The organism is Treponema sp. R8-4-B8 (assembly GCF_054786175.1).
Genome location: NZ_BDHE01000011.1, coordinates 1 through 55161, shown reverse-complemented (window position 1 = coordinate 55161; position 55161 = coordinate 1). Strand labels below are relative to the sequence as shown.

General features: G+C 45.0%; 50 protein-coding genes and 1 tRNA gene. 33 read left to right on the top strand and 18 right to left on the bottom strand.

What is annotated here, in order from left to right:
* Nucleotides 1–230: 230 nt before the first annotated feature.
* Genes mutL through ACYVRA_RS03575 form a run of 5 tightly spaced genes read right to left on the bottom strand, consistent with a single transcriptional unit; the run spans nt 231 to nt 4848 of the window.
* The gene (mutL, locus tag ACYVRA_RS03595) at nt 231–2033 is read right to left on the bottom strand and encodes a DNA mismatch repair endonuclease MutL (protein WP_461251380.1); all 1803 of its coding nucleotides are present in this window, start codon (nt 2031–2033) and stop codon (nt 231–233) included.
* A gap of 1 nt (nt 2034) precedes the next feature.
* Complete coding sequence (gene xseB, locus ACYVRA_RS03590; RefSeq protein ID WP_461251379.1) at nt 2035–2316, bottom strand: exodeoxyribonuclease VII small subunit; 282 nt, start codon at nt 2314–2316, stop codon at nt 2035–2037.
* A 1-nt stretch (nt 2317) separates the two neighbouring features.
* On the bottom strand, nt 2318–3523 hold the full coding sequence (gene xseA / locus ACYVRA_RS03585) for an exodeoxyribonuclease VII large subunit (RefSeq protein WP_461251378.1): 1206 nt from the start codon (nt 3521–3523) through the stop codon (nt 2318–2320).
* The gene (locus ACYVRA_RS03580) at nt 3520–3954 is read right to left on the bottom strand and encodes an MgtC/SapB family protein (protein ID WP_461251377.1); all 435 of its coding nucleotides are present in this window, start codon (nt 3952–3954) and stop codon (nt 3520–3522) included. The genes xseA and ACYVRA_RS03580 overlap by 4 nt, the downstream gene beginning before the upstream one ends.
* Before the next feature lie 12 nt (nt 3955–3966).
* The gene (locus ACYVRA_RS03575) at nt 3967–4848 is read right to left on the bottom strand and encodes a hypothetical protein (protein WP_461251376.1); all 882 of its coding nucleotides are present in this window, start codon (nt 4846–4848) and stop codon (nt 3967–3969) included.
* Between the two features lie 145 nt (nt 4849–4993).
* On the opposite strand from ACYVRA_RS03575, the gene ACYVRA_RS03570 reads away from it, so the two are divergent.
* The 5 genes from ACYVRA_RS03570 (at nt 4994) to ACYVRA_RS03550 (ending at nt 10653) form a co-directional block, all read left to right on the top strand.
* Nucleotides 4994–7429: a chemotaxis protein CheW gene (locus ACYVRA_RS03570; RefSeq protein WP_461251375.1), complete on the top strand. Its 2436-nt coding sequence runs from the start codon at nt 4994–4996 to the stop codon at nt 7427–7429.
* 5 nt (nt 7430–7434) lie between these two features.
* Nucleotides 7435–8766, top strand: a complete 1332-nt coding sequence (locus ACYVRA_RS03565; RefSeq protein ID WP_461251374.1) for a CheR family methyltransferase — start codon at nt 7435–7437, stop codon at nt 8764–8766.
* Between the two features lie 21 nt (nt 8767–8787).
* Nucleotides 8788–9264 carry a chemotaxis protein CheX gene (locus tag ACYVRA_RS03560; protein ID WP_461251373.1) on the top strand — a complete coding sequence of 159 codons (477 nt, stop codon included), beginning with the start codon at nt 8788–8790 and terminating at the stop codon, nt 9262–9264.
* A gap of 62 nt (nt 9265–9326) precedes the next feature.
* A tRNA-Val gene (locus tag ACYVRA_RS03555) sits at nt 9327–9400 on the top strand.
* A 326-nt stretch (nt 9401–9726) separates the two neighbouring features.
* Entirely contained in the window at nt 9727–10653 is a 927-nt protein-coding gene (locus tag ACYVRA_RS03550) for an Rpn family recombination-promoting nuclease/putative transposase (protein ID WP_461251372.1), read from the top strand.
* A gap of 197 nt (nt 10654–10850) precedes the next feature.
* Here the strand turns inward: ACYVRA_RS03550 and ACYVRA_RS03545 are convergent, their stop codons facing one another.
* On the bottom strand, nt 10851–12179 hold the full coding sequence (locus ACYVRA_RS03545) for a chitobiase/beta-hexosaminidase C-terminal domain-containing protein (protein WP_461251371.1): 1329 nt from the start codon (nt 12177–12179) through the stop codon (nt 10851–10853).
* Between the two features lie 176 nt (nt 12180–12355).
* Complete coding sequence (locus ACYVRA_RS03540; protein WP_461251370.1) at nt 12356–13279, bottom strand: IS1595 family transposase; 924 nt, start codon at nt 13277–13279, stop codon at nt 12356–12358.
* 431 nt (nt 13280–13710) lie between these two features.
* On the opposite strand from ACYVRA_RS03540, the gene ACYVRA_RS03535 reads away from it, so the two are divergent.
* Complete coding sequence (locus ACYVRA_RS03535) at nt 13711–15123, top strand: chitobiase/beta-hexosaminidase C-terminal domain-containing protein (RefSeq protein ID WP_461251369.1); 1413 nt, start codon at nt 13711–13713, stop codon at nt 15121–15123.
* Nucleotides 15124–15312: 189 nt separating this feature from the next.
* Here ACYVRA_RS03535 and ACYVRA_RS03530 read toward each other — a convergent pair whose 3' ends face one another.
* The 4 genes from ACYVRA_RS03530 to ACYVRA_RS03515 all read right to left on the bottom strand — a co-directional run bounded on the left by ACYVRA_RS03530 (nt 15313) and on the right by ACYVRA_RS03515 (nt 18026).
* Nucleotides 15313–15582, bottom strand: a complete 270-nt coding sequence (locus ACYVRA_RS03530; RefSeq protein WP_461251368.1) for a hypothetical protein — start codon at nt 15580–15582, stop codon at nt 15313–15315.
* 23 nt (nt 15583–15605) lie between these two features.
* The gene (locus ACYVRA_RS03525; protein WP_461251367.1) at nt 15606–16541 is read right to left on the bottom strand and encodes an Rpn family recombination-promoting nuclease/putative transposase; all 936 of its coding nucleotides are present in this window, start codon (nt 16539–16541) and stop codon (nt 15606–15608) included.
* A 295-nt stretch (nt 16542–16836) separates the two neighbouring features.
* Nucleotides 16837–17079 (bottom strand): hypothetical protein, encoded by a 243-nt coding sequence (locus ACYVRA_RS03520; protein ID WP_461251366.1) that lies wholly within the window; start codon nt 17077–17079, stop codon nt 16837–16839.
* Nucleotides 17080–17102: 23 nt separating this feature from the next.
* Nucleotides 17103–18026 carry an Rpn family recombination-promoting nuclease/putative transposase gene (locus tag ACYVRA_RS03515; RefSeq protein ID WP_461251365.1) on the bottom strand — a complete coding sequence of 308 codons (924 nt, stop codon included), beginning with the start codon at nt 18024–18026 and terminating at the stop codon, nt 17103–17105.
* 382 nt (nt 18027–18408) lie between these two features.
* Here ACYVRA_RS03515 and ACYVRA_RS03510 point away from each other — a divergent pair, with 382 nt between their 5' ends.
* The gene (locus tag ACYVRA_RS03510) at nt 18409–19272 is read left to right on the top strand and encodes an Rpn family recombination-promoting nuclease/putative transposase (protein ID WP_461251364.1); all 864 of its coding nucleotides are present in this window, start codon (nt 18409–18411) and stop codon (nt 19270–19272) included.
* A gap of 381 nt (nt 19273–19653) precedes the next feature.
* Entirely contained in the window at nt 19654–21456 is a 1803-nt protein-coding gene (locus ACYVRA_RS03505) for a chitobiase/beta-hexosaminidase C-terminal domain-containing protein (protein ID WP_461251363.1), read from the top strand.
* A gap of 69 nt (nt 21457–21525) precedes the next feature.
* Here ACYVRA_RS03505 and ACYVRA_RS03500 read toward each other — a convergent pair whose 3' ends face one another.
* Together ACYVRA_RS03500 and ACYVRA_RS03495 are read right to left on the bottom strand one after the other, a co-directional pair.
* The gene (locus ACYVRA_RS03500) at nt 21526–22365 is read right to left on the bottom strand and encodes a hypothetical protein (RefSeq protein ID WP_461251362.1); all 840 of its coding nucleotides are present in this window, start codon (nt 22363–22365) and stop codon (nt 21526–21528) included.
* Nucleotides 22313–22510, bottom strand: a complete 198-nt coding sequence (locus ACYVRA_RS03495; protein ID WP_461251361.1) for a hypothetical protein — start codon at nt 22508–22510, stop codon at nt 22313–22315. Before ACYVRA_RS03495 ends, ACYVRA_RS03500 begins: the two co-directional genes overlap by 53 nt.
* Before the next feature lie 226 nt (nt 22511–22736).
* On the opposite strand from ACYVRA_RS03495, the gene ACYVRA_RS03490 reads away from it, so the two are divergent.
* The 9 genes from ACYVRA_RS03490 to melA all read left to right on the top strand — a co-directional run bounded on the left by ACYVRA_RS03490 (nt 22737) and on the right by melA (nt 35310).
* Nucleotides 22737–23558 carry a leucine-rich repeat domain-containing protein gene (locus ACYVRA_RS03490; RefSeq protein WP_461251360.1) on the top strand — a complete coding sequence of 274 codons (822 nt, stop codon included), beginning with the start codon at nt 22737–22739 and terminating at the stop codon, nt 23556–23558.
* Between the two features lie 303 nt (nt 23559–23861).
* The gene (locus ACYVRA_RS03485; protein WP_461251359.1) at nt 23862–24920 is read left to right on the top strand and encodes an L-threonylcarbamoyladenylate synthase; all 1059 of its coding nucleotides are present in this window, start codon (nt 23862–23864) and stop codon (nt 24918–24920) included.
* 105 nt (nt 24921–25025) lie between these two features.
* A complete protein-coding gene (locus ACYVRA_RS03480) occupies nt 25026–28634 on the top strand; it encodes a vitamin B12-dependent ribonucleotide reductase (RefSeq protein WP_461251358.1) in 3609 nt (1202 codons plus the stop codon).
* Between the two features lie 70 nt (nt 28635–28704).
* On the top strand, nt 28705–29334 hold the full coding sequence (locus ACYVRA_RS03475) for an adenylate kinase (protein ID WP_461251357.1): 630 nt from the start codon (nt 28705–28707) through the stop codon (nt 29332–29334).
* A 327-nt stretch (nt 29335–29661) separates the two neighbouring features.
* A complete protein-coding gene (locus ACYVRA_RS03470; RefSeq protein ID WP_461251356.1) occupies nt 29662–30243 on the top strand; it encodes a helix-turn-helix domain-containing protein in 582 nt (193 codons plus the stop codon).
* A 12-nt stretch (nt 30244–30255) separates the two neighbouring features.
* Nucleotides 30256–31902, top strand: a complete 1647-nt coding sequence (locus ACYVRA_RS03465) for an AMP-binding protein (protein WP_461251355.1) — start codon at nt 30256–30258, stop codon at nt 31900–31902.
* Between the two features lie 8 nt (nt 31903–31910).
* Entirely contained in the window at nt 31911–32930 is a 1020-nt protein-coding gene (locus tag ACYVRA_RS03460) for a diguanylate cyclase domain-containing protein (protein WP_461251354.1), read from the top strand.
* A complete protein-coding gene (locus ACYVRA_RS03455) occupies nt 32927–33946 on the top strand; it encodes a diguanylate cyclase (RefSeq protein WP_461251353.1) in 1020 nt (339 codons plus the stop codon). Before ACYVRA_RS03460 ends, ACYVRA_RS03455 begins: the two co-directional genes overlap by 4 nt.
* Before the next feature lie 41 nt (nt 33947–33987).
* The gene (melA, locus tag ACYVRA_RS03450; protein ID WP_461251352.1) at nt 33988–35310 is read left to right on the top strand and encodes an alpha-galactosidase; all 1323 of its coding nucleotides are present in this window, start codon (nt 33988–33990) and stop codon (nt 35308–35310) included.
* 15 nt (nt 35311–35325) lie between these two features.
* Here the strand turns inward: melA and ACYVRA_RS03445 are convergent, their stop codons facing one another.
* Nucleotides 35326–35712 carry an outer membrane protein assembly factor BamD gene (locus ACYVRA_RS03445; protein ID WP_461251351.1) on the bottom strand — a complete coding sequence of 129 codons (387 nt, stop codon included), beginning with the start codon at nt 35710–35712 and terminating at the stop codon, nt 35326–35328.
* Nucleotides 35713–35862: 150 nt separating this feature from the next.
* Between ACYVRA_RS03445 and argC the strand changes: the two genes are divergently transcribed.
* The 10 genes from argC to ACYVRA_RS03395 all read left to right on the top strand — a co-directional run bounded on the left by argC (nt 35863) and on the right by ACYVRA_RS03395 (nt 42897).
* Nucleotides 35863–36978: an N-acetyl-gamma-glutamyl-phosphate reductase gene (gene argC / locus ACYVRA_RS03440; protein WP_461251350.1), complete on the top strand. Its 1116-nt coding sequence runs from the start codon at nt 35863–35865 to the stop codon at nt 36976–36978.
* 9 nt (nt 36979–36987) lie between these two features.
* Nucleotides 36988–38229: a bifunctional glutamate N-acetyltransferase/amino-acid acetyltransferase ArgJ gene (gene argJ / locus ACYVRA_RS03435; protein ID WP_461251349.1), complete on the top strand. Its 1242-nt coding sequence runs from the start codon at nt 36988–36990 to the stop codon at nt 38227–38229.
* On the top strand, nt 38226–39104 hold the full coding sequence (gene argB, locus ACYVRA_RS03430; protein ID WP_461251348.1) for an acetylglutamate kinase: 879 nt from the start codon (nt 38226–38228) through the stop codon (nt 39102–39104). Before argJ ends, argB begins: the two co-directional genes overlap by 4 nt.
* 291 nt (nt 39105–39395) lie before the next feature.
* Nucleotides 39396–39911 carry a translation initiation factor IF-3 gene (infC, locus tag ACYVRA_RS03425; protein WP_461251347.1) on the top strand — a complete coding sequence of 172 codons (516 nt, stop codon included), beginning with the start codon at nt 39396–39398 and terminating at the stop codon, nt 39909–39911.
* A 19-nt stretch (nt 39912–39930) separates the two neighbouring features.
* Nucleotides 39931–40131: a 50S ribosomal protein L35 gene (gene rpmI / locus ACYVRA_RS03420; RefSeq protein WP_461251346.1), complete on the top strand. Its 201-nt coding sequence runs from the start codon at nt 39931–39933 to the stop codon at nt 40129–40131.
* Between the two features lie 17 nt (nt 40132–40148).
* Nucleotides 40149–40514, top strand: coding sequence for a 50S ribosomal protein L20 (gene rplT / locus ACYVRA_RS03415; RefSeq protein WP_461251345.1), 366 nt, complete (start codon nt 40149–40151; stop codon nt 40512–40514).
* Nucleotides 40511–41107 (top strand): hypothetical protein, encoded by a 597-nt coding sequence (locus ACYVRA_RS03410; RefSeq protein ID WP_461251344.1) that lies wholly within the window; start codon nt 40511–40513, stop codon nt 41105–41107. Before rplT ends, ACYVRA_RS03410 begins: the two co-directional genes overlap by 4 nt.
* Nucleotides 41108–41115: 8 nt before the next feature.
* The gene (locus ACYVRA_RS03405) at nt 41116–41463 is read left to right on the top strand and encodes a cell division protein ZapA (RefSeq protein ID WP_461251343.1); all 348 of its coding nucleotides are present in this window, start codon (nt 41116–41118) and stop codon (nt 41461–41463) included.
* Nucleotides 41447–42424, top strand: a complete 978-nt coding sequence (manA, locus tag ACYVRA_RS03400; RefSeq protein WP_461251342.1) for a mannose-6-phosphate isomerase, class I — start codon at nt 41447–41449, stop codon at nt 42422–42424. Before ACYVRA_RS03405 ends, manA begins: the two co-directional genes overlap by 17 nt.
* 2 nt (nt 42425–42426) lie before the next feature.
* Nucleotides 42427–42897 (top strand): YaiI/YqxD family protein, encoded by a 471-nt coding sequence (locus ACYVRA_RS03395; RefSeq protein ID WP_461251341.1) that lies wholly within the window; start codon nt 42427–42429, stop codon nt 42895–42897.
* Here ACYVRA_RS03395 and ACYVRA_RS03390 read toward each other — a convergent pair.
* A complete protein-coding gene (locus ACYVRA_RS03390) occupies nt 42857–44110 on the bottom strand; it encodes an HD domain-containing phosphohydrolase (RefSeq protein WP_461251340.1) in 1254 nt (417 codons plus the stop codon). The genes ACYVRA_RS03395 and ACYVRA_RS03390 overlap by 41 nt on opposite strands.
* Nucleotides 44111–44199: 89 nt before the next feature.
* On the opposite strand from ACYVRA_RS03390, the gene ACYVRA_RS03385 reads away from it, so the two are divergent.
* On the top strand, nt 44200–44781 hold the full coding sequence (locus tag ACYVRA_RS03385; protein ID WP_461251339.1) for a DUF6657 family protein: 582 nt from the start codon (nt 44200–44202) through the stop codon (nt 44779–44781).
* A 383-nt stretch (nt 44782–45164) separates the two neighbouring features.
* On the opposite strand, the gene ACYVRA_RS03380 is transcribed toward ACYVRA_RS03385, so the two are convergent.
* Nucleotides 45165–47987, bottom strand: a complete 2823-nt coding sequence (locus ACYVRA_RS03380) for a FlgD immunoglobulin-like domain containing protein (RefSeq protein ID WP_461251338.1) — start codon at nt 47985–47987, stop codon at nt 45165–45167.
* 115 nt (nt 47988–48102) lie between these two features.
* On the opposite strand from ACYVRA_RS03380, the gene ACYVRA_RS03375 reads away from it, so the two are divergent.
* From ACYVRA_RS03375 to ACYVRA_RS03360, 4 genes are read left to right on the top strand one after another with little or no spacing between them, the layout of a single operon-like run.
* Nucleotides 48103–49440, top strand: coding sequence for an efflux RND transporter periplasmic adaptor subunit (locus tag ACYVRA_RS03375; protein ID WP_461251337.1), 1338 nt, complete (start codon nt 48103–48105; stop codon nt 49438–49440).
* Nucleotides 49440–50261 carry an ABC transporter ATP-binding protein gene (locus ACYVRA_RS03370; protein ID WP_461251336.1) on the top strand — a complete coding sequence of 274 codons (822 nt, stop codon included), beginning with the start codon at nt 49440–49442 and terminating at the stop codon, nt 50259–50261. Before ACYVRA_RS03375 ends, ACYVRA_RS03370 begins: the two co-directional genes overlap by 1 nt.
* Complete coding sequence (locus tag ACYVRA_RS03365; protein ID WP_461251335.1) at nt 50233–51480, top strand: ABC transporter permease; 1248 nt, start codon at nt 50233–50235, stop codon at nt 51478–51480. The genes ACYVRA_RS03370 and ACYVRA_RS03365 overlap by 29 nt, the downstream gene beginning before the upstream one ends.
* Nucleotides 51480–52814, top strand: coding sequence for a TolC family protein (locus ACYVRA_RS03360; protein WP_461251334.1), 1335 nt, complete (start codon nt 51480–51482; stop codon nt 52812–52814). The genes ACYVRA_RS03365 and ACYVRA_RS03360 overlap by 1 nt, the downstream gene beginning before the upstream one ends.
* On the opposite strand, the gene ACYVRA_RS03355 is transcribed toward ACYVRA_RS03360, so the two are convergent.
* Both ACYVRA_RS03355 and ACYVRA_RS03350 read right to left on the bottom strand, forming a co-directional pair.
* Nucleotides 52794–53873 carry an aldo/keto reductase gene (locus tag ACYVRA_RS03355; RefSeq protein WP_461251333.1) on the bottom strand — a complete coding sequence of 360 codons (1080 nt, stop codon included), beginning with the start codon at nt 53871–53873 and terminating at the stop codon, nt 52794–52796. The two genes, ACYVRA_RS03360 and ACYVRA_RS03355, sit on opposite strands and share 21 nt — an antisense overlap.
* A gap of 236 nt (nt 53874–54109) precedes the next feature.
* A complete protein-coding gene (locus tag ACYVRA_RS03350) occupies nt 54110–54301 on the bottom strand; it encodes a hypothetical protein (RefSeq protein ID WP_461251332.1) in 192 nt (63 codons plus the stop codon).
* 390 nt (nt 54302–54691) lie between these two features.
* Between ACYVRA_RS03350 and ACYVRA_RS03345 the strand changes: the two genes are divergently transcribed.
* Nucleotides 54692–55161: WD40 repeat domain-containing protein (locus tag ACYVRA_RS03345; protein ID WP_461251331.1), on the top strand; the 470-nt coding region annotated here is incomplete at its 3' end.

Here is a 55161-nt window from a genome sequence, read left to right as displayed (position 1 = left end):
TAGTCTGTAACAGCTAAATATTTACAAAAAGACCTCTCGCAAAGGCGCAGAGGCGCAAAGGTTGTTGTTCGTAGGATCGTCGTTTTTCCTTCAAGATTTGTTGTTAAAATTATATATATTGATCAATAATGAGGCATCGAACAGGAACTTCGCGTCCTTTGCGTCCTCTGCGTCTTTGCGAGAGAAAATTTGAGAATAATGTTTTGTAAAGTTTTAGATGTTACTGACTACTAGTCTCTCCTGACAGCTTTAAAAAGCGCTTCACGGCTTATCTCTGTCCAAACAGGCCTGCCGTGGGGGCAGCGCGGGTCGGGTAACAGGAGGGCTTCTTTGCCTAATTCAAAGGCTGTTTCTTCGCCAAGAATGTCGCCGTCTTTAATTGCCGCGCGGCAGCAGCAGGTCGCCGCCCAGCGCTTTGCCATGTTCTCTCCAGCCAAACGCAGTTCAAGAATTTCTTTCACGGTTTGAGAATCGCCCATTCGCCAGTCCGCGGGGAGCGCTTCAATGTTCCAGCTTTCTCCCTCTTTTTTAATTTCAACGCCGAGGCGCGACAGTTCTTCGCGGTTTGCCAAAAGGAAGGAGTCTTCTTCATCGCTTTCCGTGGTGAAGGTAATGGGCGCAAGCAGTTCCTGTTTGGGGATTGGCCCTTCAAGGAATTTATTGTAAAGGATGCGCTCGTGCGCGGCGTGCTGGTCTATTATATAAAGTTTGTCTCCCCATTCCATTAGGATGAACAGATCAAATATTCTTCCTGCGTAGCGCATATCGCCGTATGCGGGTGTGTTTGAAGAGGAACTTTCGCGGTTTCGCGGGGATGAAAAAAAATTATCATTTAGGCGTGGAAATGAAGAAGAACTCTCGCGGAGGCGCAAAGGCGTCGAACCTTCGGTTCGCAAGTTGTTGTTTGGTATATTAGCGTGTTCTTCCATGCGGTGCTTTGATATGAAGTTATTTTTTATGAAAAGAGATTCTTCATTCTCCCCTTGTCCGTCTTGAATGGCAGATTTATTGTCTTTGTTGGAGTTTTTTAGATACAAACTGTGAAAAAAGTTTTTGACTCCGCCTGAGATTGCCTGATGAATCGCGCCGGGGTCGCGGAAGCGCACTTCGCGTTTTGCGGGGTGAATGTTAAAATCGGCAAGAGACGGGTCTATTTCCAAATAGACCGCCGCGACGGGATGTGTGCCGTTTGGGAACCAGCCCTGAGAGCCGTATTCAACGGCTTGAACAAGAGAATATTCCTGCACCCTTCTGCCGTTGGCGAAAATAAATAGCTGCCGCCTGTCGTTTCTGTAAAGTTCAGGCCCGCCGATAACTATTACCGCTGAAAAGCCCGCTCCCGTTACATTTATTTCATGCAGGAAATTTTCTTCGCCTGTTTGTAACACGGCGGCGGCAAAACGCATCTTTTTTGTTTTAACGGCTTGCAGAAAATCTTTTAATTTGCCGTCTTGCACATAACGAAAGTTTATGCCGTTAAACGCAAGGGCTTTTTCAATAAAAACTTGGCGGCACAGGGACGCTTCGCTTCCTTCCCTCTTTAAAAAACGTTTTCGCGCCGGGATTGTCTCGTAAAGATTTAACGCCCTGACTGTCACGCCTTTTGTCCTGCGCGTTTGCTCGATTACAGGTTGCCGGCTTTCTCCGGGGCCTGTATCAAGACGCCACGCTTCCCTTCCGTCAACAGAGCAGATAATTTCCAAACGCGCTACGGCGCAGGCGGCGGCTAACGCCTCTCCGCGGAAACCAAGCGTGCGGGATGTGTTTAAATCGTCAAGGCCGCGTATTTTGCTTGTCGCGTGGGTAAGGGAGCAAATTGCCAAATCTTCGCGGGTCATGCCGCCGCCGTCGTCGGAAACCTCAACTTTTTTACAGCCGCCTTCTTCAATGGAAACATCAATGTTTAAAGAGCCAGCGTCTATGGCGTTGTCAAGGAATTCCCGCACAAGCGCCGCCGGGCGGTCAATAACTTCGCCCGCCGCAATACGCATGGCTTCTTCCGGCGGCAGTATGGCAATTCGCCTTTCAGACACTTCATTCCCCAGCGTCAAACAATTCCATCTCCGGTGACTCATCCGCTAGAGCTTCCGTGGAATTCATCAGTATTTCTATGCGATTTTCTATTTTTTCTAGGCTTTTTTCCAGCGTTCTGGCAAGGCGGATTCCCTCTTCAAACGCGGCTAGGGCTTCGTCAAGGGGAATGTCGTTTCTTTTAATCTGTTCGCCAAGCTTTTCAAGCCGCCCAAGCTGTTCTTCAAAACTTTTTGTGCCGCCAGTTTTGGCGCCGCTTTTAGCGGGTATGCTTTTCTTTGCCATATTAACTCCTTGTTTTTTCCGCGCTTTCTACAATCGCGTTTATTTTTCCTTTTAACGGCCTGATGTAAAGCTTGTCGCCTGTTTTTACATTGTCCGAACTTTTAATTATTTTGCCGTTTGAATTTGTCACGACCGAAAAACCGCGCTCCATAACGGCGAGAGGGCTTGCGGTTTCAAGAACTGCCGCCGCCAATTCAATTCTCTTTCTTATTACGGAGCACTTGTCGGAAACCGCGCCGATTAACGCCTCTTTCGCGTCATCAAGGCGGACTAGGCGAGGCTGTAAAATCGAACGGAAACGGTATTCCATGTCCTGCGGATCAAACGGTTTTAAAAGAAGTTTTGCCCTCTCTATCCGCGTGCGCATAACGGTTATAAAAACTTCCGCGTTTTTTTGAATTAAGTTCCTGACGGCGAAATAATTTTCACTGACCAATTCGGCGGCGGCGGATGGGGTAGGAGCGCGAAGATCCGCGGAGAAATCACATAACGCCCAGTCAATCTCATGCCCAACGGCGCTAACCGTCGGGATTTTTGACTGCGCTACCGCGCGGACTACTTCTTCAGCGGAGAAGGGCAATAGGTCTTCAAGCGAGCCGCCGCCCCTGCCTACTATTAAAACGTCGGCAAGACGCCACATGTTCGCCTGCCTTATTCGCGCCGCGATAAAAGACGCCGCCTCATCGCCCTGTACCGGGGCGGGAAGTATTATCACTTTGACGCCCGAGGCACGCCTTGCGAGTATGTTTAAAATGTCGCGTACAGCCGCTCCCGTTGGGGAACTGACTACTCCTACCGTTTGCGGAAAGCGGGGCAGCGGGCGTTTTTTTTCGGTGTCAAATAGCCCTTCCGCCGCAAGTTTTTGTTTTCTTTTTTCCAGCATGGCGAGGATTTCGCCCGCTCCGGCTATTTCCATTTCTTCGCAGACTATGGAGTAGGTTCCCCGTGGAGCGTATACGGAAAGGCTTCCGCGCACCCGCAGTAACATTCCGTCCTTAGGTTCAAAGTTTATGTTTCTCAGCCTGTTTCTGAACATTACAGCGTCAATTTTAGCGTTTGAATCTTTTAAACTGAAATAAAGATGGCCGGAACTTGCCGGCCTGCAATTTGAAATTTCACCTTCTACGCAGACGTATGAGAAAGAGCCTTCAAGGTTCAGGCGTATTTGTTCCGTAAGCTCGCTGACTGTAAAAGGTTTCCCATTCATTGTTTCCAATTATCTTCGGGAAACAATTTTCTTTCAAGGCGGTGAAGCAATATAAGCGTAATAATCGCAAGAATTACGGCTGTTAAGGCCGCGATAAACATTCCCGCTCCAATGGCAAGCCCTACCGCGGCCGTAAGCCACAGTGAAGCGGCGGTAGTAAGCCCCCTGATATTAGTGCCCAGGCGGATTATCGCGCCCGCTCCCAAAAAGCCCATGCCAGAAACAACCTGCGCCGCTATCCTTCCCGGGTCCCCGATTTTTAATTGTTGCGGCAGCCAGATTGAAAGCATCATAAGACAGCACGAGCCGATGGCGATAAGTATGTGGGTGCGAAGGCCCGCGACCTGACGGCGGCTTGATCTTTCAATGCCGATAATGCCGCCGGCGGTAAACGCTATGCAAAGGCGGATTACAATATCAATTTCTGACATAAATTTCCTTGTTTACTTTATTGATAAAACAACGCCGGCATATACTCGCAGAGAAAGTAAAGGTTCCTGAGTAACGGTCATCGGCTCTACTGCGGACATAAAAAGCGGTATTTCTACTCCTGCCTTTATACATAACAGCCGGAAAACTTGCCAACTAACGTCAAAACCCACTAACCATGAGCTTAATTCATCGGAAAAATCACCAGTATCTTTTTTGTAAACCCGTTTATAGGTTTGGTATCCCAAGTTGATAAATCCCGAAATACTGTGATTTTTGGTAAATAATTCCAAGGTGAAATAATATTTGAACAATGTATCGTCAACAACAACGGATTCATCTATCTGTCTGGAAAGAAATTTTATGTTTGCGGATAAAGAGGGAATAGCGTTTTGTATCCAAAAGCCAAGCTTAACGCCGGCAGTTTCCCGGTAAGTATGGCTGGTAAACTCATATTGGGAGCCTAAAGTTGATGAGCCGGAAATTGATAAAGAGACGATTCCGGGGAGGTTTAATTCTAAATTACCGATTATTCCCACGTCAGGAATAGTAAAATCGTCTACAAATCCTAAAAATGGTCCAAATCTGACGTTAAAAAAGTCTGTTTTTGCCCCAAATAGGGCATTTATACTGTTTTGCAGTAAATTATCCCTCTCAAAGCTCACGCTCCAATTCAATGATTCAGAAATATTGTGCCTAAAAGCTATATTTGCCAGCAAATATGGGTATGGCGTAAACTGTGTTTCCTCGTAAGGTTCAGTATAAGCCGATGTTTTATCCGGTTGAAAGGTAAAACCGTTCATTCCCCCTATAACCTCGATTTCAAACGCCCCCAAAAGACCGGCGCCGCCCGCCAATAGTAAAAATACAAAAATGGGTAAAAATAACCGCTTCATATTATACATTTTAGCACTTTTTTGGACAAAATGCAATTAATTGCGTTTTTTTCAAAATTTGCTTATTTTGATTTTTTTTCAAATTCTTCTCTATTTATATATTTAGTATCTTGACTTTTATTAATATTTAGAGGATATTAGTATTATGAGTGATTATCTTGATCCCAATAACGAAGAACTACTCAAGGACTTTTTCAGCGAGGCCCAAATGCAGGTAGATACCTTGGAACAAAACATTTTAGTTCTTGAAAGTGGTGGCGCCAATAAAGACGCCGTTGATGAAATTTTCCGTGCGGCTCATACCTTAAAAGGCGGATCCGCAACGGTAGAATTTATGGAGCTTTCTCATTTCACGCATCTTGTTGAAGATGTGTTAGACGCAATTAGATCTGACAAACTTGCAGTAAATGGGGATGTTGTGGATATTCTGCTTCAGGCGATAGACGTTATAAAAGCTATGCTTGATGAGCGGATGAACGGTAATGTTTATAAAGAGGACACCGCCGAAATAGAAGGTAAGCTTCACGCATTGTTGCCGCCTTCGACAAAGGGCGCTGCGAAAGCGCCTGTTAAAGCGGCTCCGGCTCCCGTCGCCGCTCCTGTTGCCGCGCCTGCGCCAAGCGCCGCGCCTGCCACTCCTGCCGTCGCCAGTGCGAATCAGCCCCTTACCGATAGGGAGATAGATGAATTAAAAGAATCCGTTGACGGCGGAATGCCCATATACAAAGTTTCCGTAAAGTTTGATGAGAACAGCTTGATGAATACCGTAGGCGGCATTCAAGTTTATGCCGTTCTTAAAAGCTTGGGAACCGTTTTAAGGACAGTCCCCGATTTTGAACAACTCTATGCGGATAATTTTTTCCCCGTTGTTGATTATTATATTGCTTCAAAAAATGATACGCAAAGAATAAAAAATGACGTCATACTGCCGGATGTAAGTTTGGACGCGGATGTTACAGGTATTGCTAATGTTTCAGCAGCTCCCGCGGCAAAACCGGCGCCTTCAGTTTCGGCTGCTCCCGCGGCGCAGGCTGCTCCCGTGGCTCAAGCCGCTCCTGTAGCGCAAGCCGCTCCTGCCGCGCAAGCTGCCGCTCCCGCGGCACAGGCAGCGCCAGCGGTGAAAGCCGCGGCTCCCGCGGACACGAAAAAAAGCGCCGCCGCGGCGGAAGACGCGAAGAAAGCGGGCAAAGAAGCCGGATCTGTTCTTCGCGTAGACTCCAAACGTATTGACGATCTTTTAAATCTTGTTTCGGAAACGGTTATTACAAAAGCGACTTTCAACCAGATCAATATGCAGTTTGGCGAGCTTACCGCCCATCTTCGCGAATTGGAAAATCAATACAGAGACAAAATTAAGAATCTGTTTGACAGTCTGCCCGATTACCTTGAAGGCATTCAAGGCGGCAAATCAGTTAAAGATATCCGCAAGGAAATTAACGATAATTACGGCGATATCTTTACAATATTTGATCCTTTCGAAACCGCGTTCAAAAACAGCATAGCGAAATTCCGCGCCAATTCGCAAAATCTTGGGCGCATATCAGGCGAGCTTCAGGAAGGCGTTATGCGTATCCGCATGGTTCCCATTAGCCAGATTTTCAGCCGTTTCCCGCGCCTTGTTCGCGATCTTTCAAAATCGCTCAACAAAAAAATCAACTTGGTTATCGAAGGTGAAGATACCGAACTTGACAAGTCAGTCATCGAAGACCTCCTTGATCCCATCATGCACTCGGTGCGTAACTCTATCGACCACGGAATTGAATCCGCGGAAGAAAGAAAAGCCGCCGGAAAGCCGGAAGAAGGCATGGTACTGTTAAAGGCGACCAACGAAGGCAATATGATCGTCATAGAAATTGGTGACGACGGCGGTGGCATTGATGTTGAGGCGGTTAAGAATAAAGCCATAGAACGCGGACTTATCAGCCCGAACAAGGTTCTTACCGATGTTGAAGCGTACAATCTTATTTTTGAACCCGGTTTTTCTACCTCAAAACAGATAACCGCCATTTCAGGGCGCGGCGTAGGCCTTGATGTCGTCCGCCGCTCCATAGACGCACTTAACGGAACCGTTACGGTTAATTCAGAACGCGGGAAAGGGACTACGTTTGTCATCAAACTGCCTCTTACTCTCGCCATTATTCAAGGGCTTCTTGTCAGAGTCGGGCCGGAAATCTATTCGATTCCGATTACGTCCGTTATCGAAAGCCTTAGAATCAAACCGGAAGAAATTAAAAAAATTGACAACTACGAAGTTTTCAATATCCGCAGCGATGTTATTTCGTTACTCAGACTTAACCGCTTGTTTGGCATTAGAACAGAAGAACAGTCGGAGTACCATTTTATAGTAATCGTCGGAACGGCGGAGAAAAAAATGGGCTTTATGGTGGACAGCCTTATTGGTGAAGAAGACGTTGTCATCAAACCTTTAAGGGATCAGTATACAAATTCTCCGGGAATCGCCGGGGCTTCAATCTTGGGAGACGGATCGGTTTCTCTCATTATTGATGTTGGCCAGCTTCTTGAATTAGGGCTTAAAAAGGAAATGGAGCAGCGCCGAATCCGCGAAGCTTCAACAAGGTAAAAGGTATGGCGGCAGTAATAAAGGATTTAGAACAGGTAAACGCCGATTTACAGGAACAAAAAGAGCGGGTAGACAATATAGATTTTAAAATGGTCACTTTCTCTCTCGCCGGTAAGGACTACGGCGTTGATATTATGAGCGTGAAGGAAATCGCGAAAGCCGATAAATTTACATTCGTGCCTAACGCGGCCTCCTTTGTACGGGGCGTGTATAACCTGCGCGGCGACATTATTCCAATAATTGATTTAAGGCAGTTCTTCCATTTGCCGGTAGAAAAAAAAGAAGAGAGCTTGGAAAACATGCTCATCCTTCATATTAATGATCAGGTATATGGGACAATTGTAGATAAAATTGATAAGGTTGTCGGAATACAAAAAGATACTATACAGCCTCCGCATCCTATTTTTGGCGACATTAACATTAAGTACATAAGCGGCGTTGTGGAAAAACAAGGCGATCTTTATATCATTCTGGATGTTGTCCGTATCTTTTCAATTGAAGACAATAAAGACAAGGCCCACGCCGTGGTATCAGAAGGCGGCGAATTCTTTGTTCCACCGCCTCCGTCTGCGGATTCGGCCGCGGCGCAAAGGTCTGCAGCGGATACGGCTATCGGCTTTATCCAGGAGAGCCTCTTGGCGTTACGGCACTTTGCCGTTACAGGCATAAATGAAAGATGGCTTCACAAGCGTTTTGCCGAATGGAGTTCAAGACGCACGGGAGACGATGTACAGTTAAAGAACCTTGCCGACGCCAATGAATTCTTGGAAGATTTTACGTCTCCATGCACAAACCAGTTCTGGAACGAGGCTTATGCCAATGCCGTTAAAAAGATACTTCCCAACGTCAACTTTACAAATATCGGCGTTTGGAACATCGGCTGCGGAAAGGGTTGTGAAACTTATTCGTTTGCGTGTATACTTAAAGCAAGGTATCCGACAGCTCATCTTAAAATATGGGCAAACGATAACGATATCATGGCTGTTTCACAAGCGCCGAATATGACGTATAGTTTGGATGACATACCGGAATATTGCAGGCCTTATGTGGTGCAGGGAACAAACGGTTATTCTTTTAATCAGGCCATAAAGGACTCGATTGTTTTTGAATACCATGATATAGTAAATGAGAATACCATTCCTGAAGTGGATATGATTCTTGTAAGGGATGTTATTTCATACTTTGACGCGGATACGCAGACAAGATTAGTTGCGGATTTCTCGGAAAAACTGAGAAACCATGGAATTGTTATTCTGGGCAGGAACGAAGAGCTTACGGGAGTTATTTGGGAAGCAATTGCCGATGATCCTGTTTCTGCTTTTTCGCATAACGCATAAAAAAATTATAAGGAGTGTATTATGAGAGTTGAGTATATCAACCCCTTTGTGGAAGCGGCTTACAGCGTATTAAAAGAAGTGTTAAGCATTGAAGTTAAACGGGGAGAAATATATCTAAAGCCGACTTCAATGTCCATCATGGGCGTTGCGGCTCTTGTCGGACTTGCGGGCGATGTGGAAGGCCGCGTCCTTTTTGACATGACAAAAGAGACGGCGTTATTTGTAGCCGGAAAAATGAACGGTGAAAATTTCACGGTTTTTGACGAACTGGGAAAGGCGACCATTCAAGAGTTGGCGAATATGATTACGGCTCAAGCTGTAACCAAACTTCACGACCTTGGCTTTAAGTTTGACCTTACTCCGCCGGCGCTCTTTACCGGTGATAATATGGAAGTTTCTACAAACCTGGGTGAAGTGGAAGCCCTTATTGTGCCAATGGAAATTGAAACTCCCTTTAAAATTGAGGTAAACGTCGCTATCCGCGAAAGAGTGAAGTAGACAGCAAAGAATATTTAAATTTAGCCTTCTCTATTTTCACTGCAAGTGGTATAGTATTTACAGGGCGGTTAGCTCAGTTGGTTAGAGCACCAGCTCGACACGCTGGGGGTCACAAGTTCAAGTCTTGTATCGCCCATTATTTGGGGAGTAAACGGGCTTATGGCCTAAGGCCATAAGCCTTAGTTTACTCCTTTTTTTATTTTTTCCGCCAAAACCTCACACAAAGATCACAAAGAGACAAAGAACACGAAGGGGGGAAGAGGGTTTTTGTCCATAATCTTATCGTGAAGCTCACGCTTAGCCTTCGGACAAAAACCCCCTCTTCCCTCTCTTCCTTTGTGTCCTTCTCTTTCTTCGTGCTCTTTGTGAGAAATATTTTCGAAAATTTTTCAAAAACGGTCAAGCGCCACGCATCTGCACGCCATATATAGGCGACAACAATTTTGTTGTTAAGGAGTACAAATGAAAAATCAAAATCCCACCCAGTACGAGTGGGGGCCATTCCCTTTCGAGGGCGGGACGCAAGTCTATGACATCCGCCACGACCCGGTGTTCAAAGCCGTATTCACAAGGGACACCGCTAATTCAAGAGCCGCGCTGTCCGACCTGATTTCCGCGCTTATAGGCAGCGTCATCAAAGTGGGGACGATCACGGCCAACGAACCGCCGGTGAGCGATTTCAGGCAGCGGTATCTGCGTTTCGACATCGCCTGCAAAACCCAAAAAGGCGAGCCGATAAACGTTGAAATGTCCTTTAACCCAAAGGCAAACGAGCATGTGCGTCTTGAATACCACGCCGCGAGGCTGTTCGCTGGTCAGGAGCTTCATGGAAAAGGCAAAAATTATGTCGATTTGAAAAAGACATATCAAATCGCCATTCTGGCGAAGAAAAAGTTTTTCCCTGACAATGACCTAATACACGATTTTTTTTACTATGATCCAAAAACCCATGTCTCTCTTGGCGGAAAGACCAGAATAATAACCGTTGAACTTGAAAAGACAAAACCCATAGCCGAGAAACCTATAGAAAAGATGACAACTGCGGAACTGTGGGCGGTATTTTTCCAATATTTGACAGATACCGGAAAAAGGTCTAAAATTGTTGATATAATCAATCGGGAGGAGGGCATAGCGATGGCGGTAAAAACGATGAAAGGCTTCACGCAGAGGGAATTGGACTACATACGCGAATCATATCGGATAAAATGCGATATGGACTATCAGGATGAAGTGGTAACCGCGCAGAGAAAAGCCCTTAAAGATGGCCGTAGAAAAGGCCGTAATGAGGCCAACCTAGAAAATGCCCGAAAAATGAAGGCTGACAATATGCCTGTATCTCAGATCAATAAGTATACTGGGCTATCCCCTGATATTATCGCCAAATTGTGAGGATTTTTTTTAAAAGAGCCTCACACAAAGAAAACTAAGAGACAAAGATCACAAAGGGGAAGAGGTGGTTTGCGTCCGCAATCTAGTCGTGAATCCCGCGCGCAGTCTTAGGACAAAAAACCCCTCTTTGCCAAACGCCGCAAAAAAAAGAAAACCGTCCTTTCGGACGGCTTTCTTTAATTAAGGTTTAATCGCTATTATTTAACAGCGCCCGCCGCTCCCGGGAAGGTTCTGACTTCGCCATTAAAGTCCACAGCTGGGAAGCCTGTAATAGCTGAAGGTATAACGCCACGCACTTTATCTTTCGGCGCAAAGGTGGTTGTGTCAATCGGAGCAACACCTTCATCCATATCCAAATCATCGACTGCTCCCATTCCTATTAACCAGAATGTTTTGTCTCCTGTTCCATTTGTCCAACCGCTTGCGCCTGTTGCGACTCCATAAGCAACATCAGTCACATTGTAACCGCCAGAAGTTGCACCACCTGAATTAGTATTGAATAATATCGGTGCCATAAAATTGGCAGTAGCACCAGTACCTGGAGCAAGGAGAGCTTCAGCGGTATTATTGTAGAAGAGGTTTCCAGTAAAGCTAATTTGTCCGCCGTCATTATAAATAGCGCCCCCAGCCCCTTTATTTGCTGTACTATTAGTACCGGTAGTAGGAGCATTTTTGGTAGAATTTGCGAGGAATGTGCAGCCTTTCACTGTTAATGTGACTCCGGTTCCTGCTGGCGTGTTAAAAATAGCTCCGCCGCGGATTGCCGAATTGTAGCTGAATATACAGGATTCCAGAGTGAGACTTCCAATATTATAAATGGCGCCGCCATTACCGGCATTACCCGTACCTAAATCTTTTCCATTATTAAAATGAACACGGCTAACAGTCGCCGACTTACCAGAATTGGTTTGAAATAATGACTGATTTGTAACACTCCATGTCGCGACCTGCGTAAGAACTACGCCGTTTCCTTCAATTGTAATACCAGTATTTTTTACTATCAGATTAGAAGCCAATTCAATCTTTTTTACGCTTGGATCAATTATGATTGTAGTATTATCAGTGGCATTATCTATAGCATTACGCAATGTTCCAGCGCCAGAATCGCCGCTAGCTGCTACTGTTACTGGCGTTCCCGGAATAACTTTGAAATACAATGTCAGAACATCGCTTTTACTATTATCCACATAAGCAATGGCTTTAAGTGTTATTACTGCCGGTGTTGTGCCTGATGCGGTTAATTCAACTCCTCCGCTGGAGGCGACATCGTCGTATTTATAATTGCTAGTCGTCGGAGCAGAGCCGTCAGTGGTGTAATAAATATCAGCGTCTGTCGTTGAAGTACTAAGTGTAACTTTCTTGCCGGTGGCGTAGGTACCAGTTACAGTGTTTGCCGTGGGCGTAGCCACAGTAACGGTAGTGTTGTCGTCGCCGTTGCCTAAGTCGCCTAAGTCGCAGCCTGCGAGAGTGAGAGCGAAAGCCAGCGCAATAAGAAGAACGGGCATCCAAATTTTTCTACTTTTCATATATACCTCCTGATTTCCGCGCTTAAGGCGGCGGCGGTAGTAGAACCTTGCATAAAATCGCAATTATGCCGTAGAATACACAATAAAATTGGCTTAGTTTCCGTAAAATTATCTTTTATAGCTTTTAAAGTGCATTGAATAAGTCGGTTGTATTGGGATCGTTATTGGAGATAAAACTAAAGAACCACCTTCCACGCGTAATTTGCTTGAGGCATTACAGAGCGTTTTAAAATCCTGTTAAAAGCGTTCATATTAGTTCCGTTATTTCTTCTGTAACAGGCTTCATTGACATAGCGTTGCAGATATTTGGGGCTTGTCTTATGGTATACCCCGATGATGCCGCGTTTTAGGATACTCCAAAAATTTTCAATGTTATTTGTATGAGTGCCGTTTCCGTCGCTGTACTCTTTCGCGGAATGATTTATAGTTAAATGAGTATAAGGCTCATCATCGTTATCCAGCGCGGAATATCCTTTGAAGTCATCTGTAATAACAGTTGTTCCTTCGATTGTTACTTTTTTAACAAATGGGATTAGAAAGACTTTAAGTAAATTTCGTCCTATTTTATCGGGTAAAATGGCTACTTGGGCGCGAACTTGTTTTGTTTCTCTCTCTATTATGCCAATCACCGGCACTTTTGACGTTCCTTTCCATTGCCGTGACGCGCATATTCTCGGTCTTCCTCCCACATAAGTTTCATCTACTTCGACTATTTTGCTGAATACCTTGGAGGAGTCATCGCTTCCCATTGCGGCTCTAATCTGATGCAACATTCGCCATGATGTTCGATAACTTCCGCCGAGTTCGCGCTGAAGGTTGCAGGCTGATACGCCTTTTTTATCATTAAGGAAGATGTTGATTGCGTAAAACCATTTCCTTATATCCAATTTAGTAGCCTCAAAAATAGTACCCTTAAATACGGAAAAGGAATTATTACATTTTGAACACTCGCAATAACGTATTCTCCTTCTAAGCCGATATACGCCCGAAGTCGCGCCGCAGTAGGGGCAGGCGATTGTCCCCTCGTACCTTATCGCCGCGAAATAATTTATGGCTGATTCTTCTGTCGGAAACATTTTTAAGTATTCCATAAAAGTCATATTTATACCTCCATGACATTTAGAAATAAATATTATGGAATTTATTTCTAAAAGCAAGGAAAGGCATATCTTTTTTCAGACTTCTTCCTGTGCGCTTGTATTTTTTGTGTACTCTACTACATAATCGCGTTTGTCTTGATATTTTGACAATATTTGCGAAAGTGTCATATTTGTTTATTTTTTAAAACTTTTTCTCACTTCGTGAGATATATTTCTTATTCAAAAGTTTTATGTTTTTTCTACTATAAAATGATATTAAATAGTCTCTATTTTATATTTATATTCTATATATACATATAATAGTCATTGAAATAAATAATTGTAAATTTATTGACAAACTATAATTATTAAGATATATTACTCTTAATAAATCTATAAAAAGGCGGTTCTACTACCGCCGCCGCCTTAAGCGCGGAAATCAGGAGGTATATATGAAAAGTAGAAAAATTTGGATGCCCGTTCTTCTTATTGCGCTGGCTTTCGCTCTCACTCTCGCAGGCTGCGACTTAGGCGACTTAGGCAACGGCGACGACAACAAGGTAACTAAACCTGCCACTCCCACGGCAAGCGTATTTGCTGTTAAAACCGTCACAGGATTTCAAGTAGCCATTAGTCCTGCTACGGAGATAACTCTTAATACTACATCGTCAGACGCTGTTATTCACTACACCACAAACGGCAATGACCCAACGTCAAGCAGTGATGAATATACGGGTCCCATTACCATATCCGCGACTACGGCGGGAGTTAAAACCCTTAAAGCCGTCGCCATTAACGATGAAGGCGGCACTAGCGACGTATTGACCGTAACTTACAAAGTTATTCCGAATTCCGTGGTAGTAACTGACGCTTCCGATCCTGCTACAATTGCGGCTGGAACACTGCGCTACGCTATAAAAGACACCAGCGCTACTGCCGGCAGTACAATCATAATCGCTCCAAGCGTGAAAACCATCACATTGACCAGAGTCTTGCAGGTAAATAGGGATGTTACCATCGAAGGTAACGGCTTAATTCTTACACGTGTAGCGACCGGTTATGGAAAAGATGAAGGTGGTTCTGACAATGGCTCATTGTTAGAAGTCGGAAGGGTTCAAACGGCGGCAAATATTAATTGGACGGTGAATGTTAGCCGTGTTCATTTTAAAGCAGGCAATGAAACAAGTAATAGGCCTAGTGGCAATGGTGGCGGTATTTTTGTTTACGGAAATCTTAATGTTGAATCCTGTATCTTCAGCTACAACAAGGCAGCCCGCGGCGGTGCTATCTTTATCAGGGATAATCCAGGTTCAACACTTGACATAGGACCTACTGCGCTTAAAGCATCCGCCACAATAAAAGGTTGCACATTCTACGCTAACGAAGCCATAGCTAGTACAACTGCTAATCAAGGGTCTACATCGTGGAGTTCTACTAGTGATGATGGAATTGGGGGGGCGATTTTTAATAACAAAGGAATTATTACCTTTGGAGGAAACTTGTATTACAAAAATATAGCTCTCACTGGCAGGCCTGGAAATTTATTACAAAATGTTGCAGGGACTACAGCGGGGGATATAAATAACTTAGGTTACAATTTGGTTGACATAGCTTATGGAACTGGAAACAACCAAGCAGGTTGGATGGGCGATCCAACAAAAGGAGACAAAACATTAGAGGATATAGATATTCTTCCAGCCGAAGATGGTGATCCTATTGATGTAGATGGCTCCACTCCCACCTTTAAGCCGGTCACCAAAGTGCGCAACATTATAACTTCACCAACCGCCATTACAACCTTCCCACCTGTGGACTTTAACGGCGAAACCAGAGATTTCCCTGGAGCACCGGGCGCTGTGAAATAATAGCGATTAAACCGTAATTAAAGAAAGCCGTCCGTAAGGACGGTTTTCTTTTTTTTGCGGCGTTTGGCAAAGAGGGGGTTTTTGTCCTAAGACTGCGCGCGGGATTCACGACTAGATTGCGGACGCAAACTGCCTCTTCTCCTTTGTGATCTTTGTCTCTTAGTGTTCTTAGTGTGAGGTTTTGGCGGATTATCTCCTAAGCCGTTTTATTGCATCAAGAGATAACCCTGTAATATCTTGCACAAATTCTGGCGTTGAACCTTTTACAAGCAAATTTTTCGCGATTACTAGTTTTTCCTCATTACGGCCTCTTTTACGTTCTCTAAGACCAACTTTAAGAACTTCACGCTGGGCGGTTACCACTTCATCTTGATAATCCATATCGCATTTTATCCGATATGACTCCCGTATGTAATCCAATTCCCTCTGCGTGAAACCCTTCATCGTTTTTACCGCCATCGCTATGCCTTCTTTCCGTTTGATTATTTCAAATTTATTCCTTTAATTTTCTCCAAAGAGAGTCCCGTTATTTCATGAACAAATTCAAAGGAAGAACCTTTTACAAGCAAATTTTTAGCGATTACTAGCTTTTGTTCTTCACGTCCTTCTCTGCGGCCATCTTTAAGAGCTTTTCTCTGCGCGGTAACCACTTCGTCCTGATAATCCATATCGCATTTTATCCGATAAGATTCGCGTATGTAATCCAATTCTTTCTGCGTGAAGCCTTTCATTGTTTTTACCGCCATCGCTATGCCCTCCTCCCTATTGATTATATCAACAATTTTAGACCTTTTTCCGGTATCTGTCAAATATTGGAAAAATACCGCCCACAGTTCCGCGTTTGTCATCTTTTCAATCGGTTTCTCGGCTATGGGTTTTGTCTTTTCAAGTTCAACGGTTATTATTCTGGTCTTTCCACCCAAAGAAACTCGGGTCTTTGGATCATAGTAAATAAAATCATGAATAAGGTCTTTGTCAGGAAAAAATTTTTTCTTCGCTAAAATGGCGATTTGATATGTCTTTTTCAAATCGGTATAATTTTTGCATTTTCCATGAAGCTCCTGCCCAGCGAAAAGCCTCGCGGCGTGGTACTCAAGGCGCACATGCTCGTTTGCCTTTGGGTTAAAGGACATTTCGACGTTTATCGGCTCGCCTTTTTGGGTTTTGCAGGCGATGTCGAAGCGCAGATACCGCTGTCTGAAATCGCTCACCGGCGGTTCGTTGGCTGTGATTGTCCCCACTTTGATAACGCTGCCTATAAGCGCGGAAATCAGATCGGACAGCGCGGCTCTTGAATTAGCGGTGTCCCTTGTGAATACGGCTTTGAACACCGGGTCGTGGCGGATGTCATAGACTTGCGTCCCGCCATCGAAAGGGAATGGCCCCCACTCGTACTGGGTGGGATTTTGATTTTTCATTTGTGCTCCTTAACAACAAAATTGTTGTCGCCTATATATGGCGTGCAGATGCGTGGCGCTTGACCGTTTTTGAAAATTTTTCGGAAATTTTTCACACAAAGGGAGAATAGGGAAGAGATTCTCACAAAGAGCACTAAGAAAGAAAAGATCACGAAGAAGAAGGAGGGAAGTGGGGGTTTTTGCTCGAAGGCTAAGCGGGGGCTTTACGATAGGATAACGGACATAAACCATTTTCCCCCTTTGTGATCTTTGTCTCTTTGTGTTCTTTGTGTGAGTTTCTTTTGGAAAAAATTCCTCACAATTTAGCGATAATATCAGGTGATAGCCCAGTATACTTATTGATCTTAGATACAGGCATATTGTCAGCTTTCATTCTTCTGGCATTTTCTAGTTTCTCTTCTCTGCGGCCAGCTCTACGGGCTTTTCTCTGCGCGGTTACCACTTCATCCTGATAGTCCATATCACACTTTATCCGATATGATTCGCGTATGTAATCCAATTCCCTCTGCGTGAAGCCCTTCATCGTTTTTACCGCCATCGCTATGCCCTCCTCTTTATTGATTATATCAATTTTAATTCTTTAATTTTCTCTAAAGAGAGTCCTGTTATACGATGCACAAATTCGGGCGTCGAACCTTCTAAAAGCAAATTTTTCGCGATTACTAGTTTTTCTTTTTTGCGTCCCTCTTTAAGGGCTTTTCTCTGCGCGGTTACCACTTCGTCCTGATAGTCCATATCGCACTTTATCCGATAAGATTCGCGTATGTAATCCAATTCTTTCTGCGTGAATCCTTTCATCGTTTTTACCGCCATCGCTATGCCCTCCTCCCTATTGATTATATCAACAATTTTAGACCTTTTTCCGGTATCTGTCAAATATTGGAAAAATACCGCCCACAGTTCCGCGTTTGTCATCTTTTCAATCGGTTTCTCGGCTATGGGTTTTGTCTTTTCAAGTTCAACGGTTATTATTCTGGTCTTTCCACCCAAAGAAACTCGGGTCTTTGGATCATAGTAAATAAAATCATGAATAAGGTCTTTGTCAGGAAAAAATTTTTTCTTCGCTAAAATGGCGATTTGATATGTCTTTTTCAAATCGGTATAATTTTTGCATTTTCCATGAAGCTCCTGCCCAGCGAAAAGCCTCGCGGCGTGGTACTCAAGGCGCACATGCTCGTTTGCCTTTGGGTTAAAGGACATTTCGACGTTTATCGGCTCGCCTTTTTGGGTTTTGCAGGCGATGTCGAAGCGCAGATACCGCTGTCTGAAATCGCTCACCGGCGGTTCGTTGGCTGTGATTGTCCCCACTTTGATAACGCTGCCTATAAGCGCGGAAATCAGATCGGACAGCGCGGCTCTTGAATTAGCGGTGTCCCTTGTGAATACGGCTTTGAACACCGGGTCGTGGCGGATGTCATAGACTTGCGTCCCGCCATCGAAAGGGAATGGCCCCCACTCGTACTGGGTGGGATTTTGATTTTTCATTTGTGCTCCTTAACAACAAAATTGTTGTCGCCTATATATGGCGCGCAGATGCGTGGCGCTTGACTGTTTTTGAAAAATTTTCGGAAAAATTTCTCACGAAGGGAGAATAGGGAAGAGATTCTCACAAAGAGCACTAAGAAAGAAAAGATCACGAAGAAGAAGGAGGGAAGTGGGGGTTTTTGCTCGAAGGCTAAGCGGGGGAAGTCCAATCTTCTCTTCCTCCGTGTAACTCCGTGTACTCCGTGGTTATTTTCTTCCTTCTTGGACATCTCCGAATGTGGTTCGTGGTAGGATAATTTCCCAAAAAAACTTCATTTTTCAGTCAAGCAAAACCGCCACCTCGCACCCATATAAGGGAAATTCTTTTTGAGGAGGCTCAATTATGAGTATCAACAAAAAATTTAAGAGCAGCGTTTTCTCCTTCATCTTCAGCAACCCTGACGTTTTAAGAGAACTCTACTGCGCCCTTGAGGGGATAACCCTCGACCGCGATGTCCCTGTCGTCATCAACACCCTTGAAGACATCCTGTACATGGACACTTATAACGACATTTCCTTCGAAATCGGAGGAAAACTGGTAGTCCTAATCGAACACCAGTCCAGCATAAACCCGAACATGGCATTACGCCTGTTAATGTACATAGGCCGCGTTTATGAAAAAATCATAGATGATAAGAAAATCTATTCATCGGCAACGCTCTCCATCCCAAGACCTGAGTTCTTCGTATTGTACAACGGCGTAGCCCCGTTCCCAGACGAGAAGATTGTAAAATTATCGGATTTGTTCATAAGTACGGAAGGCACAGAGTTTTCAAAAGTCAAGTTTCCCGCCATGGAACTGGAAGTGAGAGTAATAAACATTAACGCGGGAAAGAACGAACAGATAGCGCAAAAATGCCAAACCTTAGCCCAGTACAGCGCGTTTATATCGAAGGTGAGGGAGTTTCTGAAAGAGGGTATGCCCTTAAAAGAAGCGATGAAAAAAGCAGTGCAATACTGCCGCGATCATGATATATTAAAAGAGTTAATGGAAAACCACGCCAAGGAGGTAATGAGTATGCTGACAACGAAATGGAACTGGGATACCGCGAAAGAGGTTTGGCAGGAAGAGGCTCGCGAGAAAGGCAGGGAAGAAGGCCGAGAAGAAGGTCGAGAAGAAGGCCGAGAAGAAGAACGAAAAGAAATCTTTAAACTTCTTAAGCAGGGATTATCAGTTGATGAAATAGAAGAAAGGTTGAAAAAATAATGGGTTTTCTAACAGCAAAATGGAACTGGAACACCGCGAAAGAAGTCTGGCAGGAAGAGGTTCATTTAAACTTCGCGTTCTTCGAGGGCAAAGAAGAATTTTAAACCACGGAGAACACGGAGGAAGAAAAGATTTTCGTACCTAAACTCCGTGTACTCCGTGGTTATTTTCTTCCTTCCCTGTCCCTCATCGTATCCAGCGTAAGACTCATCTCATCTTTCCCCTTCCCTCAACGGTTAAATTCTTAATTTTTGGACAAATCTTCCAGCGTTCTTTGTGAGCGGTTTTTCTCACAAATATATTGAAAAAAAATAATTTTTAAGGTATATTATTGTTAATAAATCATTAATCACCGCCTAAAGGCGGAAATGGAGGAAAAAAATGAAAAGTAGAAAATTGTGGGTGGGAATACCGTTAATTATACTGGTATTCGCAGTCGTATTAGGAGTAGTGCTGACAAGTTGTGATCTGGGTATTGATGGCGATGGAGACCTGCTTCTTGGAGGATGGTATAAAACACAAGCAGCCGCAGACGCTGGCGGTACGGCACCTTACACATTTACAAATGATAGTAAACTGGCAGTTGTCTCAGGCAATACCACTGCCTACTATCAATATAGTGTTTCTGGAGGCAGCCTAACTATTAAGGATCAGAGCGGTAGTCAAACTTATGGATCAACAACTTTCACTGTTACCGAAACAGAATTGACTCTTGGACAAAAATGTGGTCCTCTTCAGCAACTAACATACTACAAGAAGGCAGTAAGCAGCGGTGGAAACCAAAATCAACCGTCAGATGATACAAAAGCGGCAATGCCTGATGCAAACCCGATAGGTGGAAACTACACTAGCACGCAAACTGTCACCCTTTCTACTGATACGAATGGAGCGGACATCTATTACACTACAACTGGCACTGATCCAACGCCAGCCAATGGAATAAAGTACACATCTGCCATTACCATAAGCGCAACAACTACATTAAAAGCTATTGCCATCAAAACTGGCTTGGATGACAGCGATATAATGACATATGTATATACTATTACTAGTGCTACGCCCATTACTGTGGCGCCGCCTACTGCAACACCGGCGGCAGGATCTTTCCCATCCACTCAAAATGTGACTGTAACCCTTACCGCTGAAACAGGCGCGGTCATCTATTATACTACAACCGACACTGCCCCAACGGCAACAACTGGTACTCCCTACACAAATCCCATTCCCATAGGCACGACAACTACGATAAAAGCTATAGCAGTTATAAACGGCACTTCAAGCACCGTATTTGAGGGAACATATACAATTACACCGCCAGTAGCCCCGCCAACACAAACGGCAATAACAGTTACCAGTGGCGAAAGTTCCGGCGCTAATACATTACGCGACGCTTTATCAAAAATTGCTAATAATGGTACAATTACAATTGATCCCTCGGTAACTGTAATTAATTTGGCAAGTCAGTTGACTATTGGAAGCAGCATAGCCGCAACTATCATAACTATTGAAGGAAACGGCGTGATTCTTCAACCAACATACAGCGCAACGGCAGAACAATCATTAATGCTAATCACAGCCGCTCATACCGTGAATATTAGACGTGTTCATTTTAAAAACGGCATAGATACTACTACCACTTCAGGAAATGGCGCCGCTATTTATAATAGCGGATCCCTTGATATAAATTCCTGTATATTTAATTATAATCGGGGAACTAAAGGCGGAGCTCTTTATAACAATGCTGGAAACGCGACCCTGAGAGGATGCACGTTCTACAATAACTCAGCTACAAATAGCGGTGGAGCGATTTATGTTAATGCCGGAACAGTTGCCTTTGTGGGAAACATATTCTACGGGAATACTGCTCCTGGGGCAAATAAAACTTCCGGACCTATAATATACAGAGCTGGTGGGACAGTAAGATCTGACGGCTACAATGTGTCTGATGTTGCGATTGGAACTGGAACTAGTCAAAGCGGGTGGGAGAAACAAACAACAGATAAAACGCTTACGGATCTAAGTATAAACGCATCGCCGTTTATTGATGCAACCAATTCCAATTTTACACCTATAATTAATACTGGTCTAAATAGTCTTATATCTTCGAAACCCACAAGCTTCCCAGATGTGGACTTTAAGGGTGCAACCAGAACATGGCCTGGATCGCCTGGTGCCGTGAAATAACAGCAAACAAACCGTAAAATAAAGAAAGCCGTCCGAAAGGGCGGTTTTCTTTTTGTGTTCTTCTCTTTCTTAGCGCTCTTTGTGTGAACTCTTCGGATCGTTTATTAAATGTGAATATTCATTTTTTAACAATAATTTATATCTGTATTCTATTTCATTGTAAATTTTGTTTCTTAATATTTTATATTTAAAAACATCGTAAATTTTATTTGTTAAAGGATTTTTTTTAAATGAATTATGCAGGGCAAAAACATCTTTTTCATTTTTAGTATCCAACGCTTTATTGTATAACAATATTGTTTTATTAATAATATTCAAATCATTCTTATAATTACTGTCTTTTTTCCTTTTTTTCATATCAAGGTTTTCTTCATTAAGTTCATTCCCATAAGCGCCGACAATATTTAATAAAATTAATTTTGATTTAAGAATATTTTTTGTATTAATATTAGGATTAATTTTAAAATTCTCAAGAGCTTCCGCGTCAGAAAGATCCTTTAACCTGTTTGTTGATTTTTTATTTATTATCAAATCTTCTTTTGAAATTACATTTATCTTAACATCATCTATTTCAATAATATTTTTTCTTTTGTAACAATCCTTTATATTTATACCGTCCGCGTTACTGATAACTTCTATGCGTAAAGGCGGGCTTCCTATAAACAAATATCCTTTTTCTTCTTTTAATATTTCAATATTAATAGGAGGAGATTTAAAATCATGAAAAACCTTTTCTAATTTTTTAAGGTTTGAATTATCAATAAAAACAAGAAAATCTATATCTTTTGTAGTTCTGGGATTACTGTAGTACCCTACAGCCCATCCGCCTAAAAGAAGATATTTTACGCCATTTAAATTAAGAAGATTTATGAATTCTTTGAATTCTTCCGGTAGTCGCATTCTTTCCATAAAAACACTCCCGTAAATACGTTATTGTTTCAAATTTTTCATTTCCAAGAACAAAAAGACAATATTCGCTGTCAATTATTTCAGCGTCATGCAATGTGCCGCAAAAAACTTCCCTTTTTTCCAACATTTTTATTATTTCTGCCAATTTAAATCTCCTTTTTTGTCAAGCGCGTATCAGCCTCATGTTATTTTAACATAACCTTTAGCGTAGGAAAAGTGGATAGTAGTTAGTGGATAGTTTGTTGTTAGTAAGCTAAGAGTGTTGGCAACAAGCTCATTTTACGGACAATAACGCTAATAACTATCCACTAATCACTAACCACTTCCTTTTCCCCTCTTGAATTGACATTAAGCGCAGTATTATAATTAATATGATGAAAAAAGCTTATTTTTTACTGTTTTTATTCCTCTCCGCGGTAGTTTTTGCCGACAGCGGGCTGCGAATAAAAGTTGAAGATAACAGTTCCGGGCTTACAATTACCGGCTCTACGGGCAGGGCGGATTCCCTGTCAATTCCTGAGACTATTGACGGCAAACAAGTTACCATGATAAGCGGCGGCGCTTTTATCGGGAAGGGGTTAAAAGATGTTACTATTCCCGATTCTGTAACCGTTATCGGGGATGGCGCGTTTTCTTTTAACAGGCTGGAAACCGTAACAATCGGGAATAATGTTACAAATATCGGCAGGGGGGCTTTTTCCGGCAACAAACTGGCTACCGTGACATTGGGTTCAAAAATCAGCGTTATCGGCAAGGGGGCTTTTTCCAACAATCTGTTGGAAGCCGTTACTTTGCCCGCCTCCGTAACGGTAATCGACGATTACGCGTTTTTTAACAATAAAATTAAAACAATTGACATACCGGCAAGCGTTACAACGATAGGGGAGGGTGCTTTTTCCGGCAATAAGTTTACCTCGATAGTGATTGGCAGCGGAGTAACAACCATTAGGGACGGCGCGTTTTACAATAATTTTATAACAAGCGTTACAATTCCGTCTTCTTTGCAAACTTTGGGCAATAAAGTTTTTGACATGCGTGAGCCGGACGGACGTATCAGGGGCAATGTAGTTTATACCGACGTTAGCGGAAATGTTCTGTATACGACCGCGAAGAATTTTGACGCCTTCTATTCCTCTAATGGCAAAAAACCCGGCAAGTATCTGTTAAGCGACGGCAATTGGAAGATGGAGTAATTATTTCCGAAATGCCTCACACAAAGAACACAAAGAGACAAAGATCACAAAGGGGGAGAAAGGTTTTTGTCCGTTATCTTATCGTGAAGCTCAAGCATAGCCCTCGGACAATAACTCCCTGATTCTTCTTTGTGATCTTCTCTTCCTTTGTGTTCTGCGCACTGTCGGCTGCCTAAAGGCCGCCTTGCTTTTATTTCAGACTGCGGCATTTATTGGTGCTACGTTGTGCGGCATTTTTCATCCACACGGTTATACCGTGCGGTTATTTAACGTGTGAGAAATATTTAGTATTATATTATTAACATGAATTGTTTTCCGGTTTCAGATGATTCTCTCAAAAGAGCGGCGCGAATTTTGCGTGAGGGGGGGCTTGTGGCGTTTCCTACGGAGACGGTTTATGGGCTTGGAGCGGACGCTTTTAACGCCTCGGCTGTCGCGAAAATTTTTGAGGTAAAAAACCGGCCTTACTTTGATCCGCTGATTATTCATATTGCCGCGCTTGATACTCTTGAAAAGGTCGCGGATTTTTCAGTATTGGGCAAAGAAACACGGCAGAAACTTTTTTTGCTGGCGGAGAATCTTTGGCCGGGGCCGCTTTCCATTGTTTTGCCTAAAAATAAAAGAATACCCGGAATTGCCACCGCGGGGCTGGAAACTGCGGCAATTCGCTTTCCCGATCATGAGGCGGCGCGGGAACTTATTTTACTTTCTTCGGGAGCGGTGGCGGCTCCTAGCGCTAACCCGTTCGGCTCTTTAAGCCCTACAAGAGCGGAACATGTGCGCGAAAAACTTGGCGATAGGGTAGATATGATCCTCGACGGCGGCCCCACCCGTATTGGGCTTGAATCTACCGTGATCGACATAACAGGCGGTACTGATGAATCACATCACGGCGAATATTCCAGTCCGTTAGGCGTAAAAATACTCAGGCCGGGCGGCACGCCGAAAGAGGCGATTGAAAAATTGATAGGCGCGGTTGAGGACGGATATCCTGTTACGAATGTTTCCAAAGGGCTTGCCTCTCCCGGGCAGTTAAAAAGCCATTACGCTCCCCATGCGCCGCTTGTCGCCTTTAATATAGAAGATATTGAAAAAATAGCGTATGAAAAAGATAGCGCGTTCATTTTTTTTGACGGTTTGGCCAGGGAAACATGGATTTCCGCCCAAAATCCGCCAAAATCGGCTGTTATTAGGGTTCTTTCCGAGACCGGGCAGGTTTTGGAGGCGGCTTCTCGCTTTTTTGACACTCTCCATGAGTTAGACAATGGTGAAATATTAAGAATATTTGTGCAATTAGCTCCTAAAAAGGGGCTTGGAAACGCAATAAACGACAGAATTTTCCACGCTTGCGCTAAAGAATAAAATTTATCTCTTTTCTCTTGCCACACCGCTTTATATGGTGTATACTCAAAAAAAACAACGCTATCTGTGTGGTCATACCGCGCTCGATATAAAAAGGATTTGGGGATGAAAGTTCAACGTTTTTTCACTGACTGCGAAAGCGGTCCCTATTTTGATATTGTTTGGGAACGGCGCAAAAGCGAAATCAGGAATCCGAATGGAAAACCGATTTTTTCTGAGGACACTGTAATTGTTCCGGCGTTCTGGAGTCAAATTGCCGCGGATATTATCGCGCAAAAATATTTCCGCAAAGCCGGAGTGCCGAAAAATAAAATCTACGAATGGAAAAAGTGGGCAAAGGGGGGGAATAATTCCGAGGATCCGGGAAATACCCTGCCCGAAGACAGCGCGGAACATGACGCGCGTCAGGTTTTTCACCGCCTTGCCTACACATGGCTTGAATGGGGCAGGCAGAATAACTACTTTGAAAATCAGGAAGACGAAAAGGCTTTTTACGACGAGACCTGCTATATGCTCGCCCATCAATACGCCGCGCCTAACAGCCCCCAATGGTTCAACACCGGTTTGTATTCCGTGTATGGGATCGACGGTCCGGCGCAGGGGCATTACTATTTTGACCCAGCGCAGGGAAAAGTTGTCAAGTCTGAAAGCGCCTATAAACGCCCCCAGCCCCACGCTTGTTTTATTCTTTCCATAGATGACAACCTTGTAAACGAGGGCGGTATTATGGACCTTATGACCCGTGAGGCCAGATTGTTTAAGTACGGTTCGGGAACGGGTTCTAATTTTTCCCGCATCAGGGGAGTGAACGAAATTCTTTCAGGCGGCGGGGTTTCATCGGGGCTTTTGTCGTTTTTAAAAATCGGCGACAGGTCGGCGTCGGCAATTAAGTCGGGAGGCACGACTAGACGCGCCGCCAAGATGGTTACGCTGGATATCGACCATCCCGACGTGGAAAAGTACATAAATTGGAAAGCGGCGGAAGAGCATAAAGTCGCCTCCATGGTAACCGGTTCTTTGATACTGAAAAAACATATCGACGCGATTAAGAGGGCTTTGTCGGGCTTTAGGGGGCCCGAAGACGATAAATTTAATACCGAGAAAAATCACGAGCTTGCGATGGTTTTAAGGGCGGCGTTAGGTGATAAAATACCGCCGTCCTACCTGTACCAGCAGTTGCGCCGCCTTGAGCAGGGCGATGAAGAAGTCGATGTTTCCCAGTACTCCACCGCCTGGGACGATGAGGCTTATAATACCGTTTCCGGGCAGAGTTCCAACAACAGCCTGCGCCTTAGCGATGATTTTATGAAGGCAGTGCTAAATGACGAAGACTGGCAATTAAAAAGCCGCACTGTGGGAGATACGGTTAAAATTGTAAAAGCGCGAAAGCTTTGGTCTGATATAGCGAAAACAAGCTGGCAGTGCGCCGACCCCGGCCTTCAATACCACACTACGATTAACGACTGGCACACTTGCCCCGCGGGCGGCGAGATACGCGCCTCCAATCCGTGTTCGGAATACATGTTCCTTGACGATACCGCCTGCAATCTCGCGTCGATAAACCTCGCCGCGTTATACGATAAAAGAAAAAAAGAATTTAATGTTGACGGATACCTCCACGCGATTGACATCTGGACTACCGTTCTTGAAATTTCCGTAGTAATGGCGCAGTTTCCGTCTTTACGCATAGCGGAGCTTTCCTATCAATACCGCACTTTGGGCTTAGGTTACGCCAACCTTGGAACGCTCCTTATGATTATGGGGCTTGCCTACGATTCTGATCAGGGCAGATCGGTAGCGGCGGCTCTTTCCGCGCTTCTTTCAGGCGAAGCGTACGCGCAATCCGCCCGCATGGCGGCTGAGCACGGCTCTTTCGCGCGTTACGGTGAAAACGCGGAGAATATGTTGCGCGTTATCCGCAACCACAGGCGGGCGGCCAACAACGCCGTTGACGGCGAGTATGAGGGTCTCCACACGATTCCCAGGGGAATAGATCCCGCCCATTGCCCGGCTTATCTTTTAAACGCGGCAAAATCCGCGTGGGACAGGGCGCTTGATTTGGGCAAGGCTCACGGATACCGCAACGCGCAGGTTACCGCAATCGCGCCAACCGGCACAATCGGCCTTTTAATGGACTGCGACACCACGGGCATTGAGCCTGATTTCGCCCTTGTTAAATTTAAAAAGCTTGCGGGCGGCGGCTATTTTAAAATTATCAATCAGTCAGTGCCTCCCGCCCTTGAAAATTTAGGCTATTCGCCACAGGCTATCGAAGAAATTGTCGCCTACGCCACCGGCAGAAAAACTTTAAAAGGCGCCCCCGCGATCAGCCATGAGATTCTTAAAACAAAAGGTTTTACAAACGACGCTCTTGCCGCGATTGAAGACGCGTTAAAAACAGCTCTTAATCTTGACGGCGTTTTTAATCCCTATATACTTGGCAAATCGTTTGTCGAGGAAACTCTTAACGTTCCTGAGTCAACGTGGTCTCTCCAGGGGTTCAGTCTTCTTAAACACATCGGTTTCAGCTCTCAGGACATTGAAGACGCTGAATTGTTCGCCTGCGGCACAATGGGTCTTGAAGGCGCTCCCGGCCTTAAAAAAGATCACTATGCCGTGTTTGACACGGCGGCTCCTTCCGGCAGGAAGGGGAAACGCTCCATATCATGGACAGCCCATATCGGCATGATGGCGGCGGTCCAGCCCTTCATTTCCGGAGCGATTTCCAAAACTATAAACATGCCCAATTCCGCCGATTACGACGACGTAAAAGGCGCATATATGCTCTCGTGGAAAAACGCCCTTAAAGCCGTCGCCCTTTACAGGGACGGCTCCAAACTTTCACAGCCCCTTAACACTTTCGCCCCGGGAACCGATCCGTTAGCTGACACTATCCTTAAAGTTGAAAAAGGCTTGGAGCTTCCCGCCTCTGCTCCCGATAAAAGAAAATCGGCGAGTCTGCGGGGGCTTCGCAAATCTTTGCCTAACCGCAGAATGGGTTACACTCAAAAAGCGAAAATCGGCGGTCATTCGATTTTTATCAGAACCGGCGAATATGAAGACGGCAGTCTTGGGGAAATTTTCCTTGACATGCACAAGGAAGGCGCCGCGTTTAGAAGCCTGTTAAACAGTTTTGCCATTACCGTTTCTCTAGGATTGCAATACGGAGTCCCCTTGGAAGAATATGTTGACGCGTTCACCTTCAGCAGATTTGAGCCAAACGGCATGGTGCAGGGGCACGATTATGTAAAGATGGCGACAAGCGTAATCGACTATGTTTTCCGCGATCTTGCGATTAGCTATTTGAAGCGCAGCGATTTGGGGCAGGTAAAGCCCGAAGACCTTGTCGCCACCGCGATGAAAAGCGAAACGGAAACGCCGGATCAAAAAAATCGAGGCGAAAAAAACAGCGCTGGTTTCAGGCCAAACAGCGTCACGGTTCCGGCGGTTAAGCCCGTAAAACAACTGCCGCAAGGCAACTTGGGAAACGCTCCCAAGGGATTATCAGCGTTTTCGTCCGCCGCCCAGCCTCAGACGCAAGTCGCCGTAATGGAAGGCTCTTATCCTCAGGAAAACGAAGTGATAAAAATCGTTCAGGCGCGCATAAAGGGTTATGAGGGAGATCCGTGCTCTTCATGCGGTTCATTTACGTTGGTTAGAAACGGAACTTGTATGAAGTGCGACACCTGCGGCAGCACCACGGGCTGTTCCTGAAAATAGAGTTATTAGGAAACTTCAATTTTTGAATAGCTTCCTTATAAAAAATATATTTATGGAGTAAATTATGAATTTGATTTTTTTAGGCCCTCCCGGCGCCGGCAAGGGAACATTGGCCGTCAGAGCCATAGAAATTCTTGGCATTCCTCAGATAAGCACCGGTTCAATTTTTCGCGCGGCGATAGCGGACGGGACTCCGCTTGGCTTAAAAGTTAAATCAATCATTGATTCGGGAAAACTTGTAGACGATGAAACGACAATCGCGCTTGTAAAAGAGCGGCTTACCAAAGACGACGTAAAAAAAGGATATATATTGGACGGCTTCCCCCGGACAATCCCTCAGGCGGAAGCGTTAGCTGATTTTTCAAAAGTAGACAAGGTTATCAACTTTGACATTCCCGATTCGGGAGTGCTTGAGCGTCTTGGAGGGCGGAGGGTATGCCGCAAATGCGGATACAATTTTCACGCGGTTTTTAACAAGCCAAAAAAAGAAGGAGTTTGCGATTACTGCGGCGGAGAGGTGTACATCCGTGACGACGACAAACCTGAAGCCGTTCAAAAGCGCCTTGAAGTTTACCGCGCCCAAACCGCCCCATTGATTGATTATTACCGTAAAAAAGGCATTCTACTGGACATAGACGCAAGCCCAATGATAGACGAAATAGTCGTAAATTTTAAAAAAGCGCTGGGACTCTGAAACAACTAAACCTTACAATACATTATTCTCAAATTATCTCTCGCAAAGGCGCAAAGGACGCAAAGTTCCTGTCCTATAACCCCTTGTTAATCAATATATAAGTTTGACTACAAATCTTGAAAGAAAAACGACGATCCTACGAACAACAACTTTGCGCCCTTTGCGTCTCCGCGCCTTTGCGTGAACCTCTTCTCCGATGTTTTTCTACAGTCTCCTGCGCCTTTGCGTGAGGTCTTCTTTGTGAATATTTAACTGTTATAGACTACTGGGGATATAAACAGCGTACGCTCACTTGCAAAAGACGACAAAAAAAAATAAGATGTCAGTATGGAAACACATACACCGGGCGAGCGTATCGCCGAAATACGCAAAACTTATTCTGTCAGCAGGGAAGACCTTGCTGAACGCAGCGGCGTATCAGTTGAACTGATCTCAAGAATAGAAGACGACGGGCATATTCCAGACCTTGCGCCGTTAATTAAGATTTCCAGGGGGCTAGGCGTCCGCCTAGGCACGCTTCTTGACGACCATGAAAAACTTGGCCCTATTATTTGCAGGGTGGGGGAAGCCGCTTCCTCAAGCCGTTTTAAAACCGGTTTGCCTGACGGATCTGCGGCTGGCGGGCATCATGGCCTAAACTTTAACGCGCTTGCCGCTGATAAAAGCGGACGCCACATGGAGCCGTTTATAGTAACAATCGAGGCCGACGCTCATCAGGAAAAATCATCCCATGAAGGCGAAGAATTTATCTATGTAATGGAAGGGAAAATGGCGTTTGAATACGGCACTAGAAAAGATACATTAAACGCGGGGGATTCCGTTTATTACGATTCTATTGTGCCTCATTGCGTATATTCCGCGGATAAAAAGGCGGTAAAAATACTGGCTGTAATTTATACGCCGGCTTAAGAGGACTCCATTATGGAATTTATAGAAAAGACTCTTACTCAAGTTTTAAAAGATAAGACTGCAGCGCACCCAGATCACGATTTTCTTGTCTATTCGGACCGCAATCTCCGTTTTACTTATGCGGAATTTGATAAAAGGGTGGACGACTTCGCGAAAGGATTGCTCTCCATCGGCGTAAAAAAAGGCGATAATGTCGGCATTTGGGCGACAAACGTCCCTGATTGGAACACCGTGCTTTTCGCCTGCGCCAGAATCGGCGCCGTTCTTGTCACCGTAAACACCGGCTACAAAACCCATGAGCTTGAGTATGTGCTTAAACAATCCGACATGGTTTGCCTGTGCCTTACAAACGGCTGGCGCGATTCAGATTATATCGGAATGGTAAATGATCTTGTCCCTGAACTTAAAACGGCGCAAAGAGGGCAGGTTAATTCTCCCAGATTCCCGTTCTTAAAATATGTCGTGCATATAGGCCAGCAAAAACACAGGGGGATGTATACCTCAAGTGAAGTGCTGCTGTTAGGCCAGCATACCGATTCGGCGTTGTTAAGCGAAATTGAAAAAACGCTTGATACCAATGACGTTGTAAATATGCAGTACACTTCCGGCACAACCGGCTTCCCAAAGGGCGTGATGCTTACGCACAGAAACATTCTTAACAACGGGCTTGGCATTGGAGACAACCAGCGCCTTACGGAAAAAGACATAGTGTGCCTGCCAGTGCCGCTGTTCCACTGTTTCGGCTGTGTGCTTGGAATGATGGCGATCCTGACGCACGGCTCCACCGCCGCGATGATAGAGTGGTTCGATCCCCTGCTTGTGCTTGCTACAATTCAAAAGGAAAAATGCACCGCAGTTTACGGTGTGCCGACAATGTTTATCGCGGAACTTAACCATCCCATGTTCAAGATGTTCAATCTTTCCAGTTTGCGTACCGGCATTATGGCGGGTTCTCCCTGTCCGATTGAGGCGATGCGCCAGGTAATCGATCTTATGTACATGAAGGAAGTCACTATCTGTTACGGGCTGACTGAATCATCGCCCGTTATGACCCAGACGCGTTATGATGACGACATTACCGTGAAAGTGGAAACAGTAGGCCGCGCCCTGCCCGGCGTGGAAGTTACAATCCGTGACCCTGAAACGGGCGAAGAATGTCCCGACGGCGTACACGGGGAATTCTGCTGTAGGGGCTACAATTCAATGAAAGGCTACTACAAACTGCCAGAAGCGACCGCCCAATGTATCGACAAAAACGGATGGCTTCATTCGGGAGACAGGGGGGTTAAAGACGAGAACGGCAATTTTAGAGTGACAGGCCGCTTAAAAGACATGATAATCCGCGGAGGAGAAAACATTTCCCCCAAAGAAGTGGAGGACTTTTTGTACACAATGCCGGGCGTTAAGGACGTGCAGGTAGTAGGGGTTGCCAGTGAAAAATACGGCGAGGAAGTCGCCGCTTTTGTCATTCTTCACCCCGACGTGAAAATGAACGTGGAAGACGTGCGCGACTATTGCAGGGATAAAATAGGCAGGTATAAAATACCCAAATATGTGTTTTTTGTTGACAGTTACCCCCTTACATCAAGCGGAAAGATACAAAAATACCTATTACGCGAGATGGGAAATAAACTGGTTCAAGAACAGGCAAAAAGCTAGACTTTTTTTTGAAAATAGGTCATAATTTAACAATGGACGCGGTTCATATCGATCCAGTATTGATAAAAAAAGTTGAATTATTTTCCAATCTCGAACAGCATGAGATTGATTTTGTAATCAATCATACAGCTTTACTCAATCTTTCCAAAAACGCTCTTTTATTCTCTTCAGGAGAAAAAGCCTCCCAGTTTTATATTTTAACAAGCGGGGAAATCCGCGTATTTAATAAAAGGGACGACGGCAGTGAAGAAGAAATGGCGCATTTTACCGCAGGCGATACGATTGGCGACTTTGACTTTGCGCGGGGCGCCGAATATGACGCATACGCCGAAGCCGCAATGGATTCCGTTCTTGTCGTCTTTCCGTGCGCCGGTTTAACATTGGAGTCTCTTGCGCTGGAGGATACCCACTCCGTTTGCAGTATCCTTCTAAACGCCATTATTATGATGACTGGGCGCATAAAATCAACGCATAAATTAATTTTAAATAATATGTCGTGGGTGCAGGAACTTCACAGGCGGGCTTACGAAGACGCGGGAACGGGGCTTTGGAAACAGATACTAATTAAAGATGAAATCATTAACGCGCTGAAAGAATCTGCGGCGTTAATAATGCTTAAGCCTGACAGGTTTAAAACATTGGTTGATTCAAGGGGACACAGCGCGGGAGACGCGGCTATGATCAGAATAGCGATTATACTAAAAAACGTTACAAGGCAAATCGGGCATGGCTGGGCGATGCGTTTTAAAAGCAATGAAGTCGGGCTTATTATTAATAATTGCGGCGCCGCTCAAGCGGAAGAAATAGCACTTGAATTGAATGAATTTATTAACGACATGGACGCCGTTCCCCCTCAAGACGATATTCCCGAATTTAATTTTTCCGCGACAATATCATGGGCCGTCTGGCCACAAGACGGAGCTGATTGGGAAACGTTTTTTAGCGGAAATTACAGCAATCTTTTGGACAATTGGAAAGACGGCGGCGACAGAGTAGTTCATTATACAAAAGGGGCAGCGGGAACATGAGCGAAGAATCATTATCATTTTTATCCGTGCCGCTTGACGTTTCTTTAACCGGCATACCGCTTTTTTCCGGCTTTGATGAAAATGAATACAATACCGTTTCTAAATTGTTAAAACTTATATACGCGAAAAAGGACGACGTTATTTTTAAGGAAGGCGACAAAGGGGAAGATATGTTTATCCTTTTATCAGGTTCATTAAGCGCGTTTGGCGCCCAATCCGACGGGAATCAAAGGTGGTTATTTGACATAAACCCCAATGAATTCTTCGGAGAGATGTCGATAATCGCGCATGAACCGCGGTCTGCGACAATATGCGCGAAGACTGATTCTGTCGTTATGATATTGAACAATGTTGATTTTTTCAGAATAATTTCCGATCACCCGATAATTGGCTATAAAATACTCAGAACTATCGGTACCGTGCAAAATCAATGGTTAAGCCAGTCGTCAAAGTCCTACAACGATTTAATTCGATGGGGTGAAAACGCGCGCAGAAGAGCAATCACCGACGAAATGACTGGGTTGTACAACCGCCGTTTTTTGGAAGAGTCCATCAAGGAACGCTTTAATAATTCATTTATGAATTTACGCATTATGTCCCTGTTAATGATGGATCTTGACAAGATACACCACATAAATGACCGTTATGGCCCCAAAGCGGGCGATATAATAATCACGTCATGCGCCCAGATAATCCGCGACTGCCTGCGCCCGGGTGATATTCCCGCGCGGCTTTCCGGGGACGAGTTTGCCATCCTGCTTCCCGACACCGATAAAAAAGACGCGGTAAAAGTCGCCGAGCGAATTAGGGAAGCTATCGAGGCCAAACAAGTTAATGTTCCCGCCGCGCCAGGCGCGAGCGATAATGTGACGATCAGCACCAAAACAAGCATTGGCATAGCGATTGCCCCCACCCACGCGAATACAATGGAAAAGTTTGAAGATACCGCGGATACCGCGCTGCGTAAAGCTAAAGAACTTGGCAGAAACCGGGTTGAAGTTTTTAGTCAGGAATAAAATCTATTTTCCGTTTTAGTATAATTGTTTAAGGAGATACCATGTTAAAAATTACATTTTTAGGGGCGGGCAGCACTATTTTTGTCCGCAATGTGTTGGGCGATTCCATGTCAAGCGAGGCTTTGCGCGAATGTGAAATCGCTTTGTACGATATTGACGCTCAAAGACTGAAAGAAAGCGAGCGTATTTTGTCGGCCATAAATAAAGGCAAGGGCGGGTATTCAAAAATTTCCTGTTATGCGGGAATTGAAAACCTTGAAAAAGCCTTAAAGGGCGCTTCTTTTGTCGTGAACGCCATTCAAGTCGGCGGTTACGATCCGGCTACAATCGCTGATTTTGAAATCCCCAAAAAATACGGGCTGCGCCAAACGATAGGCGACACTCTTGGCATCGGCGGCATAATGCGCGCCCTTAGGACAATTCCTGTTTTGGAGCAATTTGCCCGCGCAATGGAAAAAGTCTGCCCGGACGCGTGGTTTCTCAATTACACAAATCCAATGGCTATGCTGACCGGTTTTATGCAGAGATATACGGGCATGAAAACTGTCGGTCTGTGCCACAGCGTGCAGGTTTGCTCCCAGCACTTGTTGGAATCTCTTGATATGAGCGACAAACTCCAAGGGCGGCGCGAATTGATAGCGGGAATCAACCACATGGGATGGCTTTTGGATATCCGCGATAAGGACGGCGTTGATCTGTATCCTGAAATTCGCAAAAGGGCGAAGGCAAAAAACGCTGCGGAAAAACACTGGGATATGGTGCGTTATGATTATATCGATAAACTTGGGTATTATTGCACGGAATCAAGCGAACATAACGCCGAATATAATCCTTTTTACATCAAATCAAAATACCCGCAGTTAATTGGTGATTTTAATATACCGTTAGACGAATATCCGCGCAGATGTATAGCTCAGATTGAAGGTTGGAAGGCCGAATATGAAAACCTAACAAAAAAAGAGATTATTGAACACGACAGGTCGCGTGAATACGCTTCTTATATAATGGAATCCATTGTTACGGGAAATCCATATAAAATCGGCGGGAATGTGTTAAACGCCGGTGGAAGCATTGAGAATTTGCCGCCTCAGGCCTGCGTAGAAGTTCCCTGTCTTGTGGACGGTTCAGGCATCAAGGCGTGCCATGTAGGTAAATTGCCCGTCCACCTTGCCGCTATGAATATGACGCACGTCAATGTTCACTTGATTACCATTGAAGCCGCGGTGACAAAAAAGAGGGAACACATCTACCACGCCGCAATGCTTGAGCCTCACACCGCAGCCGAGCTTTCAATAGACGACATCCGCAAAATGACTGACGAATTACTAAAAGCTCACAGTGTGTGGTTGCCTAAGTATAAATAGGGAGTGGGGAGTAAATTACTTATTACGCTTCTCTTTTTCTTCAATGTTATTAATCACTATTTGTGAAAGTTTCTTAAAATGCTGGGGAAGTAATTCTTGATCCGGAGAATTATAATACGCAAGAATGCCGTTAAATCCCTCTTTGGCTTGTTCGTATTTTTTTTGTTTATAGTGGATAAACGCGATATGATATTCCGCGGTTATAATAAGGTCTATATTACTTGGGTTGCGATCACGCAGGGCCTGATAATACTGAATTGCTATTCCATAACGGTTTCTGTCCATAGCTTCATGGGCGCGTTGAATCAATTCCGCGGGGGACAAATCCTCGCTTATGTTCACCGTTGACGCGCACGTTGAAAATAAAAGTATTATAACCAGCGCAAAAAAGAGTCTGTTCATACTAAAATTATATCCTTATCATCTTTCTTAGTAAAGGTATTCAGGAAGCATTAATTACATAGTTTTCAATATATTTCGTAAAGAATTGTGAAATTTATGTTTCTTTCAGGAATAATTGACCAATCGTTAAAAAAGGCGCATAATTAACTTATGATAGCAGGTATAATCGGCGCTACAGGCTATGCCGGAGCCGAGTTGGTAAGACTCCTTTCAAAGCATCCTAAAGTGGAAAAATTGGCGCTTTCCTCGGTAAGTTATGAAGGCGAAAATATTGAAAAAATTTACCCTAATTTTTTAGGTGATGTTTCGCTTCCTCTTTTAAAAGCTGAAAATGTTATTAACGGTTCCGATGTGGTTTTTTCCGCCCTTCCCCACGCGGTAGGGGAACCTTTTGCCACCGCCTGCATGGAACGCAGGATACACTATATCGATCTTTCAGCCGATTTCCGTTTTGACGACAGCGAAGAAGTGTACAGGGCATGGTACGGTAAAAACTATTGGTATCCCGAATTGCATAAAAAATCAATTTACGGACTGCCAGAGCTTAACCGTAAAAAAATAAAAGAGCTTGCCGCGCAAGGGCCTGTAGTGATTGGAAATCCCGGATGTTATCCCACTGGCGGATCGCTTGGCGCGTTTCCGGCATTGGCAAAGGGAATGAACCGCGCGGATATTCCAGTAATTATTGACTCCGTAAGCGGCGTTACGGGCGGCGGCAGGGAACCGTCGCGCTCATTCCATTATGCGGAATGCGCGGATTCCATCTCCGCTTACAAGGTTTCCTCCCACAGACATTCTCCTGAAATTGAGCGTAACCTCGCGGTAATGGCGGCGGCGGGAAACAATCCCGCGCCGAGAATAATTTTTACTCCCCGTCTCGCGCCTGTAAACAGGGGTATCCTCAGCGTCATTTATATTCCGCTTTCAGAAAAGTGGAGCGTTAAGGCGAATAAAACCTATATGCCGCCTTCAGACGAGATTGAAATAAAAACGTCTGAAATCCGCGAAATTTATACCGATTTTTATAAGGATGAGCCTTTTATTCGGGTGCTTCCGCCAGGCCTTACCGCCGCCACCAATAGAGTGCGAATGTCAAATTACTGCGACATTTCCGTTCATGTTGACATTAATGGTTCCACATTGATTGTTACAACCGCCATTGATAACATGGTTAAAGGCGCCGCAGGCCAGGCTGTTCAAAACATGAACATTTTATTCGGTTTTGATGAAAGATCTGGTCTTGACGCGATACCGATTATTTTTTAGGAATTAATAATGAAGGAAGTGACAGGCGGAGTTTGCGCCCCTAAAGGTTTTTCAGCCGGCGGCATAAGGTGCGGCATAAAGGCAAGTTCGCAAAAGAAAGATTTGGCGGTAATTTTTTCACAGAAGGTTTGCGACGCGTCTGCTATGTTTACAACTAACAAGGTAAAAGCCGCAAGCGTGCGGGTTAGTCAGGAAAATCTTGCAAGCGGCAAGTTACGCGCCATTATCGCCAATTCGGGCAACGCTAACGCATGCACCGGGCAGGAAGGAATGGCCGCAGCAAAACGCATGGCGCAGCTTGCCGCGGATACGCTTGGCATTTCCGCTGGCGAAGTCGCCGTCGCTTCAACGGGAGTTATCGGCGTTCCGTTGCCGATTGAAGTAATAGAAAAAAATATTAACGCCATTAAAGCAAATCTGCGTTCCGATGAAAAGGGAAACGCTGACGCTCTTGAAGCCATTATGACGACGGATACGCGCAAAAAGGAAATTGCCGTGGAGACTGAAATTGGCGGGGAGATTGTTCGTATCGGGGCGATTACAAAAGGCTCTGGGATGATTCATCCCAATATGGCGACAATGCTTACATTTATCACAACGGACGCTACGGTGGAAAAATCCGCTCTTGATTCGGCTCTTCGCCTCGCCGTAAAACGTTCCTTTAACCGCCTGACTGTGGACGGCGACACTTCCACCAATGACATGGTTGTCATAATGGCAAATGGCGAGGCGGGAAACGCGCCTGTCAATTCTTCAAACCAATGCCCTCACTGCGCTGCGGATTATAACGCTTTTTATTCCGCTCTTGAATATGTGTGTATCGCGCTTGCCCGCAAAATGGCTCGTGACGGGGAAGGCGCGACAAAACTTGTTACGGTAACAGTAACAAACGCGAAAGATGAAGACACCGCGGAAATACTCGCGAAGTCCGTAGCTTCTTCCAGTCTTGTAAAAGCCGCCTGTTTCGGCGCGGACGCGAATTGGGGGCGCGTTTTATGCGCCCTTGGGTACGCAGGAGTTGATTTTGTCCCTGAAAAAACCGATATAAGTTTTAAGAGCGCTTCGGGGGAGATTGAAGTTTGCAAGAACGGGCAGACCGTTGAATTCAGCGAAGAAAAAGCGAAGGAAATTCTATCTAAAGAAGAAATTGAAATATTAGTTTGTTTAAAAGAAGGGAACGGAACCGCGTCCGTATGGGGATGCGATCTTACTTATGATTATGTAAAAATAAACGGAGACTACCGGTCGTGAATACAATTTCAAATAACGACAGGGCGGGCGTGCTTGTTCACGCGCTGCCGTACATTCAAAGTTTTCAGGGTAAAACAATTGTTGTTAAATACGGCGGAAACGCCATGCTTAACGATGAATTAAAAAGAGCGGTTATCGAAGACGTGATCCTAATGTCATGCGTAGGCATAAGAACAGTCCTTGTTCACGGCGGCGGGCCGGAAATTGAGGCAATGTTAAAAAAGACGGGCAAAGAAAGCCGTTTTATTAACGGGCTGAGGTACACCGACGAAGAGACAATGGACATAGTGCAAATGGTTCTCTGCGGGAAGGTTAATAAGGAAATTACCGCCCTTATTCAAAAAACAGGCGGCAAAGCGATCGGCTTGTGCGGAATTGACGGAGGCCTTTTAAAAGCCAGCCGCATAAAAAACGAAGACTTGGGCCTTGTCGGTGAAATTGACAAGGTGGACGTGTCAATATTAAACACCGTTTTAGACGCCGAAGCCATACCCGTGATTTCTTCCGTCGCATACGGGACAGGCAAGGACGAAGGAAAGGCGCTCAATATAAACGCCGACATTGCCGCCGCCAAAATAGCCGCCGCCCTAGGAGCGGAAAAACTAGTCCTTATGACCGATGTCCGCGGCATCCTCCGCGACGTAAAAGACGAAACCACCCTTGTAAAATCCATTAAAAGGCCGCAATTGGACGCCCTAAAAGAAGAAGGCATCCTAACAAAAGGAATGATCCCCAAAACCGACTGCTGCGCGATGGCGTTGGACGGCGGCGTAAAAAAAGCCCATATTATAGACGGAAGATTGCCCCACGCCATACTGATAGAATTGTTTACAGACGAAGGCATAGGAACAGAGATAATCGGCGGTAATATTTAAAACATTATTCCCAAATTTTCTCTCGCCAAGGCGCAGAGGCGCAAAGGCGCAAAGTTTTCGTCCGATAGCTCATTATTGATCTAGATATATTAGTTTAGTTACAAATCTTGAAAGAAGAACGACGATCCTGCGAATAACAACTTTGCGCCTTTGCGCCTTTGCGAGAGGTTCTTCTTCAATACTTCGCCTTTGCGAGGTCTTTTTGTTAATATTTAACTATTACAGACCACTAGACAAAAAATGTAAAAATTTGCTAATCTAGTGTAAGAAAGTGAAAACTAAGGAGGCCAGTTGGCTGAGAAAGATTTACGTGTAAACGAGCAGATTCGTTCCAGAGAAGTCCGTCTAATCCGGGATGACGGGGAGCAGGGAATAATGTCTGTTTCGCAAGCATTGGAAATTGCCAAAGAAGCGGGTCTTGACCTTGTGGAAGTCGCGCCCAACGCGGTGCCGCCAGTCGTCAAGATTTTAGATTACGGCAAGTTCAGATTTGAGAACGAAAAGAGGCTGAGGGATTCCAAGAAAAAGCAGAAACTTTTAAAGCTTAAGGAAATCCGGATGCAGCCTAAGATCGACGATCATGATCTTGACTTTAAATCTAAGCATGTAAAGGAATTCCTGTCCGAAGGCAACAAGGTAAAAGTTACGATTCGTTTCCGAGGCAGAGAGCTTGCCCATACCGAACTTGGTTTTGACGTGATGAAGGACGTTCTTTCCCGTATTGAGGGAGAGTATGTAATGGACAAACCGCCCGCGATGGAGGGGCGTTTTATGTCTATGGTACTGAGTCCTAAAGGGAAAAAATAAATTTTTTGAGAGGTGGCTTATGCCAAAAATGAAAACAAAGAAGAGCGCGGCAAAGCGTTATTCATTTACCGGAACCGGTAAGGTGAAGTATAAGAAACAAAATCTGCGCCATATCCTGACCAAGAAGTCGTCAAAACGCAAACGTGGTTTGCGTCATGCCGGAGTTTTGTCCGAAGACAATGTGCCGGTAATCAGAAAAAAGCTTCTGCCATACGGCTGAGCGTTAAGAGGTAATTTATGTCAAGAGCAGTTGACGGTTCAAAAAGAAAAAACCATCGGAAGAAAATATTAAAGCAGGCTAAAGGTTATTGGGGAAGGAGAAGCACCAATTTTAAAACCGCAAAAGACGCGGTAGCCATAGCGTTAACTTACGCGTACCGCGACAGGAAAGACAGGAAGGCGCAATTCCGCCGCCTGTGGATTGTAAGAATTAACGCGGCTTGCAGGGGAAACGGGCTTTCTTATTCACGGCTTATCGCCGGCCTTAATAAAGCGGGCGTGATTATCGACAGGAAAGCGCTTGCGTGGCTCGCTACTGAAGACGCGGCGGCGTTCAAGGCTGTCGCTGAAAAAGCCAAAGCGGCGCTTGGAGCGATAAAATGATCAGTCTTGAGCAGGTCCAGTTATTGGAAACAAAAGTCGCCAAGGCGATTGAGTATGTGCAGCGGGTAAATTCGGAAAATGCCGCCCTCATGTCCGAGAGGGCGGGTTTGCAGCAGAAATTAGACGCGAATCAAAAACGCCTTGACGAACTGGAACTGCTTGTTATGCGCTTTAAGGAAGATCAGGGGCGTATTGAAGACGGCATAGTCGCCGCGTTGGACAGGCTTAGCCAGTTTGAAGAAGCGTTTGAAAAAAGCCTGAAGGAAAAAACGACGGTAAAAAAGACTCAGGCTAAGAAGGATAAAACTCCCGATACTGAGTCAAAAGAAACCGAATCAGATTCAAAAGAGTTTTTTGAAATTTCGGAAAAAGAAGCCAAGAAAAACGCCGAGCTTTCGGCTGCCGTAAAGGAAACTAGTGTTCAAAAGGATAAAACTCCTAAGGATAGCGGTACTCCTAAAGATAACGGCAATCCCGCGGATAGCGATTCGGCGGATAGCGATCTGGAAGATTCCGATTCCGCGGATAGCGATCTAGCGGATAGCGATTCGGCGGATAGCGATTCGGCAGATAAAGAACTGGACATTTTTTAGGGAAATTAATGGCCAATGATATACGTTTGGATATTCTTGGAACTTCATTTACTATAACCGCCGATGAGGACGAAGAGTATCTTAATAAAGTGCTGTCCCAGTACAGCGCGGCCGTAAAAAATACGCAAAGCATATCAGGAATTAAAGAGCCTCTTAATATCGCCATTTTAACGGGTTTTATTTTATGTGATGAATTTAACAAAGTAAAACAGCGGTTGGATGACGAGATACGCGCCAGGGGAAAAATAGAAGATGAAGACAATTGGGAAAATCAGGAAGTTGAAGACCGCACTCTTCGCCTAATAACAAAACTTGATCAGGCGTTAAGCCTGTTTGGCGATGACAAAAATACATAAACTTCAAAATAAAATAAAACATTATGAATGGGGTTCCACGCGGATACTGCCCGAATTTTTGGGATTGGCGAAGAATGGGAATAATGATTTTAAGGAGCCTTACGCGGAAATGTGGTTAGGCACGCATCCGCTTGGTCCGTCTGTTACGCAGGTAGGCGGAAACAGCGTCAGCCTTAAAGAGATTTCCGGCGAGCTTCCGTTTTTGTTAAAGCTGATTGCCGTAGAAAAACCGCTTTCAATTCAAGTTCACCCGAACAAAAAACAGGCGCGCCAAGGTTTTGAGCGTGAGAGCGAAATGGGGCTTGAAATAGAATCTCCGGTAAGAAATTACAAAGATCAGAACAATAAAAGCGAGATAATCTGCGCCATTACCCCTTTTACCCTAATGGCTGGATTTAAAGATATAAAAGAAATATACGCTTCCTTAGGCGCGGTTTCAAGCGAGCAAACGGATCTTATTAAAAAATTAAACTCTCTTTATCCGCAGGATTCGGGCGTTTTTTCCCCCCTTTATCTCAACCTTATTACATTACAGCCGGGGCAGGGGCTTTTTATTCCGCCCGGCGTGCCTCACGCGTATATCAGCGGTTTTGGCGTGGAATTGATGACCAATTCCGACAATGTAATCCGAGGCGGCCTTACTCATAAGCATATTGATATTGACGAGCTAAAAAAAATAATGCCGCTTGTCCCCTTTGTTCCGCAAGTTATTACGCCTTCAGATGATACGCAAGTTTGTTATCCGCTGCCTGGAGAAAACTTTTCTCTTTTTTACATTCACGGCGGCAGCGTGCCTTTTAGCGAATGCGGCGTCGGAGTCTTCATCGTGACGGAAGGCGAATTGGAAATAGAAAACCAGTTTTTTAAAAAAGGCGAATCTTTTTATATTTCCCATGATAAAGACGCCCCTCTTTTGCTAAAAGGGAATTTTTCCCTGTTTGCCGCGTGTATAACGGGATAGGAATGAAAATACTAATAGACGCCGATTCCTGCCCAAAACCAGTAAGAGAGCTTGTTCTAAGAAGGGCGAAAAAACTTAAGCTTAGAATTATTTTTGCCGCTAACCGCCAGATTCCCCAAGCTGACGGGGCAGAGATGGAAATTTGCCCCATTAAGGAAAACTCCGCCGACGACCGCATAGTGGAGCTGTCAGTAAAAGGCGATCTTGTAATAACGCGGGATGTTCCTCTCGCGAAAAGACTGGTGGAAAAGTCGGTGTTAGTAATTGACGACCGCGGGAGGGTATTCACGGCGGACAATATTAACGAACTCCTTTCCATTCGCGACTTTAAAGTAGGACTTGCGGATAACGGGCTTGAAACGGAGAGAACGGCAAATTACGGGAAAAAAGAACTTAAAACATTCGCCGATTCGCTGGACAGGACATTGACTGCTATGCAGCGTCTTCAGGATACCGGTTCTGAGTCTGCTTAATGTTCGGAAGTATTTCAAAGAAAATATCAATTAGCTCCGGATCAAATTTTGAGCCGGCGAGTTTACGCATTTCGTCAAGCACTTCATTTTCGCTCCATGGTTCTTTGTATACCCGTTTAGAGCAAAGCGCGTCAAATACGTCGGCGATGGCGACAATCCTGCCCCCAAGGGGAATTTCTTCGCCTTTTCTTCCAAGCGGTTTTCCTTCGTCGTTTGTCCTTTCCACTTTGCCCGTGATGGGGTCAATCCAGCCCGGGTAACCTGTGCCGTCCCAATTTTCATGGTGGGTCAGCGCTATATCTCTCGCAAGTATGTCAACAGGAGAGCTTGTGTCACGGAAAAGGCTTGCGCCGTAAATGGTATGGTTCTGCATAATCTGATATTCTTCCGGCGTAAATCGGGCGGGTTTTTTAAGAATCATGTCCGAAATAGCCACCTTGCCCACGTCGTGAAGCATGGAGCTTATTTTTAATGAATCCCTGAATTTATCTTTTTCTTCAAGTGGAATCTTATGATGATATGCCCATCTGTCATAAATTTCAATCGCGTAACCGGCGACGCGGTTTACATGGGTGCCTGTTTCCTTTGGATCGCGCAATTCCGCCATTTTAATCATACGCAGGATCATCGCCCTTGTAAGGTACGCCCTTTGAAGGACCATAGTGGCGTTTGTCGCGAAATGCATAAGGATAACTTCATCATCCGTGGAAAACGGAATAATATTTCCGTCATTATCTTTCGCGTTGATAACCTGAATAACGCCCATCAGCTTTTTGTCCGTGGCGACTAGGGGAATAGTCAGAGTGGAGACCGTCTTGTACCCCGTGATTATGTCAAAATCAGAAAGAAATTTATACGGCATTTCAGGAGGAATGTTGTACATGTCGGGAATATTTATCAATGTTTTTTTAAGGGCGCAATAACCCGAAATTGATTTTTCATTAATTTGGACTGAAAATATCTTATAAATCATTTTTTGCCCGGGCGGCATATTCTTTTGAATAGTGTCATTTTGTGAATATTTAATTGATAATTTTTCAGTTACTTCTCCGTCATTTTCATCAGGTACAGTAATATAAATTGAGCCTGCGTCCGCGTGAACTACTTTTCTTGATTCAAAAAGTATCCTTTCCAGCAATAGCTCATAATCCTGTATCTGATTTAATTCCGAGTCCAGACGAATAATGTTCTTAAATTCAGTTTCATAACTCATATCCCCTCCAAAAGCAATCCTAAGGACGGCAACCCCCTTGTGTAAACTTCCATATAATAATATTTTATTATATAGAGGATATTTATTCAATGGGAGTAATAAAGACGGCTCTGGAAATAGCCCTGGAAAAAACCGAAAATGTTAAGGGTGACAAGTCGGGTATCGGCCAATTTGAGGTTAAAAAACGCGGTAAAAAACTGGCAAACGATTTTCTTGAGGGAGAAGTGGATTTAGCCGTTGAAATAAAGAAAACGCCCGCGCAGGACAGGGAAAGCTTAAAACAAGGGATTTTTGACGTTCTTGTCGCTCAAATTGCTCTTCCCGCAGTCAAAGAGGATGAAAAAAAGATAGAAAAGCTGGGTAAAGGGCTTTCCACCGTGATAAATAAGGGCGAATTTAACGAAATGTACAGGCAATTGACCATGCTTTTTGCCCAATACCTTAAAGAAGTTTCCCAATATGGGCAGATGATTAACCAGCAATACGCTCCAAAGCTCCGCCAGAAAGAAGAGGAATTATCACGCAGGTTAGGCAGGGAAGTCCGCATTGATCCTTTCCATGACCCTGAATTTGTCGCTTTTTATAACCAGAATATTAGCGCTTTAAAGGGCAATTATGAGTCTGTAGTGGCGCAAGCTAGGGAAGAAGCTAAACGTATGTTTGAAACGTAAATTTTTGTGGACATATTTTTAATCTGTTATTATAATGTTTTATTAATAAGCTAATTCCAAGGGGAGGGTATTATGGCTGAGCATATAATGCACAAAAAAGAGGCGAAAAAAGCGCCTCAAAAGTCGCTTAAAGAAAAACGCGAACAAAAGAAAGAAAAGAAAAAAAACAAAAGTGAATAGGATTTGTTCGAAAAATTTCACACAAAGATCACAAAGGTACAAAGATCACAAAGGAAGATCAGAGGGTTCTTGTCCGAAAGCTATGCGTGAGTTTCAAGATAAGATAACGGACAAAAACATTGCTCACTGCTCACTGCTCACTGCTCACTGGTTTTCATTCCCCTTTGTGTCCTTTGTGTGAGGTCTTCTGTCTTCCTTCATATTTATTTAATTAAGTAAAACTCCACTCTGCGGTTTTTCCACCAGTTGTCGCGGTCTTCGAAAGAGGCAATTGTTTTGGAGGAGCCTGCGCCGGTGGCGGTCAGCCTGTTTCGCGCGACGCCGTTGCGTACTAATAGGTCTACAATCGCGCTTGCCCTGGCTTTGCTAATGCGTATTGATTCAGGTTCTTCCCTGTCGCGCGCGGGGCCAATTGGCTGAGTGGGATTGGCGTGGCCCTCTACCTGCACCTTGTAATCGCGGAATTGGTTTAGTATCTGCGCGATGCGCTTTATTATTCGCATATTGTTGTCAACTACGTCCTTGGGCAGGCTTTCAAAGTCGGCGAAATTCGGCCTGAACTGGATTGAGGGGATTTGTATCCTCAGCCTGTCGCCGTCTCTGATTACAAGCACGTCAATGCCGATTCTGCCTTCCGTGGAACTTGTGTTTCCAAGAGCGTCGGTAGCGGTGTATGTATATGGATAGTACATCGCGGACTGAACAAGCTCTCCCTTGTCGCTCTTGCCGTCCCAGATAATTCTGCTTGACGGGCTGCCATGTCCTTCAATTTTTCGGAAAACCTGAGTAGCGCCGCTTTCTACAGGAGCGCGTATTTCTAAAGACCATGACGCTATGGGAGAAACGTCTTTTGCGGTAAGAGCGATAAACAATTCGTCGTTTTCACCGTCGTTGTCGGGGCTGAAATATTCAGGCGCGGTCGCGACTGTAAGTACCGGCCCTGTCACGTCTACTAAAACGGGAGAAGCCGACGCTTTTACTATGTCGCCCCTTGTGTAATTTACAGTGATCTCCGCCGTGAATAAACCTTCGCGTATTTGCCCCTGCTCATCAAGACCGTTCCAGCCTTGAACCATGGGAGCGGGAGAGTTTCCTGAGAATGTGCGCCGCGGGGTTCCCGCCTCGTCTTTTAATTCCAGTTTCCAACCGCTAATGCCGTCGTATAACAGAAGGCGGATTGTAAAATTGACCATATTGGAAGTTTGATTTTTAGCTGGCGCGATCGCTGAGACGGAAGTTGTTATAAACGCGCCGGCCTCCCTTGAGTCAAGAATGATATTTGTCAATTCCGCGCTTGCAGAATTTTGCGCCTTGTCAGTCGCGCTGATACGGAAAATGTACACTCCGTCAGGGGCAATTTGGCCTGAATCGGTTTTTCCGTCCCATACTACGGGTTTTGGCTCCCCGCTTTGAGTTTCAAAAGTTCTAATTTTCTGTCCTGTGGGATTGTATATCGCGCTTTCCCACGCATCTTCGCTTGAGCCTTTTGGAGTAATTGTAATAGTTCTGTTTCCGCCCTGAGCGCTCCCCGCCGAACCTTTGGGATCAAATATTTTCTGCGCGTCGGGAATTGGGTTTATAGTTATTACGGGAACCCTGTTCCTGATTACGGCTTCATAAACGGGAGTTACCGCCTTATTGCCCAAATTGTCAGCGGCGGTAATTGTAAACGTATACTTGCCGTCTACGGGCGCTTCCCCCGTGCCGCGAATTCCGTCCCAGATAATCGCGGGCGGGATGTCAATTTGCTTTTTAGGCGCGAATAGCCGCCTGAAAAATTCCTTCATATTAAGACGTTCAAAACGCTGTTCCTTGTTTTCAATAACGCGGACGACATTGCCTTCTTCGTCTTTTATTTCCACTGACCATGACACGACATAATTTTGATCCGTTATGCTTAAAGGGATTTCAAGAAGGTCGGCCTTGCCGTCGTGGTTAGGTGAAAAATAAGCGGTTTCAGGATACTTTATGCTTATCACAGGCGGCTTTTTATCCGCGACTCCGGCAAACCAGCTTACCCCGCCGCCAACCGCCGCGACTCCTTCGTATAATGGTTTAAAAGCAGTGCTTATCAACATGTCTCCGTCAGAAGGAAGCCGCCCTCCTACAATCCGCTCTCCCGTGGAAGGCAGCCTTATATTTACGCAAAGTCCGATTGCGGGAATTACAGGGAATGACACATTCTTATCGATTAATTCCCGCATGTTAAGCCCGCTGCCTCCAGGCCATGACACGTTAAGGGTGATAATCTCCGCTATTGTCATTTTTATTCCGGCTTTCCAGATTACGTTAATATACGGAGGATAGAAAAGAGAGGGGAATCCAATATCGGTGGCGAAGCTTAAAGTCAACGGGTCTTTTTTATTATCTTTTCCTTCTATATGAATAAGGTCGAATGAAACGCCGCCGATGGCGGTAAGCCATGTCGGGAAATAACTTACCCCGAGGCTTCTAAGGACTACGCCAACCGTGAAATTTTTCAAAAAGCCAAGATTGCCGGTATTGTATCTAAAACCGATATCTCCTGAAATTGTCATTGCCGCGCCAAAGCCGAAATTTAAGCCAAGCCCAAGCGACATACCCGGATACAGTTCCTTTGCCGCGAATAAATTGCCCCCAAATGTCGGATTTATGGGGAAATTATCAAATTGATCTTCCTCGAAACCGCCTATGTACCTTATGGAACCGCCGAAAACCCCGGCTTTTGTCGGGAATAACGCGCCTACGGAAATAGACTGCATGTATCCGTCTTTTTCATCGCCCGGCAATAATTTTGGAATTGCCAGATAGCTTGCGTCAAATACCATTCTGTCGGCATCCCCGCCCTGGGCAGGATTAAAGGCGCTTACGGGCGCTCCGCCCTGAGTGGTGGTAAAACCGTCGGCGGAAACAGACGCGCTGAAAAGATCCAAAACCGCATCGGCCCCCTGTGGCGAACGGTCAGGATCGGCATAAAGCCACCCCGAAAAAAGCGTTAAAATTGCAAGAAAAACAGCCGTTTTTCCGATTGTCGTTTGTCCCCTCATATTTACCTCACTTTATTAATATAGAAAAAATACAATTAATTTGGTATAGTTTCAATATGAGTAACCTTTTGGGTTTTTATTTGTTTTATAATAAAAACAAAGGAATTTTAAAATAATGAAAAAACAGATAAAACAAGCGGTTGTTTTGTTCATTTTGACGCTTATTTGCGTTTCCTGTTCAAGCAAAAAATCGAAAACAGCCGTCTATGAATTTACGGAAATCAGGCGCGGGAATTTGGAGCGTACTGTGTCTTCCAGCGGGACAATTAACCCTGTCGCCACTGTAAAAATTCTCCCGCGCATGAGCGGCAAAGTGGAAGCGGTCTATGTCGATTATAACGACACGGTTAAAAAAGGGACGGTTCTAGCCCAGCTTAATACCGATATGCTCCGCCTTCAAAGGGATCAGCAGCAGGCGGCTGTTCAAAAAGCGCGCGCCAATTATGAATTGCAGGTGATCAATTACCGCAATCAGGAAGCGTTGGCGCAAAGGGATCTGATCTCCGAATACGAATTAAAAACGTCAAAGACTTCTCTTGATAACCAGAGGGCGGATCTTGCCGTAGCCGAGGCGAATTTAAGAGTTATAGAAACGGAGATAAATCAATACGCGTATATCACGTCCCCCATTGACGGCATTGTGCTTGACAAAAACATTAACGTTGGCGATACGGTAGTCGATTCCGCGAATAATAATTCAGGCAGTATTTTTACCATTGCTGAAAATTTGCGCGAAATGCAGATAGAGGCGATGATAGGGGAGCTTGACATAGCTTCGATATTCAAGGGGCAGGAAGTGCGCTTTACGCTTGAAAGCCTTCCCGGGCGAAAATTTTCCGGCATTGTGGAAACGCTGAGGATGGTTCCCGTCGTGTCGAATAACGTAGTTTCATATACGGTTATTATCAACGTGGAAAATAAAAGCGGCTCCCTTCTGCCTGGGATGACATGCGCCGTGGACTTTATCGTGGAAAAGACTGAAAATGCCCTTCTTGTTCAAAATGCCGCCCTGCGTTATCAGCCAACAAGCCTTAGCGCGGAACAAATTTCCGATTTGGTTTTTAACGCGAGCCTTGAAAATATGAATGAAGAACAAAAACAAGCCGCCATTGAAGCAAGGGAAAAGCAGAAAAATGATCCTCAGCAAAATCAAAATCAAGGAGCAAACAGTAACAGCCAGGGGCTTTCACAAATTATGATGGGGCCGCAGCCTACTATTAGAATGGGCGGCGGCGGCAGGTCGCTTGGCGGCGGACAGGCTTCTGGAGGCGGAGGTCAGGGAAGCCAACAGCGCGTCCGCGCTATAGCGTGGCGTAATCTTTGGTTTTTTAACAGCGAAGGCAAGTTAGAAGTAGTGCAGGTGCGAACCGGCATTAGCGACGGTACGTCAACTGAAATAATGGTGCCGGACGATTTTGAAGGCAGACAGGTAATTTTAAGGGAGAAAATTTAGTGTCTGTCATTGAAATGCGGGGGATCAAACGCGAATACAGAATGGGCGGGAAGCAAGGCTCTTCTAAAGACGATTCAAACGTGGTAGTCGTCCGCGCCCTTCGCGGCGTGGATTTTTCCGCCGAAGAAGGCGAATTTGTTTCCGTTATGGGGCCGTCTGGTTCCGGTAAATCAACTTTAATGAATATTCTTGGCTGCCTTGACAAGCCTTCGGGCGGTACCTATACCCTTGACGGAATTGAAACTTCCACTTCCGATTCTGACACGTTCGCGTATATAAGAAACCGAAAAATCGGTTTTGTGTTTCAATCCTTTAATTTATTGGCTCGCACTACGGCTCTTGAAAACGTGGAACTGCCTCTTTTTTACCGCCAGCGGGAAAAAGGCGAAAAACGCCGCCTTTTTAAAGGCGATTCGTCCGCCCGCAAAGAGAAAGCGGTCGCCTCGTTACGCGAAGTGGGCTTGCAGGAGCGCATGGATCATTTCCCGTCCCAGTTGTCGGGCGGGCAGCAGCAGAGGGTGGCGATAGCAAGGGCTATCGTAAACGATCCGGCTTTTATTCTTGCCGATGAGCCGACAGGCAACCTTGACACAGGCATGAGCATGGAAATTATGGGGCTTTTTCAGCAGTTAAACGACATGGGCAAGACGATTATCATGGTAACGCACGAGCCTGAGCTTGCAGTTTACACAAAGAGGATAATCACCCTGCGCGACGGGCAGTTGGTCAGCGATAAACCGGTAACAAAAAGGCGCAACGCCCTTGAAGACCTGGCTTCATGGAACAATGAGCATGACAAATTGGAAAGGGATGGCGCGTAACATGAATATAATGCAGCTTTTTCATACCTGCGTCCGCTCCATTCTCCGTAACCGCATGAGAAGCCTTTTGACATCTCTTGGAGTAATCATCGGCGTAGGCTCCGTAATAACGATGGTCGCCCTCGGTGAAGGCTCTCAAAAAGCGATTGAAGACCGGATAACCGCTATGGGAACCAATTTATTGCAGATAACGCCGCGCCGTCAGGCGAACAGATCGGGGCAGATGGTGATGACGCGCATTAACGCCTTCACAAAAAATGACATTCAAAAACTGCGCGATGAATCCAGTTTCGCGGTCGCGATTTCCGGCGTTATCCAAAACTTTTCAAATGTTACGGGAAGCCAGGGGAACACTCAGGTTTCAGTTCAGGGAGTGGAACCGGAGTTTTTTACCGCGAGGAATTGGACTATAGGGCAGGGAATTTTCTTTGATGATGAAGATATGCGGCTGCGAAACAGGGTGGCGGTTATGGGCGTCACTACGGCAAAAAATTTGTTTGGAGACGCTAATTCGGCGCTTGGGGAACAGATACGGATAGGAACCAATTATTTTTTGGTTATCGGAATTCTTGAAAGCAAGGGGGCGGGTCTTGGCGGCAATGATCAGGATGATACTATAATGGTTCCGCTTGATACCGCCATGACGCGCCTTACAAATTTACGCACGGTGAACCAGATTGTTATGAGCGTCGTAAGCAAAGAGTACATGGAAGCGGCGAAAAAAGAAACGGAGTATATTCTGCGCGAATCGCGGAGAATTCCAGAAGGCGCCGCTTCAGATTTTGAGATAATGAGCTGGGCTGATATAATTGACATGGCGTCCGCCACTTCAAGAACTTTAACCACGCTGTTAGCGGCCATCGCAGGCATATCGCTCTTAGTCGGCGGCATCGGCATTATGAACATTATGCTGGTCTCCGTTACTGAGCGCACCCGCGAAATCGGCATTAGGATGGCGGTGGGCGGGCGCAAAAAAGACATTCTGCTCCAGTTTCTTACCGAATCCGTAATACTGAGCCTTATGGGGGGCATTCTAGGCATCGGTTTGTCCGTTCTCGCGTGCAGAATACTGACTATGAGGGGCGCTTTTACGGTTATTAATCCATTTATTGTTTTAGTCGCCGTTCTTTTTGCCGCGTTTGTCGGCATCATTTTTGGATATTATCCGGCGCTGAAAGCCGCGCGGCTGTATCCGATAGACGCTTTGAGGTACGAATAATGAAAAAAATAGCGGTTATAATTTTGTTTTTGTTAGCGAATAAAAACGCGTTTTCGCAGACTGTAAATCTTGAACAGGCGCGAACTTTAGCCCTCGCGAACTCAAGCTCTCTTGCGAGGTACGAGTCCGCGATACGCAGCAGCATCCTCGACGAAAAAAATCAACTGTACTCCATGCTGCCTCAGATTTCGGCGGATTACAGGGCGACGATGAGTTATTTAAGGAATTGGGAATTTATCAATCCTATAGACGCTTTTACTTCGGGGGTGTCTTTTTCAATTACTCAAATAATTTTTCAAGGCGGTAAAAGTTTTATTAATAAAGCGATAAGCGGCATCGCGACTGAGAGCGTAAGAAAAGACGCGCAGGCGGAGTACTTCAATACGCTTGATTCAGCGGATAACGCTTATTACGCGGTCTTGGAAGCGGCCGCCGCCCTTGAAGCCGAAGAAGTGTCTTTGCAGACGGCAGTCCTTACGCTTTCTATAGCCGAAGTGCGACAGTCAAGCGGGATGATTAACCGCGGCGATTACCTTAAAGCGCTTGCTGATAAAGAGGCGCGTGAAAATTCCCGCAATCAGGCGCGGCGTAATCTTGCTTTGTGCATGGCAAAATTTAAAACAATAACCGGCGCGCAAACGGCTCAGCTTGCACCTATTGAATTTTCAACGTATGAAGACGCTCTAGCGTATCTTTCCGCGATTACGGATGAAAAAGCCGACGCGTTATACGCGTATTTTTGGAATATAATGGCTTCTGATAATCCTTCGCTTGCGAAGGCGGCTCTTGGCAATAAAAGGGCTGAAATGAACTATAAGCTTTCTCAAAGAGATTACGCGCCCACTATAAGCGCAACTATTTTTTCCTCTGAGTTTGGCTATTCTGTCGCGAACGGTTTTAATTCTTCATCTAACGGAGGAATTTCAATCAACGGCAGGATACCGGTGGATTTTTGGGTGCTTGGCAACCGTCTTGAAAAAAGCAAAATCGCGCGCGATACCGAAGCGGTTAATTACGCGAATACGCAAATTTCTTTAGAGCAGGAACTTTTAACCGCGCTTTCAAACGTTTTTACGCAGGCGGGTTCCGTCATTTCCCTGCGCCGTTCCCTTGAATACACGGAATCGCATTTTAATTATGTGATGGAACGCTACCGTCTTTCTCAAAGTTCTGTAGCGGATTTAAATGACGCGACATCGCTTTTTATCTCAGCCAGAAACAGCCTAAACCGCGCCACTTACAGTTTTTTGCAGAGTATTTCGCGTATCAGGTCCCTGTGCGCGATGGATGACGAGGGGCATCTTTTAAATATTTTATCCGGCGATTTCCTTTAACCTTTCGATAATGTTAAGGTGCTGTGTGCAAGTCTGTTCGCATAACCCGCATGCCGTGCATTTTGCCGCGCCCGCCCTGTCAAGGCTCCAGTGCCATTTTAACCTGTCGCCAATCGGGTCTTTGTTGTTTTTATCGAGTAATTTCTGGTTGTACGCGTCCATGTAACATGGAATCGATATCCCCTCTGGGCAATTGTCGCAATACGCGCATCCCGTGCAGATGCCTTCAAACGAGGTTTGCGCTTTCGCGATTGTTTCTTCAAGTTCCGCCTTTGTCCGGGGCTTGTAATCTTCCATCGCCTCCAGCGCCTCGCGCAAATGTTCGATTGTATCAAAGCCGACAAGCGTATTTGTTATTTCAGGATGATCCCAAAGCACTCGAAGCGCCGCCGCGACAACGCTCTCGCCCTTTCTGCAAATAAATTTAAATAGCTCAGGATGTTGCGGTATTACTCCGCCGCCAAGCGGGTTCATAATAACGGCGCCAAGTTTTTTCTTCTTGATAGCGTCAAACGCTTCCCGTCTCGCGCTGAAATTATACGCTGAGTACCCGAACAACACGCCTTCAAAAACTTCTTCCATCAATAATTCTTTTATTTCATCTTTCATAAGGTGGCTTGAAACGCAAATGTGGCGGATAAGCTTCTCTTCTTTAAGTTTTATAAAAGTTTTTAAAATGCCGTCTTTTTTCCTGTTTTCCCAATTTTCCAAACTCAATATGCACCATATATGATAAAAGTCAATAAATTCAATATTCATGCGTTTAAGCTGATTGTCAATTTCCCTGCGAATCCCGCTCTCGGTGCTTTCAAAAGTTTTAGTCGCGCTTAAATAGGGCAGTCCCCGCTTTCGCATTTCCGCGAATCCTTTGCCAAAGACGGTCTCGCTTCTTGTCTCAAAGTACCCGGGCGCGGTGTCGAAGTAATTTATCCCGCCTTCCGCGGCGGCGACCATCAGACGGACGCACTCGTCGTGGTCGTCTACGTTTTTAAATCTCATTCCGCCGAAGCCTAAGAGGGAAACTTTTTCGCCGGTTTTGCCGTAGGGTCTGTAAATCATAATTACTCCTTTATTTATTGTATCAGAAATTTATAGGAAAAGACTACACACGAAGATCACAAAGAGACAAAGATCACAAAGGGGTATTAGGGGGTTTTGTCCGTAATCTTATTGAGTTTCAACAGGGCATTGGGTGACACCTATATTATTGGTGTTTCCCTATGTATCTAGCGATCATAAAAAGAGAAATACTTATAAGCATTAATGAAATAGTAACTATTATTTGAAAAAACATATCAACCTCCAATCCATTGTCTTATTATGTCAATAGTGCCTAAAACACTGAGAATGCCTACGCCCAGAGCGACACCTTCTAAAATCTTTGCAAGTACTTTTTTGGGTTTTTGCATAATCTCAAGTATCTTGTCAACGCTGTCCCTCAATGCTTTAAGATTATTACTGTCTTCCCTTTCCATATTCATCATCATAAACTACTTACATTGTTTTTTCAATAGTAGATTTTAATTGTATTTTTAGTGGTCATGTCAGCCTGTTCGACTGTACTTTTATAAGTGTCACCTTTTTACAAAACATTTATTCCAAATTTTCTCTCGCAGAGGCGCAAAGGCGCGAAGTTGTTGTTCGTAGGATCATCGTTTTTCCTTCAATATTTGTAGTCAAAATGATATATCTTGATCAACAATGAGCTATCGGACAACAACTTCGCGCCTTCGCGCCTCCGCGCCTTTGCGAGGAGTTCTTTTTGAAAAAATTTCAAAATTTTGTGTAACCTCACGCCTACTTAGTGGTTTATTAATAAATACTTCCCAAAATACGCTAATAGGCGTAAAATTGTCTTTGTAAGGAGATTACGGCGAATGAAAAAGTTTGTTTGCGTTCTTGCGGTTTTGACGGCTTTGCTTGCGGATATTGCGGCTCAGGATGTGGTTGTGTTCCCGCAGTTGGGGCATACAGATCAGGTAAATTCCGTAGCGTTCAGCCCTGACGGTAAAACTGTTGTTTCAGGATCAGATGATAATACGATAAAACTTTGGGACGCAGGTACAGGCCGTGAGATCCGCACCTTGTCGGGTCATTCAAGTAGGGTGAGTTCCGTAGCTTTCAGCCCTGACGGTAAAACCGTTATTTCAGGCTCTTATGATAATACGATAAAACTCTGGGACGCAGTTACAGGCCGTGAGATCCGCACCTTGTCGGGTCATTCAAATGATGTGACTTCCGTAGCGTTCAGCCCTGACGGTAACACCATTATTTCAGGCTCCTCTGATAATACGATAAAAATCAAGGACGACGCTACAGGCCGTGCGATCCGTATTCTGTCCGGTCA

What these genes read in the sequence shown, in the direction of transcription:
- xseB (WP_461251379.1), bottom strand. Translation starts at nt 2,316, where the DNA reads ATGGCAAAGAAAAGCATACCCGCTAAAAGCGGCGCCAAAACTGGCGGC.
- xseA (WP_461251378.1), bottom strand. Translation starts at nt 3,523, where the DNA reads ATGAATGGGAAACCTTTTACAGTCAGCGAGCTTACGGAACAAATACGC.
- ACYVRA_RS03580 (WP_461251377.1), bottom strand. Translation starts at nt 3,954, where the DNA reads ATGTCAGAAATTGATATTGTAATCCGCCTTTGCATAGCGTTTACCGCC.
- ACYVRA_RS03575 (WP_461251376.1), bottom strand. Translation starts at nt 4,848, where the DNA reads ATGAAGCGGTTATTTTTACCCATTTTTGTATTTTTACTATTGGCGGGC.
- ACYVRA_RS03570 (WP_461251375.1), top strand. Translation starts at nt 4,994, where the DNA reads ATGAGTGATTATCTTGATCCCAATAACGAAGAACTACTCAAGGACTTT.
- ACYVRA_RS03565 (WP_461251374.1), top strand. Translation starts at nt 7,435, where the DNA reads ATGGCGGCAGTAATAAAGGATTTAGAACAGGTAAACGCCGATTTACAG.
- ACYVRA_RS03560 (WP_461251373.1), top strand. Translation starts at nt 8,788, where the DNA reads ATGAGAGTTGAGTATATCAACCCCTTTGTGGAAGCGGCTTACAGCGTA.
- ACYVRA_RS03550 (WP_461251372.1), top strand. Translation starts at nt 9,727, where the DNA reads ATGAAAAATCAAAATCCCACCCAGTACGAGTGGGGGCCATTCCCTTTC.
- ACYVRA_RS03545 (WP_461251371.1), bottom strand. Translation starts at nt 12,179, where the DNA reads ATGAAAAGTAGAAAAATTTGGATGCCCGTTCTTCTTATTGCGCTGGCT.
- ACYVRA_RS03540 (WP_461251370.1), bottom strand. Translation starts at nt 13,279, where the DNA reads ATGACTTTTATGGAATACTTAAAAATGTTTCCGACAGAAGAATCAGCC.
- ACYVRA_RS03535 (WP_461251369.1), top strand. Translation starts at nt 13,711, where the DNA reads ATGAAAAGTAGAAAAATTTGGATGCCCGTTCTTCTTATTGCGCTGGCT.
- ACYVRA_RS03530 (WP_461251368.1), bottom strand. Translation starts at nt 15,582, where the DNA reads ATGGCGGTAAAAACGATGAAGGGTTTCACGCAGAGGGAATTGGATTAC.
- ACYVRA_RS03525 (WP_461251367.1), bottom strand. Translation starts at nt 16,541, where the DNA reads ATGAAAAATCAAAATCCCACCCAGTACGAGTGGGGGCCATTCCCTTTC.
- ACYVRA_RS03520 (WP_461251366.1), bottom strand. Translation starts at nt 17,079, where the DNA reads ATGGCGGTAAAAACGATGAAGGGCTTCACGCAGAGGGAATTGGATTAC.
- ACYVRA_RS03515 (WP_461251365.1), bottom strand. Translation starts at nt 18,026, where the DNA reads ATGAAAAATCAAAATCCCACCCAGTACGAGTGGGGGCCATTCCCTTTC.
- ACYVRA_RS03510 (WP_461251364.1), top strand. Translation starts at nt 18,409, where the DNA reads ATGAGTATCAACAAAAAATTTAAGAGCAGCGTTTTCTCCTTCATCTTC.
- ACYVRA_RS03505 (WP_461251363.1), top strand. Translation starts at nt 19,654, where the DNA reads ATGAAAAGTAGAAAATTGTGGGTGGGAATACCGTTAATTATACTGGTA.
- ACYVRA_RS03500 (WP_461251362.1), bottom strand. Translation starts at nt 22,365, where the DNA reads ATGGAAAGAATGCGACTACCGGAAGAATTCAAAGAATTCATAAATCTT.
- ACYVRA_RS03490 (WP_461251360.1), top strand. Translation starts at nt 22,737, where the DNA reads ATGATGAAAAAAGCTTATTTTTTACTGTTTTTATTCCTCTCCGCGGTA.
- ACYVRA_RS03485 (WP_461251359.1), top strand. Translation starts at nt 23,862, where the DNA reads ATGAATTGTTTTCCGGTTTCAGATGATTCTCTCAAAAGAGCGGCGCGA.
- ACYVRA_RS03480 (WP_461251358.1), top strand. Translation starts at nt 25,026, where the DNA reads ATGAAAGTTCAACGTTTTTTCACTGACTGCGAAAGCGGTCCCTATTTT.
- ACYVRA_RS03475 (WP_461251357.1), top strand. Translation starts at nt 28,705, where the DNA reads ATGAATTTGATTTTTTTAGGCCCTCCCGGCGCCGGCAAGGGAACATTG.
- ACYVRA_RS03470 (WP_461251356.1), top strand. Translation starts at nt 29,662, where the DNA reads ATGGAAACACATACACCGGGCGAGCGTATCGCCGAAATACGCAAAACT.
- ACYVRA_RS03465 (WP_461251355.1), top strand. Translation starts at nt 30,256, where the DNA reads ATGGAATTTATAGAAAAGACTCTTACTCAAGTTTTAAAAGATAAGACT.
- ACYVRA_RS03455 (WP_461251353.1), top strand. Translation starts at nt 32,927, where the DNA reads ATGAGCGAAGAATCATTATCATTTTTATCCGTGCCGCTTGACGTTTCT.
- melA (WP_461251352.1), top strand. Translation starts at nt 33,988, where the DNA reads ATGTTAAAAATTACATTTTTAGGGGCGGGCAGCACTATTTTTGTCCGC.
- ACYVRA_RS03445 (WP_461251351.1), bottom strand. Translation starts at nt 35,712, where the DNA reads ATGAACAGACTCTTTTTTGCGCTGGTTATAATACTTTTATTTTCAACG.
- argC (WP_461251350.1), top strand. Translation starts at nt 35,863, where the DNA reads ATGATAGCAGGTATAATCGGCGCTACAGGCTATGCCGGAGCCGAGTTG.
- argJ (WP_461251349.1), top strand. Translation starts at nt 36,988, where the DNA reads ATGAAGGAAGTGACAGGCGGAGTTTGCGCCCCTAAAGGTTTTTCAGCC.
- rpmI (WP_461251346.1), top strand. Translation starts at nt 39,931, where the DNA reads ATGCCAAAAATGAAAACAAAGAAGAGCGCGGCAAAGCGTTATTCATTT.
- rplT (WP_461251345.1), top strand. Translation starts at nt 40,149, where the DNA reads ATGTCAAGAGCAGTTGACGGTTCAAAAAGAAAAAACCATCGGAAGAAA.
- ACYVRA_RS03410 (WP_461251344.1), top strand. Translation starts at nt 40,511, where the DNA reads ATGATCAGTCTTGAGCAGGTCCAGTTATTGGAAACAAAAGTCGCCAAG.
- ACYVRA_RS03405 (WP_461251343.1), top strand. Translation starts at nt 41,116, where the DNA reads ATGGCCAATGATATACGTTTGGATATTCTTGGAACTTCATTTACTATA.
- manA (WP_461251342.1), top strand. Translation starts at nt 41,447, where the DNA reads ATGACAAAAATACATAAACTTCAAAATAAAATAAAACATTATGAATGG.
- ACYVRA_RS03395 (WP_461251341.1), top strand. Translation starts at nt 42,427, where the DNA reads ATGAAAATACTAATAGACGCCGATTCCTGCCCAAAACCAGTAAGAGAG.
- ACYVRA_RS03390 (WP_461251340.1), bottom strand. Translation starts at nt 44,110, where the DNA reads ATGAGTTATGAAACTGAATTTAAGAACATTATTCGTCTGGACTCGGAA.
- ACYVRA_RS03385 (WP_461251339.1), top strand. Translation starts at nt 44,200, where the DNA reads ATGGGAGTAATAAAGACGGCTCTGGAAATAGCCCTGGAAAAAACCGAA.
- ACYVRA_RS03380 (WP_461251338.1), bottom strand. Translation starts at nt 47,987, where the DNA reads ATGAGGGGACAAACGACAATCGGAAAAACGGCTGTTTTTCTTGCAATT.
- ACYVRA_RS03375 (WP_461251337.1), top strand. Translation starts at nt 48,103, where the DNA reads ATGAAAAAACAGATAAAACAAGCGGTTGTTTTGTTCATTTTGACGCTT.
- ACYVRA_RS03365 (WP_461251335.1), top strand. Translation starts at nt 50,233, where the DNA reads ATGACAAATTGGAAAGGGATGGCGCGTAACATGAATATAATGCAGCTT.
- ACYVRA_RS03360 (WP_461251334.1), top strand. Translation starts at nt 51,480, where the DNA reads ATGAAAAAAATAGCGGTTATAATTTTGTTTTTGTTAGCGAATAAAAAC.
- ACYVRA_RS03355 (WP_461251333.1), bottom strand. Translation starts at nt 53,873, where the DNA reads ATGATTTACAGACCCTACGGCAAAACCGGCGAAAAAGTTTCCCTCTTA.
- ACYVRA_RS03350 (WP_461251332.1), bottom strand. Translation starts at nt 54,301, where the DNA reads ATGATGATGAATATGGAAAGGGAAGACAGTAATAATCTTAAAGCATTG.